The sequence below is a fragment of the Virgibacillus salinus genome, from assembly GCF_900102415.1.
GTDB lineage: Bacteria > Bacillota > Bacilli > Bacillales > Amphibacillaceae > Lentibacillus > Lentibacillus subterraneus.
Map to the genome: position 1 here is coordinate 18,029 of NZ_FNKD01000003.1, position 56,295 is coordinate 74,323.

A 56,295-nucleotide genomic window follows, 5' to 3' on the forward strand; every position below is an offset into this window, starting at 1 on the left:
GAGTTGATAAAACCATATTTCGGTTGATATCCATGCTAACAAGTTGATAAAGACACATTCCGGTTGATAACTGTCTTAACGAGTTGATAAAACCACACTCCAGTTGATATCCACGCCTTTTAAGATGATATCCTCCCCCCCTCCGACCTAGTCAAAAAAACCCCACACGGTCCAAAAACCATGCGGGGTTCTCCTCAATTTCTATCCATTACTGCTGTTTGCTTCATCAACAGCAACTTCTTCATCTTTTTTAAAGAATATCTTGTATACACCTATTGTTAACAGCGGGATGGCAAATACTGCAATCATCGCATATGCCATTGCTGTATAGCCTGTTGAAATTAAGTCGATGATTCCTACCTGTGATAGAATCATAGCTAAGATTAGTGTACCAACTGCGATTAAGCCTCTTTGTGAGGAAGTAAGCGACTTGTTAGCGTGTTCTTCCATTTGTGCCTCCATACGGTCAACAAACGCATGAATCATTCCAGAAGATGTTTCAACTAATGTCCAGCCGACAACAATACCGAATATCACAATAACAATCGTAGGGAAATCCTGCAGCATGACAAGCCATGGTACGGAAGCTCCGAATACCTCTTCTGAAGGATAGAATCCCATAAGACTGAAGTATGTTAAGAACCACGGGAAGGTCATAAGCACGCCGGCTATAATACCAGAAATTACAGATTCCTTTCGTGATTTCTGGCGTTCAATGGTAAATAACGCTGCCGGAAATACAGCCAAGTTATAGCCAACATACAATATGCCGGTCCACAACACAGCAAATATTGATACTTCTCCAGGCATATAACTCGTATCTCCAGAAGACAATACTGCCATGGCGTCATCCCATGTAGTTCCAATAACAAGAGCAGCAAAAACCAGGTAGCCAATCATTAATGCTAATGTACCGAATGTTTTAAAGCGTTCAATAAGTCCTTTTCCATAAAAGTTCAACACACCCACAATAACTGTTATCAGGATGACACCAACCCAGTAATTTAGTCCAAGCGTGTTGTTCAGAATTTCTCCGGTTGCTGAAGCCATGATGGCAATGATTAAGATTGCAAGCAACAAGTATACAATATCAAATAAAAACCAGAATGGTCCGATAAGTTCTTTTAATAATTTGCGATATTCGAATGCCTTGTATTTACGTGCAAATTCGAACATCAGGACAGCCATAACTATAAAACCAAATAAGATACCGATACCGCCAAGCCATCCTAGCGCTCCAAATTTAGCGCCATATTGAACAATCTCTCTTCCTGTTGCAAACCCACCCCCGATCAATACAGATTGAATAATGATTGCTGGTAGCAAATACCTTCCAAATGCTCCCTCAAACAAATTCTTCATCTAAAAACCCCTCCAAATTTATATTTATCAAACAGGAAATCACAAATGGAATACTTCTTCTTCGACTGTGAAATTTTTTAATGCTTGCTCATCAATTTCATAGCCGATACCAGGCCGGTCTGGGACTGAAATGACACCATTTTCTACCACAACTTCGGGCTTTATAATGTCTTTTTTCCAATAAAGAGCGGAAGCGGCTGTATCCCCTGGTAAAACAAATTGTGGCAGGGTAGTTAGTGCGATATTATGCGCTCGGCCAATTCCAGCCTCCAGCATCCCGCCACACCAGACATCAATGCCGTTCTGTTTGCATACATCATGTATACGTTTCGCTTCCGAAAGCCCACCGACTCTGCCAATTTTAATGTTAATGATTTTACAGCTTTGTAGCTGAATTGCTTTTTGTGTGTCTTCAAGTGAATGAATACTTTCATCCAAGCAAATTGGCGTGTGCATAGCTGCCTGTAGCTTCGAATGGTCAACAATGTCATCATGTGCTAATGGCTGTTCAATCATTAGTAAATCCAGTTCGTCTAACTTTTGCAGGTGATCTATATCTTTCAGTGTATATGCTGAATTAGCATCCGCCATGATTGGTACAGTTGGAAAATGTGACTTAACTTCACGAAGAACTTCATAATCCCAACCTGGCTTAATTTTGATTTTGATGCGTTTATATCCTTCTTTCACATAGTAATTAATCGTTTGTAACAGTTTCTCTACACTTGGCTGGATACCAATGCTGATTCCGACGTCAATTTCTTTCTTGGTTCCACCAAGCGCTTCATATAGAGGTATATTTAGGCGTTTGGCATAAAGGTCCCAGATTGCACCTTCTAGTGCTGACTTCGCCATGTTATTCCCTCTGATCGGTTTAAAAACTTCCAACAGATCATCTGGATGACTGATTTTGTTTTCTTGTATTAGTTTTATTAAAAAATCCTTAATCATATGCTGGGTTGTTTGAACTGTTTCTTCGTTATACCACGGGCTTGTAAAAGCAACAGATTCACCAAAACCACGATTTCCTTCTTCATCAATAGCTTCAGTAACAAAGAATTCTTTTTCCTGTATTGTTCCAAAACTTGTCGTAAAAGGATTATTTAACATCATTCTGAGTCGTCGAAGTTTAAATTGTTTGATAGGGATTGTCATGTTAGTGGCCTCCAGTGTTTGTTAATAGCTATTTTTTGGTAAAGTAATAGTAACTGTGCTTTTTGGAATGATTGCGTATAAAATTATTTGCTATAAAACCGTTATTAAATAATAACTGGAATGCTTCTCTCGTTTTTTGCCGCCATTCCTTTGCAAGATTAATATCCTTTTTCTTAATAGATTGGAAATTATCAGGTACGGCAACAAACCAGCCATCATTTATTGGGTTAAAAATATCCAAGTTAGCTTTCGGTACCCCATTCTCGGTTACATCAATCATCAGTTTATTTTCATCAAATGTAATTTTTGGGGCGGGTGTAGCCATATATATGTCCCATTCGATTTGAATTCGGTCTGTAGGTAACCCTTCATTCAGTTCATCATTCATGGAACCATAGTGATCTTTTTTGTAAAAGGCTCCAGTTGCTCCAAGTTTATGCAAATTTAGATATGCATTCAAACTTTCAAGTGGATCAAACGTCCATGTAATCATGGAGTAGCCCAATTCCTGTGCAACTTCAGCCTGCTTTAATTTCATTCGTTCACCAAGACCATCCTTACGATAACCAGGCAATATCCCAAGCATGTGGGAACATAAATAGGCTTGACTGCCATCAAATCCTGCAAAGCTGTATAAAAAGCCAACCATTTCTTGTCCATCAAATGCACCTAGAATAACACCACCATGATTTAATGCTGTATAAGTTTGATGCACCGGGTTCGGAGACATTTGCCATACTGCTTCTTCCACTTCCTGCATCTTATGTAGTTCTTTCATACTTGACAGCCGGTGGATTTCTACCTTACTGTTCATCCTGATGGCTCCTTTCAGCAGTTTTGACTAAGGCATTGGTTAAAATCTCAACAGCTTCGGGAATTATTGCATGATTAAATGTCATGTTTGGATGGTGGAGACCTGGTTGTAAATCACATCCTATTGCAAGCATCGTTGCTTTTAAGTGTGGTTTTTTAATTGTATAAAAATGAAAATCATCGCCGCCAGTTGTTGTAATCATCGGTTGCAGTTTATCGACACCAACGCTATCTTTTATAGCATCTTCCATAATCGAAGTAGCTTCCTGATTAATGACTGATGCAGCAATATTTGCGCCTATTTTCAACTCAATGGAAATGTTATGGTAATCGGCAAGCATTGCTGTAATTCGTTTAACGTTTATCATCAGTTCATCCATAACCGCATTGGTTTGCGCACGTAGATCCACTGAAAATGTTGCATTGCCGGGAATAATGTTTTTACTATCACCACCAGCCTGAAAAGCTGTCATCTTAACGGAATGGGGAATCATCGGATTTATGTCGATATTTTTCAGATGCTGGATAAGCTCGGCACCAACATGAATAGCATTTGTATTTAAATGTGGTCTGGCACCATGTGCATCTTCACCTTGAATGACTCCATCAATAAAACAAGCTGCTCCGTGGCGGATAGCTGGTGCAAACTGATTATGTCCTAATTCTTCTATTGGTCGTAAATGCATTCCATATAAATAATCAACATCATCAACAATCCCTTTATCAACTAAGGATAATGCGCCTGTCCCTTTTTCTTCTGCAGGCTGAAAAATAAACCGGAATGTTCCTATATCAGGGTAGCCATCCTCAAGAAGCGTTAACAGTGAGCCGATGGCAATTGTCATATGTGCATCGTGTCCGCACGAATGATTTGCCTGAAATTCACCGTTCACCTCTTGCGATAAGGCATCAATATCAGCTCGCATAGCAACTACTGGTGATCCTTGGCCAATTTCGATAACAAGACCTGGTGAATCATCCAGTGTCGTTATTTTACAGTCATAGTTTTTAAAAAGCTGTCTGATGTATGATGTAGTGTCATGCTCATTCCAGCTTATTTCTGGATGTTCATGTAAATGGGAGAAGATTGTTTTAAGCTGTGGGGTTATCTTTTCAATAGTTGGTTTCATGGATATGCTCCTCTAAACTATTTTGCAAAAAATTTACTTGCTTCTATTCCATCAAATCGTGCTGCACGCTGCTGAAACATCTCCGGTGCTCTTAAAGTTATTGTTCCAATAATACTGTTCATCAGGGAAAACACGGCAGGTACCAAATCAAGTGTCGATAGTTCCTCCAATTGAATCGCCAATGTTATATCTGAATACTCGGTGATGGGCGAATAAGGATTATCTGTAAAAGCAATAATTGTCGCCCCTTGTTTTTTGGCCAATTCAGCCAGTCTTATCGTGTTAATCCCATACCTATGAAATGAAAAAGCAACAAACACACTATTTTCATGTAATTCACTTAGCTGTACCAAAATATCATCATCAGGAGTATGATGCCGTACATTGCCGACCACAAGATTTAGGGCATAGGCAAACCAGCTTGCTAAAGCGTAAGATGAGCGCACACCTGCGATGTAGATATTTTCAGCAGATAACAGCTTCGTAACGGTTTGGTCTAAGTCCGTTTCCGAAATTTGCTCGATTACTGTCTGAATTGTACGTATATCATTGAACATTAGATTTTTAACAGTATTATTTTCTGAATGGTTGGATACCTTTCTGTTTCGAAAATCAGACAGACTGCTCTTTTCAAAAATGCGCTGCTGGTATGTCTGCTGTAAAGATTTATATCCATCATATCCAAGCGTGCGTGCAAAACGTATAATAGTAGTTTCGCTAACACCGATTTTTCTGCCTGCTTCCTGAGCTGAATTCATTGCGAAAATAGATGGATCACTATAAATGTACGATGCTATTTTTTTAAAGCTTTTTGAAAAGCTCGCTTGATGTTCCTTAATTTTCTTGTACAGACTTTCCATGTAAATTCTCCGTGTAGTTTGTCATCTGTTACAGTGAAGGAATTCCTTTTTCTTTCAAAAAATAAAAGTAATTCCTTTATTATAGGTAACATACCATATTAATAGAATTTACTCAATATGTAATCTTGGGAATTATTAAAAAATTTGGTATGAATAAAAGTCCTGGCCAATAAATGACCAGGACGCTTAATTAGTTAGCGGGTGCTCTTTTTTTAGTGATAATCGTCTGAATAATTAAAAATAATCCGCCGACTGCCCAATATAACGGTAGGGCAGCAGGTGCACTAAATGATACAAATCCAATCATAAGTGGGGGTAATAAACCTAAGAAAGCTATCTGTTTTTTCTGTTTTGGATCCATCCCAATTTGCGTGACACGAAATTGGATAAAATAGACGATTACAGCAAGAAATGTCATCATCATATCAGAGTGACCAAGGTTAAACCACATAAAGGAATGAGTGGCAATTTCGGGTGTCTGTCTGATGGCATAATAGAACCCAATTAGGATAGGAAATTGGATGATCATCGGCAAGCATCCCATTGACGAAATTGGATTAAGCTGATGCTTCTGATAAAGCTCCGTCATTTCCTTTTGCATCTGCATTTTTGCATCTGTTTCTTTATTGTCCTTATATTTTTCTTTAATTACATCCATTTCAGGCTTGATCATTTTCATCTTTTCCTGCATTTCTTTGCTGCTCTTCAACTGTTTTAGCATAAACGGCATGATCGCAAGGCGTATCAGTATCGTAATTAAAATAATCGATAGGCCGAAATTGTCACCTAAAAGGGAAGCCGTATATTTTATAAATAGTGAAAATGGATCAACAAAATAATGATTAAACCAGCCAAAGGAGCTGGCACCATTTGTTGTACATCCCGTTAAAAAAACGACTAATATTATTGCGACGAAGCTATATTTTCTAAAGAAAGTGAATACAGTATTCCTTTGCATTGTTGTCCTCCTCGTTTTTTGTTGATGTTTGTAATCGAGAAGGATTGGTTGTCTGTATCATCATCTGGTGCATCAATACGTTTGGTTGTATGTGTAATCCAATTACGAACTTCTATTATTGCACCAAGTTGTTCCTGTTTAGGCAGTAATTTAAAGTGCAGCGCATGGCGCTTCCTAGTGTAAACGTAATTGTTCATCAGTGAATTGTGAAAACCTTTATACATGAAACGACTGCTACAAATTATCGAGAAGACTATTCCCAAATAAAAGTACATCGGAGACATTTCACCAAGCAATTCGTATAATAACTCTAACAGCATCTGTATTCACCCCCTTCAATAGCGTGTTAACTTAAGTACGGTTTTAGACTAGTATTTGTTTCACTTTTTTTGAAACAAACTGATAAAAGTGCTAAACATCCGTTATCATACATAAAAATTAGAACAAGCCTAACAAAAAGGGTGAGTACTTTTGTGGTCAGATTTTAAAACATTCGCATTAAAAGGAAACGTCCTGGACTTGGCTGTTGCTGTTATTATCGGAACAGCCTTTGGAAAAATAGTAACGTCACTTGTTGAAAATATTATGATGCCACTAGCAGGGATCTTAGTAAGTGGTGTTGACTTCACAAATTTAAAGTATACGGTCAGAAAAGCAGATGTATTGTATGGCGAGTTCATCCAGTCGGTATTTGACTTTATTGTTATTGCGGTGTCCATCTTCATTTTAATTCGCATCCTAGCAAAGTTTAAAGGTGAAAAGGAGTCAGAAAAAGAATCGAAGCCTGATGAAAAAGCTGAATTGCTCAAAGAGATACGTGACCTTTTGAAGAAAGAGGATAAGCTAATGCCTAAACAGAAAAAGAAAATTAATATTAATATTTCATCACAGTCAAAGAAGTCAAAGAATAATAAAACTTGAAAAATACATGAAGCTGTGGCATAGTGAATTTGATAGATTAATTGAATAATAAGTTGTAGGGGGACCAGTGTATGCTGGTTGAGATTGCATCCGATAGATGCTGACCCTTGGAACCTGATTTGGTTGAGACCAGCGTAGGGAACAAAGTAAAACAATAGTAATATTGTTCGAATGCGCTCAGGGACTAACCTGGCGTTATTTTTTTGTGCTTTTAAGGAAAATTCCTTTCGTTTCCAATGCCAATCATACTTCCAGAAGTGAACAAAAAAGAGAAAGGGAGATGGAAAATGAAAAAATGGTTGTTCGTAGTATTAATAGCCGTTTTACTAACAGCATGTAATAACGATGCAGGAGAAACTGACGATAAAAGTCAGGAGACAGAACAAGCTAAAGTAGTGCTCGATTGGACCCCCAATACGAATCACACAGGGCTATATGTTGCCCAGGAAAAAGGATATTTTGCTGATGAGGGGTTAGAAGTAGAAATTATGATGCCAGGTGAGGCGGGGTCTGACCAGCTTGTAGCATCAGGTAAAGCTGACTTCGGTGTCAGTGCGCAGGAAGCTGTTACAGAAGCACGTATTCAGGATATTCCAATCGTATCGATTGCAGCGGTTATCCAGCATAATACATCCGGGTTCGCTTCACCAAAAGACAAACAAATTACATCACCAAAAGATTTTGAAGGAAAAACCTATGGCGGGTGGGGTGCCCCGGTTGAAAAAGCGGTTCTTTCATCACTTATGAAGCAGGAAAATGCCGATGTTGAAAAGTTAAATATTGTCAATATGGGCAATACAGATTTCTTCACAGCGGTGAAGCGGGATATTGATTTTGCGTGGATTTACTATGGCTGGACTGGAGTCGAAGCAGAAATGCGCGGAGAGGAATTAAATATGATTTATTTAACCGATTACTCCAAAAAGCTAGATTACTATACGCCTGTCCTTACAACGAACGAAAAAATGATCGCTGACAATCCAGAAAGGGCTGAAAAATTTTTAGCGGCGGTTTCAAAAGGATATAACTTTGCAATAGATAATCCAAGTGAAGCAGCAGAAATCCTCAGCGGGGCTGTTCCAGATCTTGACCCGGAACTTGTTAAGAAAAGTCAGGAATGGTTATCACCGAAATATCAGGATGACGCAGCACAGTGGGGAGTTCAGAAGCAAGAAGTTTGGGAGAATTATTCCAGTTGGATGTATGATAACGGACTTCTTGAAGAAGAATTGAAAGCTGAAGATGCATTTAACAACGAATTTTTGCCAGAATAGGAGTGGGAATATGAACAATTCATTAGTAAGTATTCAAATTATCCCAAAGACAAAAAATGGAGAAGATGTCATTCCATATGTGGACGCTGCAATAGAGGTGATCGAAAAAGCTGGAGTGAAATATGAGGTTCATCCTCTGGAAACTACAATGGAAGGGGAGCTAGCTGAGTTATTCACCGTTATTGAAAAAATGAACGAAAGAATGGTTGAGCTTGGAAGTTCTAGCATTATATCTCAAGTGAAAGTCCTCTATAATCCGAGTGGTGCATCTATGGATAAATTGACGGAGAAGTATCGTTGATGAAAAAGTTCATGAAAAAAGGATGGAAACCTGCTGCGGTTATCCTCCTTTTATTCATTATTTGGGAGGCCTCCAGTAAGTTATTCGAGATACCTGGATGGCTACTGCCAGCGCCTTCGCAAATTTTCCAAACAGGTGTTGAAGGTTGGGCATCCTATCAGCATCATATCTTCTCAACCGTTCAATTAACGATCATTGGATTTTTAATTGGCAGCAGTGTAGGTATTCTGATTGCGATTAGTCTGCATCTTGTACCACAGCTTCGAGAAGCGTTGTATCCATTAATTATTATTTCGCAAAATATACCAATTATTGTTCTGGCACCATTGCTCGTTATATGGTTTGGTTTTGGCATGCTGCCTAAGATTATTGTGATTACGCTGGTCTGTTTTTTTCCAATTGCAGTGTCAGCCTTGGATGGATTCAGGCAAACGGACCACGACCTGAAGCATTATATGCAAATGGCCGGTGCAAATAAGAAGCAGATTTTTTGGAAACTGGAATGGCCAAATGCATTGCCATACGTATTTGCCGGACTGAAAATTTCTGCAACATATAGTGTCATGGGAGCCGTTATATCGGAGTGGCTCGGTGCGAACAAAGGGATCGGCGTTTATATGACATTAGCATCGTCTTCATTCCGGACTGATCGTGTTTTCGTATCTATTTTTCTTGTGATGGTTCTTAGTTTATTATTTTTTGCAATCATTATTTTGGTCGAAAAAAGCTTGATCAGATGGAAGCCAAAAGGAGAAGGAAATTGATATGGGCAACCTAGCTGTGAAAGATATAACAAAATCATACGGAAATCATAACATTTTACAGGGAGTTAATTTCACTGTTAATGACGGAGAATTTGTTTCCATTTTAGGACCATCAGGAAGCGGAAAAAGTACATTATTTCACCTGATTGGCGGGATTCGTTTGCCTGATTCAGGACAAATTTTTCTGGAGGATAAACAGATAAATGGTCTGAAGGGGTCAATTAGCTATACCCCGCAGTCTCCATCACTAATGCCTTGGCGTACGGTACTGAAAAATGTCTTGCTTGGTGGCGAAATCGTCGGTAAGCATGATGAAAAAAGGGCGCTGGAATTAATTGAACGTGCTGGTTTGCAAGGATATGAAAATGCGTATCCACATGAATTGTCAGGCGGAATGAAACAACGTGTTGCGTTCGTACGAAGTTTGTTGAGTCCACAGCCACTTATCTGTCTGGATGAGCCCTTTTCCGCACTGGATGAATTTACCCGCTTGGAAATGCAGAAATGGCTCATGTCCATCTGGCAGGAAAATAAGCGGTCAATCCTATTTGTCACACATAATATTGATGAAGCAATGTTTCTTTCCGACCGGGTTATCGTCCTGTCTCAAAAACCAGCAACTGTCAAAAGAGAGTTTACGATTCCATTTGAGAGACCACGCCAAGAAAGTATTCTGTTGACAGAGGAATTTTTAGATTGGAAAAAAGCAATCTATCGGGAGTTGAGTGAAGATGTCTGATAGAATAATTGATTCGCATATTCACTTAGATATGTATCGTCAGAAGGAGCGGCTGGAAATTTTGAGTGAATTGGATTTCGCTCAGGTGAAGGCACTAATTTGCGTGTCGAACCATTTGAAGTCGTCCAAGGAAACCCTGCGACTGGCTCATGAAGACAGTCGTATTAAGCCGGCATTCGGTTTTCATCCCGAACAAGCACTGCCTACTGATTATGAGGCTGCTGAGCTACTAACGTTTATTGAGCAAAATCAGCATGAAATGATAGCTATTGGAGAGGTTGGGTTGCCCTATTACTTGCGGCAGGATAACAAAGGAGTATCATTGGACGGCTATGTTGAACTACTGGAAACGTTTGTCCAAAAGGCTGCAGCGCTAGGTAAACCGATAATTCTCCACGCTATATATGAAGATGCACCGATTGCGTGCGACCTGCTTGAAAAGTATTCTGTACCTGATGCGCATTTTCATTGGTTTAAGGGGGATTCGCAGACGATAGAGCGTATGGCGAAAAATAGTTACTCTATATCGGTGACACCTGATGTATTATATGAAAAGGAAATTCAGGATTTAGTTAGAGCCTATCCGTTATCCCGTATGATGGTGGAAACAGATGGTCCATGGCCATTTGAAGGAATTTTTAAAGGGAGCATGACACATCCTGGAATGATCCATAAGAGTTTGGAAAAGATTGCTGAGCTGAAGAAGGTTTCGGCTGCGTATGTTTATAGCAAGATTTATGAAAATACATGTCGCTTTTATAAGCTGTGAAAAATTTCTCATGAAAATGTTATTATAAATAGGTAAGTTTAATGAGCCGGGAGTGACAGACACCAATGAAGGTACTAGCAGTTACAGGATATAAACCGATGGAGCTGAATATATTTAAGCCGGATGATCAGCGTGTTTCCTATGTTAAAGCAGCAATCGAAAAGCGGTTAATTGGTTTTATTGAAGAAGGGCTGGAGTGGGTTATTATTTCTGGTCAGATGGGAGTGGAATTATGGGCTGGTGAAGTCGTACTCGATTTGAAAGAACGGTATGATATTAAACTCGCAATCATCCCCCCCTTTGAGAATCAAGAAACTCGCTGGCCTGAGGCGATCCAGCAAGTTTATCAAGAGCTAACAATGACCGCCGACTTCTATCAGCCTCTCTATAAAGGAGACTATAAAGGTGCATATCAATTCAAAGCGAAGAACAAATGGCTGGTGGACAAAAGCGATGCATGCCTTATCCTGTTAGATGATGAATATCCAGGCAGCAATCGGTTTTTTCATGAAGAAGCTAGTCAGAGCGTAGAAGAATACCGGATTTTTGTAATCACACCAAGTGACCTTGAGGATATAGTGGAAGAATTGCGGATGACGGACTCGGATTATTGGGAGTGACATCGCTGATTGGCTCAAATGGACACAGTTTCGGCTTAAGTTCACTGTAATTCGGCTCAAATGGACACAAATTTGGCTCAAGTTCACATACATTCGGCTCAAAAGTTCACAATTTATTAAAATTTTAAACAGGATTTTTAAAATAAAGGTAGAATATTAAGTCATGTAATAGAAATTAATAAAGAAAGGTAGTGACTAATTGTTTGTAAAACCCTTTAAGGTCCCCAAACATATTCTACAAGCAGAAGCTCTTGCTAAAAGAACACCGCTATTACACCCCAGTAAGGAAAAAATTAGAGCAAAAGCAAAAAACCTCCGAACCGGATATAGAGGAGAACAGTCATTAGACTTTCTACTAAGCTTTCTCCCTGAACAAGAATTTTTAATCTTTCATTATATCAGAATCCCCGACAAGCAAGGCCATTTCCAAATAGATATTCTTCTTCTTTCTCTTAAGTTTTTTCTCATTATTGAAGTCAAAAATATATATGATAATATGCATTTTGACGGCATGGGTCAGGCGATCCGTTATAAAAATGATGAGATAGAGGTTTTTACAAATCCTCTTGATCAGGTTAATCTACAGCATAGAAGATTTCTTGAATGGCTTCGCAAACATGACTTTCCACCAATTCCCATTGAAAAAATTGTAGTATACAGTCAGGATGATACCTTCCTCAAAAATATCATCAACGACCAGATTATTTCCGAAATTGTCATGCATAAAGAAAAAGTACTTCAGAAAATTGAGAAATTATCTGATACACATCGGACCAGCTGCTTTGATGAAGATCAACTAATGGAGTTGTCATTTCGTCTATTAGAGGAACACGAACCTGAGGAGTACGAGGGGATGAAAAGAAATAATATTTCGTCTGAGGAATTAGTGAAAGGTGTGTTTTGTCCAGAATGCGGCACGGTACCAATGAAATGTAAAGCCGGGAAATGGCGGTGTATAAGTTGTGACGCTGTATCAAGGAATGCGTATCTTCAGGAATTGGCTGATTATGCTTTATTGATAAGAGAGTATATTAATAATCGAGAAGCCAGGGAGTTTTTGCAGATTGAATCAGGCAGTATTACGAGAAAACTATTGCAAAAGGAGGACTTTGAAAAAGTTGGTAAAGGGAGTGGTATGCGATACAAGATCAACGTTGAAAAATTGTTAGAATGATCGTGATCGGCTCAAATCGCCACAAATTCGGCTTAAGTTTGCAGTGAATCGGCTCAAATCGTCACACATTCGGCTCAAGTTCACAATTTCCGCGCTCAAGTTCACAATCAAAATGCCGTATTTCAAATTTTTCGCTCGCTAAACTGCTTAACAGCTAACAGCGCAACTCAAAAAAAGCAACTTAGCATTACGCCAAGTTGCTTCCTCATCAATATCAATATTACACTGTTTTCGCTACTTGTCCGAAGCAGCGTTTGTAGATCCATTGATAGTCTTTTTCTGTTAGATCGCGTGGGTTGCCGACTGTTTGTGGATCTTTCATTGCTTCTTTAGATAGACGTTCTGTCATGTCTGGTGATACGCCTTGCTCTTCCAAGTTAGGAATATCCAGGTCCTCTGCTAAGCGGTACATTTCTTTAACAGATGCTTTTGCAGCTTCTTCTGTTGTCATGTGGAATGTGTCTACGCCTAGTGCTTGTGCGATGCGTGCGAATTTGTCTGGATGACCTTTCCAGTTGTATTCCATAACTGGTCCCATCATAGTTGCGACACATTGTCCGTGTGCTACTGGGATGATTCCACCAAGCGTTTGGGACATCGCGTGTGCTGCACCAGCTGATTCACTTCCATATGAAAGACCTGCCAGCATTGCTGCTTGTGACATGCCATAGCGGGCTTCGATATCTCCACCGTCCGCATATGCGCGGCGGATGTATTTTCCAACATACTCGATGGCCATTAGTGCTACTGCGTCTGTTACAGGCTGTGCGAAATGCATTGTATAGCATTCGATTGCGTGTGCAAGAGCATCGATACCAGTCATTGCAGTTACATGCGGAGGCATGGATACGTGCAATTCCGGATCAAGAATAGTTAGATATGCTGCGATTAATGGTCCGCCTGTGTTAAATTTGAATTCACGTTCTTCGTCAGTAATAACCGCCCATTGTGTTACTTCGGAGCCAGTTCCAGCTGTTGTTGGAACAGTTGTTAATGGTGGGATGCGGTTTTCCAATGGTTTTTTACCCTCTGCAGCTTCGTAATCCAATACGCTGCCTTCGTGAGTAGCTTCAACACCAATTCCTTTAGCAGTATCCATTGAGCTTCCGCCACCAACAGCTACTAGACCATCACAATTTTCTTCTTTGAAAATCTTTGCTCCTTCACCAATCAAACGTACTGGTGGGTTTGGTTCTACCTTGTTGAAAACAACTACTTCAACTCCAGCTTCTTTCAAATGTTTTTCAACTGGAGCGGTAACGCCAGCGTTGTAGATTCCTGGGTCTGTTACAAGAAGCACTTTTGATGCTCCAAGATTTTTAACTTCTTCGCCAATGTGCTTGATTGATCCAATACCATGCTTAATAGTTGTTGGGATCTCGAATGTGTGGAAATTGTGCATGTGTTCTACTTTCATATTTAAACTCATAATTGTGTTCCTCCTAGTAGTATAATCTTAGAACCAGTTCATAGACTCAGGTTTTAAGTTGTGGAAAATGTGCTTTGTTTCCTGGTATTCATCAAGGCCTGGTTTACCTAGCTCACGGCCAATTCCGGACTGTTTAAACCCGCCCCATGGTGCATGTGGGAAGTATAAATTAAATTCGTTAATCCAAACAGTTCCCATGCGCATTTTAGCAACAGCGCGTTCAGCTTTAGCAATGTCTTTCGTCCAAACACCGCCAGCAAGCCCGTAAATAGAATCGTTTGCTAGGTTAATAGCCTCTTCTTCTGTCGTGAATTTTTCCACCGTAATGACAGGACCGAATCCTTCATCCTGTACGACACTCATATCTGTTGTACAGTCAGTTATAACAGTTGGAAGATAGAAGAAACCATCCTGCAGCTTAGGATCTTCAGGGCGTTCGCCGCCAATAGCAATAGTTGCGCCTTCTTTTTTGCCTTTTTCTACATAATTAATTACTTTATTTAAATGTTCTTCTGAAATGAGTGGTCCCATTTGTGTTGCTTCGTCAAAACCATTGCCTAGTGTAATGTTCTTCACGCGATCAACTAAAGCACTAACAAATTCATCGTGAATGCTTTCTTCGATAATCAATCGTGTGCCTGCTGAGCAAATTTGACCTGCATGGAAAAATACGGCATTCATAGCCTGGTCGACAGCTGTTTCAAAATCAGCGTCAGCAAAAACAACGTTAGGGTTTTTACCGCCAAGCTCTAGCGCAATTTTTTTCACGTTAACACTTGCCGCCTGCATGATTTTTTTCCCGGTTTCAATTCCACCTGTAAAAGAAATCAAATCAACGTCTGTGTTGACAGATAGCTCTGCGCCTACAGTGTTTCCAGCCCCAAGTACAAGGTTTGCTACTCCGCTTGGGACGCCAGCTTCTTCTATTAATTCAAATACTTTAATGGAAGTAAGTGGTGTAATTTCACTAGGCTTCATGATCAGTGTATTGCCTGCTGCCAATGCTGGAGCGAGTTTCCATGATGCCTGTAATAGTGGATAATTCCACGGTGTAATTTGTCCGCATACACCAACAGGCTCTCGAACTACTTTACTCACTGAATTTGGAATAGGGGAGTCAATAATTTCTCCACCATCTTTATCAGCAGCCTCGGCATAATAGCGGAATACGCCAGCGATATCATCCATATCTCCACGGCTTTCTTCCATTGTTTTACCAGTGTCAAGTGACTCCAGTTCTGCTAATTCCTCTCTGTCTCGTGCAATGAAATCGGCAATCTTGTATACGATTTGTCCGCGTTCAGTTGCAGGTGTTGATGACCAAACACCTTGATCAAAAGCTTTTCTTGCAGCAGTAATAGCAGATTTTGCATCACTTTCATCACTTTCTGTTACTTGTGCAATAACTTCTTGATTAAATGGATTAATAATATTTCTAACTTTATTTGAGTTGGAATGTACCCATTTTCCATCAATAAATTGTTGTTTAATGGTCAACGTAGTCCCTCCTTTTATACTTCGTTAAGTTTGTTAAGAAAAAATTTAACGTTTCGAACAAAATAAATGTAACACGACCATATTTTTTTGTCAAAAAGAAAAAACCATAGATTTTATTCAGAACTACCGGTACAGACTAAGTCGTAAATTCTTTTATCATTTTCATTTGACATATATTTTTAAAACGTTAACATTAAGTTTGTAAAATAATTATTTAACGTATTTAATAAATTTAAAGTGAGGTGAAGCAATGACGAACTCCAAAGATGAAATCGCCAGGGAAAAAATAGAACATGCAAAGGATCAAGTGATTGGCGCAATTGCGGAAACAATGGATCTGTATGGTGTTACACCATCTGCCGGTAATTTGTATGCAACGATGTATTTCAAAGATCAAATGAATCTGGACGAAATGCGTGAGGAACTTGGTATGAGTAAGCCAAGCATGAGTACAAGTGTCCGAAAACTGCAGGAAAATGAAATGGTTAAAAAGAAGTTTCAGCGAGGTACCAGAAAGCATACGTATGTGGCAGAAAAAGATTTTTTTCATTCTTTTATGGCGTTTTATTGTCAGATGTGGGATCGCGAAGTAAAGATGAACATGGACGCGATCAAGCAGGCTGAATTCGAGTTGGATGAAATTATTGAAGATGATCAGGTTTCACCTGAATTACATGAGGAAGCAAGATCCAACTACGAATTGCTTGAAAAATCTAAGGTTTACTATCGGTGGCTGGAACGATTAGTTGCCAGCATCCGTTCCGAAGAAATTTTTGATTATTTACCTAAAAATCCATGAGTTAAATAGAAAATACATTATAAGAGAGGGTCAACTATGAAGTTCAAAAAAATTACAGTACTAATTCTAAGTTTAATACTACTTGCTGCATTAGCAGCTTGTGGTGAGGATTCAAATAAATCCGAAAATTCTTCAGGGAATAAATCTCCAAAAGACAGACCAATTGAAATGGCGCAAATAAACTGGGCTGAGAATATCGCAGTATCAAATATGTGGAAAGTTATTTTAGAAGAAAAAGGGTACAAGGTTAACTTAAATTTGCTTGATATGGGAACAATTATGAAAGCATTATCGGAAGACGAATTGGATATCAACCTTGAAGTATGGCTGCCTGTACAGGATAAGAACTATCTGAAGGAATATAAGGATCAAGTCTTCTTTTCTGAGGCAACTTGGTATGATGATGCAAAAGTTGGTTTGGTAGTACCTTCTTATATGGAAGATGTTAATAGTATTGCCGATTTAAATGAGCATAAAAAGAAATTCGATGGTGAAATTACTGGATTTGATCCAGGCGCAGGTACAATGGAAGTTACTGAAGAGATGATCAAACAATATGAACTGGAATATGAACTGCTTCCAAGTTCAGAACCAGCAATGTTATCGGCTATGAACGAGGCAATTAAAGAAGAGGAGCCAATTGTCGTTCCACTTTGGAAGCCGCACAGAGTATTTGCAAAACATGATTTGAAATTTCTTGAAGATCCGAAAAAGTCATTCGGAGGCGTAGAAAAAATCCACCATGCTACACGCCAAGGATTTGCTGAAGACTATCCAGAAGTAAGCAAATGGATGAAAAACTGGCAAATGGATGATGATTCAGTTGGTCAGCTAATGACTTATGTAAATGAAGCAGAAGAACCAATTGAAGGTGCAAGAAAATGGGTAGAAGAAAACCAGGATCTTGTTAATGAGTGGGTTAAAGAATAAACGAACCAAAAATGAATTTGTGCATTTAGTAAAGGAAGCCTATTTAAAGTAGGCTTCCTTTTTTGGCAGTTAAGTAGTATAAATGCATTCTTACAAGGGTTGGCGATAAGCTAAGTTTTCTAATGTTTCAGCTTTTCGTCCTGAAATAAATTAGAAGCGGTGTAACTAGAAGAGTCGACACCTCAATATATTTCCTGAACATATTGCGCTCCATCTGATTGAATCAGTTTGGTCGAATGGGTCTGCGCAGGAAGAGAGAACATGTATAGCAAGCTAACTGAACTAGTAAAAAAAGGCGAGAGAATATGTTACACTTTCATTCCGAGGTAGTGGAAGTTTCACTCGAGGATGTGCTTCCAAAATTTTAAAAGGAGTGATTATCATGCGGCTAATCCGTGCTGGAATTCATTTTTATCTTATTGGTATTTTTATATTAACACTTGGAATAGCACTTACAATCCAATCAGCACTAGGAGCATCACCGTTTGATGCACTTCTTGTCGGACTGCACAGGACATTTGGATTAACAATTGGAAGCTGGGAAATTGTAGTCGGATTATCAATGGTTCTTTGTAATGCAGTTGCTGAGAAAAAAAGACCAGAGTATTTTGCCATATTGACATCACTTGTCACTGGTATTGGCATTGACACTTGGTTATTTATACTGGGAGACTTTATTGTTCCAGGTACATGGTTTGGACAGTCAATTGCTTTAGGACTTGGTATTATTTTAATTGGGCTGGGTGTGGCGTTCTACCTGCAATCTGATATTGCTCCGAACCCAATGGACCGTTCTATGTTGATTGTCTCAAATCTGACCGGATGGAAAGTTACGTATTCACGGGCATTTATAAGCGGTGGTCTTGTTATATTAGCATTCTTTTTTAATGGTGCGATTGGAATTGGAACACTGATTAATGCACTTATCTCAGGCGTGGTCATCAGTTTCTTCTTGCCATATGTGAAGGTATTAAAATTCCACGAACGGAGGCATGGGAAGGATCTTGCTTCCTAAAATGTAAATTAGCCTGTTGTAAAAAGACTAAATTGTATAAATTGCAATTCCTCTTCAAAAACTATGCTTGTACATGTAAAGGAGGAATTGAAAATGGGTGGAAAACCAAAAGGTCCAAAACAGCAGGAGCAGCCAAATTTGCCCAAGAGTCCAAAGCAGCCATATGGAGAACCGTTAGAAGGATCGCATAAAGTAAAACAAAAAAATCATTCACGGCAAAAGCATAATCCTCATCATGACATGTAGAATTTTCAAGTCAAATAACACCTTAAATCAGGCCGATTAAGGTGTTATTTTTTATGGAGATAAGAAAGCTTTTTTGCTGCATAAGTGCAACTAAAGCTTTATTTTTCTATCCTTTGGTACATGGAAATCGAATAATCAGCATATTATTTAAAGAGATTACTTCTGAAGGGCGGAATGTATATGTATTATCGAGTGATGACTGTTACTGGGGTATCAAATTTGTCTGTCGAGCCTAATATCGTTGAGGTTCAATTGGATGTAGTTACTGAGGGTATGTCGTTAAGTCAGGTTCAACAGGAGAATGCCAACATCATGAATCAAGTTATTCAGGCATTATTACAGCTAGGGATAGCGAGGGAAAATATCCAGACAACTGCTTACACTATTAATCCGAAATATGATTATGTTGATGGCACTCAAGTCTTCAGAGGGTATGAAGTGACAAATGCAATAACAGTAAAAATCAAAGACATTGACCAGGCTGGAAATGTCATTGATGTTGCTGTGCAAAATGGTATTAACAGAGTATCAAATATACAGTTTACAGTTGAAAATAAGGATGTATATTACAAGCAAGCGCTTAGTTCCGCGTTAAAGGATGCATACGCAAAAGCACAAACACTAGCTAACACAATGCAAATTGGTATAGCGCCTTATCCAATTAAAATTACTGAAAAAATAAGCGAAGCACCAATCACCTATAAAGCTTATGCCACAATGGAAGCTTCCACACCAATCGAGCCGGGGCAGATAGTTATTGGTGCGACAGTTGAAGCTCAATTTCAGTACTAGTGATGGGACTGCTGCCCAGTAATGGCGGCTATTCTTATGGCACTTTTGCGGAATCGATAAAGTTCGACATCGTATCGATAAACATCGACATGCAACCGATAAAGTAAGATGTGAAATAGATAAACATCGACAACAAATCGATAAAGTTCACAATTTCGTCACATCTATAAACCCAAATCAGGCAGGAATCCCCGGCAAAATTGCGAATAAATATAAAAACTAAATAATAAAGGAAGTGCTCCATTGATTGGTAAGCCCCTCGAAGTCCCCCGCATTAATGCTACAAACCGAAGCACTCAGCTGGCGTTTGGCAGAACGCCACTTTAAGAGTAAGGAAGTAAACAAACATGCAAAAAATCTTCGTGCTGGTTATAATGGCGAAAAGTCACTTGAGTTTACGTTAGGTTTTCTTCCAGAATATCCATATATAATTCTTCACAATCTACGTATCCATGATGAAAATGGATTTTTCCAAATTGATACATTGATCCTTTCACCCCAATTTATCCTAATTGTAGAGGTTAAAAATATAGCCGGAACAGTCGTGTATGACGAATTTGGGCAAGCTATTCGGATCACAAAAAAAGGTGAAGAGGAGAACCTCGGTAATCACATTGAGCAAATAAACCTTCAACATTTCAGGCTTTTACGCTGGGTGAGAGAACATGATTTCCCAGTTACTCCAATTGAGAAACTAATCGCATACAGCAACCCCACGACAATCATCAAAAATATCACTAACAATACAGCAATTTCTGAAACAGTCATTCATAAAGAAAGCCTGCTGACAAAAATAGACGGTTATGCTTCCACACACAAGAATGTAAGTTTGAGCGAGCAGCAACTTCATTTTCTTTCCTCATTCCTAATTACCGCACACACAACAAATAAGGTAGATATCTTAAAAAAATATCAGGTTGTGAATGCGGATATTCTGCGTGGCGTTTTTTGTCCTGTCTGTGGTTCCCGTCCAATGAATCGCAAAAAAGCTATATGGATTTGCCATCATTGTGGAGCTACGTCCAAGAATGCTCACTTTGAAGCGTTACGGCACTACAGTTTGCTGATAGGTAACACAATAAATAATCGACAGGCACGAGATTTTTTGCAAGTTGATGGTATTCAAATCGCTCATAGACTACTGGTGAAAGAACAATTTAAACAGATTGGAAATACGAGTGGTAGAAGGTACATATTAACCTTTTAAGTCAAAATAGATAAACATCGACATCAAATAGATAAACTTCGACCAAGAATGATTAAAATATTGCCACCAAATAGATAAACATCGACAGCTAATCGATAAAGTCCACCATATCGGACTTCCTGCAGCCAAAATAAGAATCCGCACATTATGTCAGGTTTTCTAATGTTATAATCTACATAGGGAGGGATTTCATGACGGCTGAGGCTATAAAAGATATGAGGAAGAAGCAATTTTTCTTTTTAAATATAACGTTATTGATCAGTATGACAGTTTATGTAGCTATTATAAATTACACTGGGTTGAATATGTCCTACATACTGTTTACGCTCGGGGCTTTCTTAATCGTTCAGTCTGTTTCTAATATCTTTAAAAAGGATTTAACGAAGTCTTGGGTGCCGATTATTGAGCAGGTTAATAGGTATGAAAAAGAGATTATGGGCAGTGAGTGGAAAAAGCAGAATAAAACTGCACATGTAATCAACCTTGTTGTGGGCTGCATGATCATGATTCAGGCCTATTTCATGCACGACATTAATAGTCAGTACCCCATAAGCATAGGGTTCTTTGTTTTTCTTATCATTTTTTTATTGCTTGCTATCAATATAACAATGCTCATACATACATCCAAAGTTGATAATTCGAATAACACATCTGATTTTAATGGCTACACATGGAAATTCAACTTAATTGGATTCGTGGCTGCAATGGTTATTTCCGTTGTTATTTTTATACTTGCGATTTTGTTTGTTTTATCAAGGAATTAACGAGGAGGAGAATAATGGAAGATGCATCAATCAAACTAACTAATCTGGCTAAATCATACAGAGGTCAGGATGCTGTACATAATTTGAATGTGGACGTAAAAAAAGGCGAGTTGTTTGGATTTCTAGGTCCAAACGGTGCCGGAAAAACGACAACAATAAAGATGCTTACTGGACTTTTGGAGCCAACAAGTGGTTCCGCCCATATAAATGACGTTGATATTTGGAAAAATCCAATTGAGGCAAAGAAGAAAATTGCCTATGTACCGGACCAGCCGAACTTGTATCCGAAATTGACCGGCTGGGATTATCTTGAGTTTATTGCGTCTGTCTTCCAGGTTCCACAGGAAAAATTTCAATCAAAAGCAAAAGAGCTGCTGCAAATTTTCAGTTTAACGGAGCAAGCGAATGATCTAATCGAAAGTTACTCACATGGGATGAAACAAAAGATTGCCATTTGCGGGGCACTAGTTCATGAGCCAGAAGTACTGTTTCTTGATGAACCGACAGTGGGCCTGGATCCTAAGAGTGCACGCAGCCTGAAAAACCTGCTTCGCGAACTCTGTGACAATGGTATGACGGCTTTTGTGTCAACTCATATCCTTGAAATTGCTGAGCAAATGTGTGATCGTGTGGGAATTATTTTGGATGGCAAAATTATTGCACTCGGCACGATGGATGAACTAAGAAGCAGTGGCGGTAATTTAGATCAAAGCCTTGAGGATATCTTTCTTGAATTAACCGGCGGCGAGGATCATCAAGCATTGATCAGTGAAATTACCGATCAAGGTGATCCAAAATGATTAAAGTTCTTTTAAATAATCAACGGAAAATTCTCGTCAACATGTTCCGCACACAGCCTAAGAAAAATTACATAAGTTACTTTTTCACTCTTGGCATACTCACAGTGCTATTATATTTTTTATCCAAAGGGGTTTGGGCGGTAGGAGATTCCATCTCGGAGCCAGTATTAAATGGAATTTTATCATATGGATTCTTAATGATTATTGGAATTATAATCTTGCTCGGCTTGCCACAAGTATTTAAACATCTGTACTCAGCTACGGATTTGGGATTTCTTTTTACATTACCCATCCCAACACGACATATTTTTTGGGTGAAATATCTGCAAAGTTTTATTGGGATACCACTATTGGTTTTCGTCTTTTTTGTTGTGCCAATGGTTATTTACGGTATCTTAATTGAGGCGAACCTGCTGTATTATCCAGTTATGATTCTAGTAATGATTTCATTAAACATTATTGGGCTCTCACTTGCCTACTTATTTAATTTGGTTCTGATCCAGGTTGTTCCAGCAAGCAAGGCTAATGAATTCATGACGGCAATGAGTGTGTTGTCGGGGATATTTGTCTATTTAATGTTTATGATTCCGAATTTGGCAAATGAACGGCCGCTAGTTGAGGTGCTATTATCTGGATTACCATTATTCCCAGATTGGGTACCGGTCAGCTGGGCCAGTGCTGCTGTCATAAATGTTGCAAGTGGTTCAATGGATTTCTTATTACCATTTGCACTGATACTGTTGCTTGCTCTATTAAGTGTTCTATTAACTTCATCATTAGTCGAAAAAGGTTTCCGAACTGGTTGGATTCGATTAAGTGAAGGTGGAGGTAAAAAGAAGAAGAAGTCAGCAATTAAAAAATCAGGACCCAAATTGCATCATCCGGTAATCGCAGTTGGAAAAAAAGAATGGTTCGCAATTAAACGTGATATGCGTGAATGGCTAGTATTTTTACCGCTTATATTCTTTTTCATATTTGGAATTGCCGGATTTATGACGGGTGGTGCAAGTTTAAGTGATTTACGAGGGCCAAACGAAATTTCATGGCCAATTGCTCAGGCTGCCTTCCTCTTTACTTTTGCAATTTTTAATGGCCAACTCGCTGCCTCATCTATTGCACGGGAGGCTTCATCACTGTGGGTTTTGCGTGTGCTTCCATTGTCAGGGGAAAATATTGCATTTGGAAAACTTTGGATTAGTTGGCTGATACCTTTCGCACTGCTAACAGTACTTGAAGTTGCAGTTGGAGCTTTTCTAGGGTGGACCATTTTACAATTCGCCATTGGAATTGCCATGAAAGCTGTCATAACTGTCGGAATTAGTGCAATTGGATTATGGCTTGGAACAATTGGAGCAAAATACAATCCAGCCAATCCACAGAACAGACTTAGATTTGGTACAGCATTTATTTTGTTTATTGCCTCGTATATCTATCTGTTCCTGGCGTTAATCCCATACGTTTTATTGATTGTCCCAGTAGATGCAATTGGATTTTTACAGGATATAATTCAGGATACAGACGGATTTATTGGTGCGATTGCTAGTGTTGTTGTGACATTATTATCCTGGAAGGCCTCAAGTCCATTAATAGCAGGGATAGCTGGTGGTACACTGATGCTTGTTATTTCATTAGGTGTTGCTTATATGGTTACAATTGCAAGTGCCCGGAAATTTAATAAGGGAATTGAAATTGAAATGGTCCAGGAAACAAATACCAAATCATTATTTAAAAATAAGAAATCCGGCAGTCTTTATTAGCAGTTAAGATCAGAAAAGAAGGTGGCTTAGTTCTCCTTTTTTAAAAATCCTGAATTGTGAAATCTTTGTGTTATGATAAAATTTACAAGGAGGAATAATTATGGGAATAATTATGTCAATAATACTTTATGCACTAACACTTTACATAGCTTATCTTGTCATTACTGTAGCGGTCAGGCACGGTATTGATAGTTCAGAAGTTGGTAAAGCTCTGAAAGAAAAACAGGAAGAAAAATTTTATCCGAAGAATGACCTGGATAAGGAGTAGCATGACTTATAAAGCTAAAACACAATATATATCAGGAACTATTCTGTTTTTGATGGCTCTTGCTTTTACCGCATTCAATATTTATTATTTGTTCTTGTTACTTGGCAGTTAAGAAAGTATAAATACTTTCTTACTGCATAAGTGCAACTAAGGCTTATCTATATAAAGGCTTGGAGATAAGCCTAGTTTTCTAATAATATTTTTATTGATTTTTATGAGTTCTCAATTAACTATTGATGACGAAAAAATAACATATAAAACGTATATCTTCGCTGTACCTATTTATAAAAAAGAGGTAGCTCCTGCACGGATTACTGAACTAAAACTAATGCGAGTTAGCTGGGCAAAGAAATGTGCAGTTATAAAAGTGATAAAAGGTTTGAATATCAGAGTAATCAACTTTCACCCTGAGACTATTTATCAGGATCTAATTCGTTATGCTAAGGACAATGATGTTAAAGTTATCAAAACAAAGGATTATAAGATCTTGGAGAAAATGCACTAACTATAAACCATTTTTTAACAGGAGGCTATAATTCTATGAAAATAAGAAAAGCAACCCAACAGGACGCACCACATATAGCAAAGGTACATGTTGATAGCTGGCGTTCTACATACAGAAATATCGTCCCTGATACTTTTTTGGAAAAATTGGATTATGATCATCGCACCAAGTTATGGGAACGAAACATGACTAGTAACAGTGTGTTTGTAGCGGAAAACAACGATGGCGAAATTGTTGGGTTTTCAACAGGTGGTAAGGAGAGGGAAGGGAAATACGAAGGGTATGACGGAGAACTCTATGCAATCTATATATTTGAGGAATACCAGGGCAAAGGTATTGGCAGGTTACTTCTCCAGCCAGTTGCAGAAGAACTGGTGCAAGCGGGTATGACCACCATGTTAGTATGGGTTTTGGAGGACAATGGTGCAAAATATTTTTATGAAGCCTTGGGTGGCAAAAAACTGGGACATGCAGAATTAGAAATTGATGGAGAAAAGCTCAAAGAAACAGCATACGGATGGCCCGATCTCAGCCAATTCGTGAAAGAGGGATAAAATGAATTTCAAGGAATTTGGTACGATATTATTTGTCGAACAATACGAAGCGTGTATCAACTTTTATAAAAATGTACTTCAACTAAATGTGAATTTTGAAAAAGCGGACTTAGTATCATTTAATGTTTCTGATGGATATCTTATGGTCGAAAGAGGCGGATTCAGTTCTGAAATTGAAAAAAGCAGGCAGCAAAATCCGGTTGTACTGCGGTTTGACGTGAATGACGTGGACGAAGAAGTTTCAATATTGGAAAAGCATGGAGTTGCTTTCTTAAATAAACGTCTTGAATTTGACTGGGGAATTATTGCAGTATTCCTGGACCCAGATGGAAACAGAATAGAGTTGGGACAAATAAAGGAGCGATAGGATGGAGTTCAATGATTTTTCAGCAGCGCAAATTAGAATTGCACGGCCAACAGACAAATTTGATGAAGTAATCGATTTTTATGAGCAAGGTCTTGGTTTAGAACGGTTAACCGACTTTGCGAATCCAGACGGATATACAGGTGTTATATTAGGGTTGCCAAATGCAGGTTATCATCTTGAATTCACTAAACATGCTGATGGGAGTCCTTGTCCTGCACCAACAGAAGATAATCTGCTAGTCTTCTATATTCCGGAAAAAAGTAAGATTGATCATGTAGCGAATCGATTACATAGTATGGGTTATCCTGGTGTCCTACCTGAAAATGATTATTGGAAGGAAAAAGGAGTAACGATTGAAGACCCGGACGGTTGGCGAATTGTTTTAATGAATACGAAAGGTATATAGGTGAAATTTTAAACCATGCGGGGGACCTTCTATCAGGCCCCACATAAATTACTCAAGTTTAAAAATCTCCATAATGCACTGTCCCATTCGACGGTTTCGTCATTATGAATCGAATGTAAAAGTTCATGAAAAACAGGTTGCAATCCATAGAAACTTTCTACTCTTTCAAAGATAGACTCTTTTGATTCAATACCCTCGTAATAAGACAATACTTTTTTCGTGAATTCAGGCCCAAATTCCCAATAGAAACCCGCAAAGTCAAAAGCTGGATCGCCAATTTGTGCATCGGTAAAATCGATAATTCCTGTAACTTCACCCTCATTCCAGATGATGTTCGAAGTTGAAAGGTCACCATGAATTACAGTTGTTGGATATGAAAGGGTAGGAAGTGTATCTAAAAATCTGGTAAATACGCAAGTGATTGTTTGCTGTTGGAATTCGCTTAACTCTGGATAAACATTCTCCCTTACAGATGTAAATAAGTCGTTCCAGTAATCGTATGTATGGAGAGTGCTTAACTTCGGATGATTCATTCTGTGCAACTTGGTTAAAAAATCACCAAGCAGCATTGCGTTTCTATCATTAATTTGTTGTTGCTCTAGTGGCTGCCCCTCAATGTATTCATAATAAACACATCTTAGTTTATTATTTTCATCATATAACAGTGTGTAATCTGGAATTGTCACGAAGGGCTTATGCCTATTTAATTTCTTCAAAAGCAAGGCTTCGGACATGACTCTGTCAGCAACTTTGTCATTCTTGGGAAAACGAAAAACAGTATTTTCGTTTACAATAATTATATCGTTATCCCATCCATGTGTATTGCGCCTATAACCATGGATTTTCAATTTTGGTAGTGCTTTACTAATAAAATAGATCATTTCTTGTTCCATACTCAGTTTCCCCCTATTTTGGTTAGGTTTAATTTTAGCATAATTAGAGGGAAATCAATGTCGGAAATCGAAATAATATAAAGGATAAGGAATAGGTGATCATAATGGAAATTCAAAAATTAAAATCAAGTGAAGCGGCACCAATGAATTTACTTCTTTTAGCAGATCCATCTGAAGATCTTATCCAGGAGTACCTAGAGCAGGGGCAGTGTTATGTAGCAAAAATTGATAATAGATTGATAGGAGTATATATACTTCTGCCAATCAATTCGAACATAATTGAAATTAAAAATATAGCGGTTGAAGAGGGTGAACAAGGGAAAGGTGTCGGCAAACAACTAGTAACACATGCTATAGCAAACGCACGGTTTCAAGGGTTTACCCATATTGAAGTTGGAACTGGCAACTCGAGTATAAATCAGTTGGCCCTTTATCAGAAGTGCGGATTCAGAATTACTGGAATTGAAAAGGATTTTTTTACAAAAAATTATGAGGAAGAAATTATCGAGGATGGGATTAGATGCACCGATATGATCCGATTAGAGATTAGCTTGATGAAATAGGAGAATTTTACAATGCCGTTTTATATACGAGGCACAATTGTCTTAGGAATTTTGTTCTTTATTTTTAGCAGATAAAAAAGTATAAATACTTTCTTACTGCATAAGTGCAACTAAGGCTTATCTATATTAAGGCATGGCAATAAGCCAAGTTTTCTAATATTTACTGAGAGCTTCAATCTAATAGGTATACTTCCGATTTTTGAATGGGTTACCTGGTATATTTTACCGTGGATTGCACTTTACTGGTTTATTGAATTTGTGAAAATTAAAAGGGTGAAAACTTAAATAATGGATTATGTTAAAGAGTTAAGAGAATTAGTTGGGCACAGACCACTAATATTGCCAGGGGCAGTCGTATTAATTTTAAATGACAAAAATGAATTATTATTGCAGCATAGATCAGATGGCGGCTGGGGATTGCCAGGTGGCCTTATGGAATTGGGAGAAAGTATGGAAGATACTGCGCGAAGAGAGGTCAAAGAAGAGACCAATTTGACTATTGGCAATCTAAAGTTACTAGGTATTTTTTCAGGTGAAGAATACTATTTAAAGGTTGCTAAGGGCGATGAATTTTACTCCGTAACTGCAGTCTATACAACGGATGAAGTTCAAGGCGATATTAAAATAGATAGAACAGAATCTGTAGATGTTCAGTTTTTTCAATTAAACCATCTCCCAAACGATTTACTTGATGTTTACCGAAATTTCATAACCCCTTATATGGACATTTTAAATGTGGGTAACTAGTAGGATGAAATAGAGAAGATGACAAGCTAAACAAAATCAATATCAAGGAGATTATCAAATGAGAGTTAAAATTTTAGATGCAATGACTTCAGGAAGATTAGAAGATAAAGTGAATCAGTTTATAAATGAAAAGCAAATTAAGGTCTTAAACATACAAATAACAGCTGGATTTGGGAATGTTGTGGCATTAATTGAGTATGAAGAAGAATAGGTATGAGAAGGAGACAAAGGAATGCTTAACTATACGATTTGCTTCATAAAAAGAAGAGATGAGATTCTATTGCTGAACAGAGAGTCTCCTGCTTGGATGGGGATGTGGAATGGCGTAGGTGGAAAGGTAGAAGATAATGAAACTGCCCTTGATTGCATCCTGCGCGAGATAGACGAAGAAACAGGTATAAGTGAACCCAAAAATATTATGTACAAAGGAAATGTATGTTGGGAAGCAGATGGCAAGGACCTTGGTGGTATGTATGTGTTCATTGCAGAGGTACCAGAATCATATACATATACTACACCGAAGAGCACTGATGAAGGTATATTGGATTGGAAAAAACTTTCATGGGTACTGCATGATGAAAATTTTGGTGTGATCGAAAACATAAAATATTTTTTACCGAAAATGCTTGATGAGCGGAATACATATAGTTATAGATTTGTATATAAAGATACGGAAATCATTGATGTCATATCGGAACCATTGGCACAATCTGTAACATAGGCTGGAGATGTGTTCCTTTTGTTCGGCAAAAATAAATAAGGAGCGAGTACAATGTTTACGTTAATCTTCTACGGGTTTGTCCTGATCACATTGATATCAGTCGTTTTGGCTATTAAAGGCGAGCCTAAAATGTATTGGGTTTCTGCCTTATGTACTTATATTTTCAGTTTTTTGGGCGGCTTTTCAATCGGTCAGCTAACAGTCGGATTGACGTTCGTATTCATCGTTTTGGCTTTGGCGTATTCATTTAAGTGGGTAGAAAGTGGACTTCACTATGTTGCATTTCTAGTCCTTGGATTCGTAATCGGCGGGATAATGGTAGTCTATGTTGACGATGCGTGGCTATTTTTTCCGTTTAGTATATTAAGTTAACCAACAAACTTGTTTGATTTCTTCTAATAAAAGGAATACTACTTGTGAATGATTACTTAATGGAGGAATTGAAAATGGGAAAGCTTATAAGAAGATTGATAAAATACGGGCCAATTATTTATCCAATGGTTAGAAAATTTATGAATAAGCGGAAAAATAAGAGTTATAGTCGTTGAAATTAACATGGGCTGCCTTCCATTGAGGCGGCTTTTTTTAATGAGAGCTAATCACTATGTTATTCTGTAATTTAGAAGAATTAAAATGAATATGGTTCCAATAATCATATTTATTGTAGGTAAGGGGGTTTGCGAGATGATATTAGAACACGATAAAGGCTTGCTTCTCATGCGTCATGATAGTTTGGGGGAGCGTAATTGGAGAAGTGACGAATGCTATAAGCTGATTTTTTCACCATATGGAAAAGGACTTTATCAAACAGGTCAGCGAGATATATCAATTGATGCTGGTAATTCTTTAATTTTAAATCCAGGCCAGCAGCATAAACAGCTTCATGTCACCGAAGAGAAGTTTCTAGTGGAGGTTGAGCAATCCTTATTACGGGAAGTAGCGGAACAGCTAGGTTTTAAACTAACTGACCCGGAATTCGCATTATTACCTTCTATAAACCCGCAAATCGTGAACTGGATTTCCTTTATTCGTGAATACATAACTGTTTCGTCCAATGAATTATTTATTGAAAATAGTCTTACCCAGCTTGCCATACTTATGTTGCAAAATAGTCCTGGTTCACACTCTAATGATTTACCGGTAGTGTCTGGTGAACTAGAGAATGTAACCAATGCTTTAAAGGAGGGCTATGATGAGAACTGGACACTTGCTGAAATGGCTGAGCAGTCTGGGATAAATAAATATCAGTTTGCACATATGTTTAAAAAACAAACAGGCTTATCGCCATATTCGTGGCTCCAGCTTTACCGTCTGATAAAGAGTCAGCAACTTCTTATTCAAACGGGAGAATCTATTCTGACAATTGCTTTCAAAGTCGGATTCAAAAATATCTCTTCCTATAATAATCTATTTAAGAAAGTTTATGGGAGAACGCCAACTGAGTTTCGTATGTTTTATCGTAATAATAAATAGTAATGCAATGCTTACTATTAAAATTATTATGCCACTTCCAATCATTAGCCATTGAATCGGAACAAAGGATACAAGCATCCCATAAAACAGGAGTGAGAAAGTATTTGCCAGGTAAAGCAGGAATGCATTAGAACTGAATGCACGTCCAAGTTTATTTTCAGGGACAAGTGACTGAATCAGGTATACTCTGGCAAGACTGGAAATTGGTAGCCCGATGCCAACGAGGATTGCACCGATAAAGAAATGTTCAATCTGATAAAATACACCGTAGTATGTGATGCCAGCTCCCCAGACGAAAGCCCCTGTCAGATAGATTTTCATCGTCATTTTTTTAATGAAATATGGAATTGTAATGTTTGTTAAAATAACTGCCCCGCCAAATACCCCTTGAAGAATAGCGTACAATTCCTCACTTTTACCACTCATTTCTGATAGTGCAAGCAACAGCCCAACTTCCCATACCCAAGTGTTAAAGAATACGATTAGAAAAGTAATAGTAAATAGTTGTCTAATCGTGATGTTTCTTTTAGCCCACGTAAAGAATTCCGCTATAGCAAGGAAGACACCTTTGACAGACTTGTTCACTTCTTGTTTCGTTTCCGTGAAATGTACTTGAAGCAGGCAAATGACACTGATTAAATAGGTTAGCGCATCGATAATGAAAAAATAAATAGTACCATATGTTAACAGCCAAACTGAAATGACTGGACTTAGAACCGTAACACCACGGCTCAGGGTATCGTTTAAACTGTTCGTTAGCGAGCGTTCCTCAGGCTCAGTGATAATTGGCAAAATAGCCCGGTGTGTCGGATTGAAAAAGCAGCCGATCGTTTGAATGGCAAAGCTAACAATGAGTAAATAATAATAATCCAACAAATTGAAATGATGTAATAGAAATATCGAAAAGATAAGTGGAATACGTAATAGGTCAAGCATAATTAATAGTTTTTTCTTCGGCAGCCAATCAGCAATCACTCCTCCAATTAAGCCAAATAAAAGATATGGTGCTGTCTCTGCGATTGCCATTGCCGTAGTATAAATGGTTGATTCTGTAATCTCATACGCGAGAAAAAGAAATGCCATCCCAGATAATACATCACCCAAACGAGATATCCCACCACCAATTAGATAGTACCGAATATTTTTGTTTTGCAGCAGTTCTGTATACATGTTTTTCACCTCTAATAGTACTTTATCAACAGCAGAGGAACACGTCTTATTACATATTGCTAAAAAAACAAGCAATATTCTACTATAATAATCGTTACCAAAAGCAAAAAAGTGGCATCAATTATTTTTAAAATTGATGCCACTTTTTGTGGTTGGATTTCGATAGTACTATAAAGAAACACACTTAATGTAGGAAATTGCGAACCACGAAAACATGTTCGATTGTTACTTCTCCGTCCTTTAAAATCTTGTTTGTGGCATCAAGCAGCACTCTTGTTTTCTAATTCTTTATGAATATCAGTCTTCTAATAAAAACCAGAATGCTGAAGCCCGTTATAATCCCAAATCCTCAATTTGATTCTTAAGCTTTGTGATATTATCAATGGTCCTGGAGAAAAGAACATCCGCTAAGTATTAGGGTTGTTACCATGATTAGCGAAATAATTGATTTTTTTCATATAACTCTCCTTTCAATTATTCTGCTAATAACATAACATGGAATATATGTTATATCTCGTTATTGGAGTTGGACCCTAATGAAAATAAATCATCTGCTGCTTTCCGTTTCAGATCTGAATCGGTCGATAAAATTTTACGAAGAGGTTTTGAACGCTAAACTTTTAGTGAAAGGGGAAAATACAGCCTACTTTGATATGGATGGATTATGGCTGGCTTTGAATGTTGAAGTAGACATCCCACGAAACGAAATACATGAATCCTATACACATATGGCATTTTCGATTGAGGAAAATGAATTCGATGAAATGTATGCAAAGCTGGAGCGGCTTAATGTAACTATTTTATCGGGCCGTCCAAGAGACGAGCGGGACAAGAAGTCTATTTATTTTACCGACCCAGATGGGCACAAGTTCGAGTTTCATACAGGAAGTTTGCAGGATAGAATCGATTATTATAGACAGGAAAAACCACACATGGAATTTTTTGATTAGAGCAGAAGGAAAGAGGTTACAAAGATGCAATTATTTATAAAAAATATGAACGAAGAACGGGCAATCGAAGCACTTAATTGGAGATATGCTGAACCGTATGATCTTTATAACAATGAGTTGACTAACGACACTTTGCAGGAATTTTTGGGAGGATCATATCACGCAATAGTTGATCAGGATAATGCATTATTTGGTTATTTTTGTATAGGTGAACCAGCCCAAGTGCCGCCTGGCAGGAAATTTGGCGTATATAGTGAAGATATGCTGGATGTAGGATTTGGGATGAAGCCCAGTCGTACTGGACAAGGGAATGGCTTTGAGTTTTGCTCATTCATTTTTTCATACATTCAGGAAAACTATAATGATTCACATCACCGATTAACAGTAGCAATATTTAACGAAAGAGCTATTCATCTTTATGAAAAACTGGGATTTGTAAAACGAACAGAATTTGACACTGATACCACAGGCTTTATAACGATGGTGAGGGAAGCTTAATCGTCTGACCAGCCGAAATGCCGGAAATCTTAACAAATAGGCGAGGAGACCATAATTGACCAAGACTATTCAGAATGCAACTAAAAATTAAGGGTGACGCATTATGAAAACAACTACCGAAGTAAATTTCACAAAAGTTACCGAACAACAACAAGGTGCAGCCAAAGACATAATTCTAGAAGGCTTCAAGGAATACTTTGGTTTCATAGATCACACAATGAATCCTGATCTGAACAACATATATAGACACTATAATATGAACGGCAATGCCTTTTATGTAGGAGAAATCGAGGATTGGATTATTTGCACTGGGGCCATAACAAAAGAAAGCGAGTCGACAGCAAGAATTGAAAGAATGTCTGTGAAAAAGGAATACCGACGACAAGGCATCGCCCAAAAAATGCTGTTCCATCTGGAAAAACAGGCCGGGAAAATGGGCTATTCAAAAATAGTAATGGAAACCAACAAGGAATGGCCAAGCGCTATTAATCTATATAATACTAACGGATATACTCCGTTTAAACGAGATAGTCAACGGATTCATATGCTGAAGGAATTATGAAATGTGAAGTTAACCCAATTATTTTAAAAATAGCTTTACAATATACTTCGACTCTGATAATCTATCTTTTAACTAAATCGGAAAAACGCGTTGACGAGAAGAGTAGATATGTTTCATTCTTTAAAGAGAGCTCCAGTCGCTGAAAAGGAGCAGGAATGACCATGTTGAAGCAAGACTCTGAGTATCACATTGGAACCAGATGGGGATAGTGTGACAGGTGCTCCTGTTATAGGGCTAGGGTATACGTAAGTTCATACCGTACCTGATAAGTTTGATATGGTGACATATTGATAAACTGGGGTGGCACCGCGATGCGCGTTAACTCGTCCTCAAGATTAATTTCTTGAGGGCGAGTTTTTTTACTATTTAGGAAACTATAAAATTTAAGTGCAGTGGATAACTGGACTCCCGAATAAGCGACGTCCAGCTCCAGCGCCTAGCGCCTAGTGGACTTCCCTCCCCGTGTCTACGATAAGTCAACATCGAATCGCTTACGCTCTTCGTGTATCCTTTATCTCAGGGAAAAGGGAGATCGACTAAGACCGCCGCTTTGCGCGGCAACGTCGACCCACCCGCGATGCGCGGGCGCAGTCCATACGGCGCTGAACAGGCGCTTGTGCTTTTGTTCTTTGGAAAAGGAGTGAGGACTGATGAAACTGGAGAAATGGAAATATACCGCAATCCTATTATTCGGTATAGGTGTATCTAATATAGGAGAATGGATTTTCTTAATCGCATTAAATTTAATAGTACTAGATATGACAGGATCCCCATTAGCTGTGGCTGCATTATATATTCTGAAACCAGTGGCAACAATCTGCACAAATAGTTGGTCTGGCAGTTTAATAGATCGTCTTAACAAAAGAAACCTAATGATATTTTTAGATATCTTTCGTGCTGTGGTTATCGCCATATTACCTGCTTTTTCAACGATTTGGCTCATTTATTTTTGTGTGTTTTTTATCAATATGGCTAGTTCCATATTTGAGCCAACATCAATGACATACATAACAAAATTGATTCCAATTGAACAACGAAAACGGTTCAATTCGCTGCGCAGCCTGATTGATTCAGGAGGTTTCCTTATTGGTCCAGCGATAGCCGGTCTGTTGTTTATCATTGGAACTCCCCACTTCGCCATTTTTATCAATGCAATTGCGCTGTTTTTGTCAGGTCTTATCACATTGCTCATGCCTAACCTTGAAGAAAATAGAATCATCCATCAGGAAAAGTTTTCTATGACAGTACTAAAAAAAGACTGGCATGCAGTGTTGCAATTCAGTCGTCGGAATGTCTCGGTCATGATTATTTACTTTCTGTTTAGCAGCATGATGGTGATGGCTACGGCGATAGATTCAATCGAGGCAGCATTTGCGAAAGAGGTTCTGGGTTTAACGGATGGAAAATACGGGTTTCTTGTGAGCATTGCCGGAGCAGGAATTGTTGTGGGAGCAATAATAAATGCCGTTTCTGTAAAGAAAATTTCAGTTGCGTTGTTAATTGGGGCAGGATCATTGTTTGTTTCCATTGGCTATATTATCTATGCGTTCTCCGGTGGGTTTCTTGTAGCGGCAGTAGGATTCTTTATCCTGTCCTTTTCACTGGCATTCGCCAATACAGGCTTCTATACATTTTATCAAAATAATATTCCAGTCGAAGTCATGGGCAGAATTGGCAGTGTTTATGGGCTTGCCGAGGCAATATTAATTATCGTGATGACTTCAGTAATGGGTGTTGCAGCGCAATTAATTTCGATTCAAGTTGTTGTGATTGTCGGGGCATTTATTATGTTGGTGGTGACAGGACTTTTGTTTATGTATAATTTAGGCTCTTTTCGTAGTTTTACTGCTTTTAATCTTCGCAGTTGATATAAACTGCGAATTAACATGGAAAAATGGCTGAGTGCTATGACACCGCTTCGGAAATACACTTCGCGCACCTTAGGGCAACGCTTCAGCTCCCTTTGAAGCAAAAGCCGCTTCCTGCGGGATCTTCAGCTGTTGCTCTTTCCGCAGGAGTCTTTGTGTATTTCCTCCGCTAGGTTTTGCTCTTTAGAACTTGATAAAAACAAGATTTTAAACCACTAAACTAGCAGCTGGAATATGCGAGACTCCTGTGGGACAGCGAGGCTAAGAGACCCCACAGTGGGCGTTTTTTTGCGAATGAGGAAGCTCGTGGTGAGCCCGCGGAAAGCGAGTATATTCCAGTTGCGTGGTTAGAGATTCTCACTAATTAATTCTAATCGTATCTACGTCGCATTTTATATCAACCGCGTCTAAGACTCAATGCTTGGTATAAGCAATAATCTTTTAGAAAACAGCGAAACCGATCAGTTCCCAAAATAATAGATACTAAGTTTACAAGGTATTCTGAAAATTTGTGTTAAACTATATCTAGAAATTGTGACAGTAATAAAGAAGGTGGTTTTTATTAATGGGAAAATATCATTCTGTGATAATTGGCCAAGGGAAACCTTTAATTTTTCTTCCTGCATTAGGATTTTCGGGAAATGAGGGTTTGAATATAGCAGAATCATTGGCAGGAAGTTATGAATGCCATTTGTTGGATCTACCAGGATTAGGTAAGAGTGATGGATTAAAAGGCAGAGTATCAATGCCTGAAATCGCTTCCTGGGTAAAACAGTACGCTGATCAAAACAAGTTAGAGGATGTTACTCTTATCGGACATTCAATGGGAGGCGGCATTGCAATGTGTTTTGCTTCTGTTTATCCAGAGTATGTAAACAGAATAGTATTGTTAGATCAAGGGCACCTAAAATTACCCAGATTTCCGACTAGTGAGTTTGGCCTTTTTGGCTATGTAATACCAGTTATCAGTTTAATGGAAAGACTACTTGGAGACAAACTAATTAAACGGATTAAGAAGTTTTTTATTTCGGATGATGATAATAATTCATCAAATGCAAATACAAATGAAAAACAACTAAGGGAATTTTGTGAAAGGTTTAAACTAGAAGAATCTGACTATATAAACAAAGCCTTGATGGAAGAAGTGCCTTTTACTGGTGAAGGTCTACGTCTTATGTTCGGTTATTATCGTCTAAATTTGCCCAAAATACTCCAGAAAATTAGCCACCCCTGTCTTTTAATATACGCATCCTTTAAAGATATTGATGAAGAAAGAGCACGTATGACAGATAATGAAGTTAACAAAATTAACCCAACTAGTAATCTAAAACTATTCAAAATAGACAGTCATCATTACGTACATTGGGCAGATGAAAAATGCTTAGATGAGATAAGAGAATTTTTAGGCTATCCTCAAAACGAAATATTAGAAGGCTAAATAATAAAACAAGCAGTTTGAGAATGTGTGGGAGAGTGGGGAAAATGATTAAGGCTGCCCTATTTGATTTAGATGGGACTCTGCTGAATCGTGATGAATCAGTAAAAACATTTGTTGATAAGCAATACGAACGATTAGATAAATGGCTAAGCCATGTACCAAAAGACAAATACATAGCAAGATTCATAGAGCTTGATAATCAAGGATACGTTTGGAAAGATGCCGTATATCAACAGTTAGTTGATGATTTTAATATTACAGGAATAACGTGGGAAGAGTTGCTTCAAGATTATATCAGCCAATTTAAAAACTGCTGTATCCCTTTCCCTAATCTCATTAATATGTTAGGAAAATTGAGAAGCAGCAACCTTGTTCTTGGCATGATTACAAATGGCAAAGGGCAATTTCAAATGGATAATATAAGGGCATTGGGTATTGAAAACTACTTTGAAACAATTCTTATATCCGAATGGGAAGGCATGAAAAAGCCTGATCCCCAAATTTTCAATAAAGCCCTGAATAAACTTAATGTTTCATCCACTGAAGCTATATTTATTGGCGACAATCCAGAAAAAGATGTAAAAGCAGCCCAAAGTACAGGCATGAAAGGTGTTTGGAAAAGAGATGATCGACAGTCTGATATTGTGGGGGATTTTACAGTTAATGATTTGGAGGAAATACCTTTAATTATACGTGAATTAAAATAGTTAATCTGATTTAACCAGTTCAGTGTTGAAATAAACCATAATTTAATTGCTTAGCCAATTCCATGTTATCCGAAACATAAAGAAATTAAGCTTTTTAAGCTAATGATTAAAAATTTTTAGGAAAAGGTGTTCATAATGAGTTATAAATGGTTAGAATGGGCAAAGAAAATCCAATCAATATCCCAATCAGGGCTATCGTTTTCAAACGATATGTACGATATTGAAAGATATGAAGAACTGCGAAAGATTAGTGCTGAGATAATTGAGCAATATACTGATTTGGAAATGGAAAAAATAGAGGAGTTGTTCACAAATGAAACAGGGTATCAAACCCCTAAAGTAGATGTACGTGGGGCTGTTTTTAATGACGATAAAATTTTAATGGTACGGGAAAAGATTGATGATAAATGGTCGTTACCGGGAGGCTTTTGTGATATTGGATTATCACCTTCTGAAAATATTATTAAAGAGGTGGAAGAGGAGTCAGGTTATGATGTCGTCGCCAAAAAATTAGTTGCACTGCTGGATATGAATAAACATTCTCATCCACCTCAACCTTATCATTATTACAAAATATTTATTCATTGCGACCTAATTGGAGGGCAAGCAGATACTGGGATAGAAACGAAAGATGTACAATTTTTTTCTGAGAACAATCTCCCTAAACTTTCAACTGGGAGAAATACAGAAAACCAGATAAAAATGCTTTTTGGTTATTTAAGAAATCCTAGTAAATTATCACTAGTTGATTAGATTTTCTGTACTTCATGGTGATGCTATAGAAAATAAAAAAGCAAATAGTAATTATTGAAATAAAGTAATAGATGGGGAAAAGAAAAATGAATTGGCCAGTATTAAGAGATTTAAAATCAATGATCGGTTTCTCCATATCAAAAATATTAGGAGTAATTGCAATAGTATTAGCTGCAAACAGTAATAACTACTGGGTGTTATTTGTTGTTGCATTAAGTGTAATGTTCATTAGTGTAGCTAGAGCTGACAAAATATATAAGCAAAATCTATAGCAATGTAAAAATATTAGAGAGATCCCTTTTAACTTACTGTTAGTCTAGTATATATAAATGGAGGGTCATTCGTTTTGAAAAATGAAGCTTTAAACTCAATTGAAAGGACACAGGGGTTTATAGGGAGTGAAAATTGTAAGACTTACTATGAAGTTCATACCCCTCGTCACCCTAACTCTGAATTAACACCCATTATACTGTTGGCTGGTGGTCCTGGACTTTCATGTAAAACTCTAACTCCTCTTTTAAACGTAGCTGAAACAAGACCAGTCATTGCTTATGACCAAATAGGTAGTGGCAAGTCAACTAGGTCAGAACAGTTCACATCTTTGGATATTAAGGATTTTATAAAACAATTCAATAATGTGGTGACCGAGCTGAACTTAAGCCGGTTTCACATTCTAGGTCATTCTTGGGGAACTATTTTAGGAGTAAATATTGCTTTACAATATCCAGAAAATACTCGAAGCTTAATTTTACATAGTGGTATTGCAGATTGGAAGAAATGTCTTGAAGCTAGACTAAATTTTGAAGAAGAATATTTTCCAAAGGAATTAAAAAGAGTCCTTAAGAAATATAACGATGGGGTAAAAGTTTCATCCGATGAAATGGAAGAAGCTATTAATAAGTACAATAGCTTGTTTTATTGTAGAGCCGAGTATCCCAAATATTTATCCGAAGCATTAAATGGCAAGGATTTTGAAACCAATCAATTAATTTGGAATCCCGTTAAAAAAAAAGAAATGGCTAGTTATAATATTTGTGACAGGTTAAATGAAATAAAGTGTCCAACACTTATTATGAGTGGTAAGTATGATGGGATATCGGTTGGGCAAGCCGAACTTTTTAATACTGGTATAAAAAATAGTAGGCATGTAGAATTTATAAATTCGGCTCACTATTCTCATATAGAGCAAGAAATGGAATTTATAACACAGGTAAAAGGTTTCCTGAAAGGATTTGTATAAAAGGGGGGGTAATCACATTGGTTCCGGTTATTTTAACGATAATTCTTCTGATTGGTCTTGTTTGTTCCATATATATTGTGGTTCAAAAAAGAAAAAAATCCGGTATTACAGGGATGAAAAGTGCTCTAACCTCAATATGTTTGTATCTTGTTGCGATTACAAACATTTTGGCATACTGGTATAACTTTATAGGAGTATTAAGTTGGTCTATTGGTGTTTTCCTGTTGCTTTTAGGTGCTTATTTTACGAAATATTTGCCGATGCCTGAAAAGCGATTCTAAAAAAGATTTATTAAACCAAAGAGGAATAGAGTTAAACAGCAGTGAAGGCTGATTGTGATGAAATTTGAAGATTTGGTAAAGGACAGAGGTTATGATATTTCATTTGAAGGTATCCTGGAACCAAGAACAAACGAAGTGATGTTGAGGATAATGATAATTGTAAATACAAGTGAGGATTTAACTGACTTACTTATACATCCTCATCCTGATAGCGAAGTGACAACCTTACAGATCGACTTTCCAAATTATGTTACATATTCCGTGATTTACGATGATTTTACCATTTGGAACGATGATGAAGTATATAAAGGTGAGGCATTGCGAATCTATGATAAATCTAGTTATTTTGATTTTATAAGAAGGAAATCGGTGTTGCCAGACAAAAGTTTAAGGCATTTTTCATTGGCTTGTATTGAACATAAGGTAGATATAATTTCCGAGTATGAACCAATAATTTCTAAAATAAATTAAATAGAAAAGTGGGAATGGATATGATATTACATACTGAAGTTTTTGGTGATGGAGAACCTATTGTATTTCTTCATACGGGTTTGCAGACAGGTTTAATAGATTTTGAGTACCAGAAAGAATATTTTAAGGATACATTTAAAATAATTCTTCCCGATTTAAGAGGCCACGGCAAATCAATTGAAAACGACTTTTCCAATTTTTTCGATGATTCAGCTTCAGATGTTGATGAGACACTTAACGATCTGGGTGTGGAATCTGCACATATTGTGGGCTGCTCACTAGGTGCTTTGGTTAGTTTATTCTTTGCAAAAAAATATCCGAATAAGGTAAGGAGTTTGACCATTTCAGGTGTTCTGGCGGAAAAACCAGATAACTGGCTTGAAATGCATAAACAAGATACAGAACATCAGGCTCAATTATTATTAGATGAAGCTATGGTAAATTACTTTGATAATCTGCATAGTTCTGATTGGAAGCAGTTTTTGTATATGGCTAAGGATGAAGAATGGTATCCATTTCAACAGACAAAAGATTTAAATGGTATTAATTCACCCGTGCTGTATATGGCTGGTGAAGGAAATAAAGGTGAAACAAAAAGTGCTATATTATACCAGTTAATGAAAGAGGACTTTCACGTATCTATAATTCCCTTCGCATCGCACCTAGTTCATTCCGAACAGCCAGAATTATATACAAAAATATTAGAAATGTTCCTGGACGACACGGATCAGAATATCGAACATAGCATGAGGTGACCATATGGAAATGATACTTTTCATTATCTTTTATATAGTGGCCATCCCATTGTCTGTCTTACTTCATGAAGTCGGTCATGCAGTTGGAATTATTGCTTTCACACGCGAAAATGCAAGAGTTTTCCTCGGGCCTGCGAATAAGAGTAATAAAGAAGTGTTTAAAATTGGTAGAATGCATTTCCATATTACTTTAGCTTTTTTCGGATATTGTAATTTTTCAAAAGGAGATGAAAAGCAAACGAACTTTCAAAGAGGAATTATTGCGGCAGGCGGTCCAATAATGTCACTCCTTTTATCAATCCTGTTTTATATTATTTCCATATATACAACTCAGCCAGAGATAGGGAAGTTTGCTGCCGGTATTTCACTGTTTAACATGTTAAATTTTCTTCTCACGATTATACCAATAAAATATCCAAAATGGTGGGGGCCATATAAGGGTTTTCCTTCTGATGGATACAGAATATATATGGCTGTGAAAAAGTAAAAGACGCGGCACCCCAATAGTCGTTAAAGAGTATTTTTCGCTTAAGTCATTCCAAGGGTAAATAAATTGTGATAAAATTCAGTTAGATTGTAGTCTAACTCGATAGGCAGGGCATTTAAATTGAAATTTTTCACGAAAAAGAAGTTACTACTCGTACTGGCAATAATTGTTTTCGCAATTGCGCTCTCCTATCATCAAAATAACGTTTTAACGACAACGGAATTAGATGTTCACTCTGATGAACTGCCAGAAGGCTTTGATGGTTACAGGATTGTTCATCTGTCTGACTTACACAGTAAATCCTTTGGAGAAAATCAAAAGAGATTAGTAGAACGTGTTAAAAATGAAAATCCTGATTTAATAGTTTTTACCGGAGATATAGTCGATCAGAAAGACTTTAATAAAAAACCGGGTATTATATTAATGGAAAATATCGCTACAATTGCACCTGTATATTTCGTAACCGGGAATCATGAATGGTGGTCAGAGGAATATAGTTCCCTGGAGAATGACTTAGAAGGTGCGGGAGTCAGTGTGCTTCGGAATTCAAGTGAACTAATTCAGGTAAAAGGTAGTAGTATAGCAATTTCGGGTATTGATGACCCTGCAAGAGCTGAAGATTCCTATGCTGAGAAAGGTATCGTAAGTGAATCGATAGACAGCCTAAAGATTAAGATGAGTGCTGAATTCTCAATTCTTTTATCACATCGGCCAGAAATGTTTTCCGTATACCAGGATCATAAGATAGATCTTACCTTTTCCGGTCATGCACATGGTGGTCAGTTTAGGTTACCTTTTATTGGTGGAGTAATTGCTCCTGACCAAGGCCTATTTCCAAATTATACAGCAGGAAAATATGTTGAAAACGGCTCTGCAATGATTGTTAGCAGAGGTCTTGGTAATAGTATTATTCCTCAGAGAATCTTTAACCGCCCGGAAGTTGTAAGTGTTACGCTGCATGCAAATGATCAATAGCCCAGAGATAAATAGTCTTTAAGATGAGGAGGGGGGAGATTTGAAAGTAATCATCTACATAGCCCTGTGCCTCTTGTTAGGCATTATGGCAACCTTAGCCTTAACTAATACATTTCCATTCAATTCTGGTGGTATAGGCAACCCCACCGCAAGGGATATTTTAAAAGGAAACCCTGATGCGGATATCCTTAAGTTAGATGGGTTAATCTATTCAAATGTCTCGGATAGGGAATGGCTTGATGATAATCAATATACCAAGGGAGAAGAGATTGGTGAAATAAAAAAGCAGACAACAGCTACTTGGTGGTATAGGAACTTTTTTGCAACTAAACTTCCAAAAGGAACTAAAATTTTTATGTCGAATGGTAAGGATTATGATGAGTATCCCCCTTCATCAGTAATAGTAGAAATAAATGATGAAGAATTAGTATACCAAGCCATGGTGGAGGGATAATTTTAGTGAAAGTTATGGGGGTGATAGAGTGATTTCAAATGTCTTATGGGGAATATTCTTGGTTATATTTATTTTTTTTATGATTTTTCTCGACAAACGTAAGAAGAAAAAGCGTAGTAAAAATCCACATCGTGAAAAGACAGAACAGGAAAAAGAAACGGAAATTGCAGTTGAAAAAGAAAGAGGGAGACGTCCGTTCGGTGGTGGAGGGGCTATGTAACTGAAAATCGACAAAGGAGAACTTATGGATATTAGACTATTAGATGCATCAGATGCAAAAAAATACTGGGATTTAAGATTAGAAGCATTAGAACAAAATCCAGAGGCGTTTGCTACAAGCTATGAAGAGGCTATGAGCAGAGAAAATCCAGTCGAAGGTGTAGCAAAGAACCTATCAAAAGAGGGGAGCTTCACATTTGGAGCATTCCATAATAATGATCTAATTGGTGTTGTTACTTTAATGCAGGAAGCGCCGTTGAAACTAAGACATAAAGCAAACATATTTGCAATGTATGTAAGTCCTAAAATGCGTGGATTAGGTGTTGGTAATGAAATTCTATTAGAAGCAATCAACCACGCAAAATCAATGAAAACAATAGAAAATCTTAATTTAACGGTCGTAACAACGAACGAAAGTGCAAAGAAACTTTATAGTAAACTAGGCTTTAAAGTATTCGGCACGGAAAAACGTGCACTCATTATCAATGATATCTATTATGATGAAGAGTATAGGGTATTGTATCTTAAACAATAAAAGCAGGTGCAGAAAGTATGGAAACCAAAAACCTTCCTAATAAGATACATATTTTAGGTTCAGTTGGAAGTGGAAAGACGACATTAGCAAAAAAATTAGCATCTAAGTTAGAAGTTCCTTTTCATGAATTGGATAATGTTGTATGGAAAAGACACAAAGCTGGAGACATAAGACGATCTGAAAAAGAAAGAGAAGAATATTTAAATACTTTAATCGATTCTGATGCTTGGGTAATAGAAGGTGTTCATAACGAAGAATGGGTATCGAAAAGTTTTGATAATGCAGACATGATTATCTTTTTAGATACAAGATATGCGATCAGGAACTATCGAATTTTGAAGCGGTTTATATTACAGAAAATTGGCTTAGAATAATCAAATTATACGCCCACGCTTAAAATATTTTTCAAAATGTTTAAATGGAACAGACGATTTGAAGAAAAAGGAAAGCCCAACTTCTTTGAAAAGTATGGAATGTATTCTAATAAGACAATCGTTGTTACAAATAAAAAACAGCTTGAAGATATATTTTTATAGGAGGATCTGATAATGGGCTTTATAATAGCAGTTTTAGCTATTCTGTCATCAGCAGGTTTTCTATACTTTCTGGGGAAATCAGATTATGATTGGGGTTCCGAGGACAAAGATAATTAATCTGCTTTTTTTGGCTGAATTATGGATAAAATAAATCTTAGAGCAAATAAAAAATAATGGAGGTAATAACTTTGGCAACAATTGAAGATTTTATGGAACTGGATATACGAATTGGAACAGTAGTGAAAGCAGCACCCTTCCCTGAAGCACGAAAACCGGCAATTAAGTTGGAGGTTGATTTTGGCGAAATAGGCATAAAGCAATCTTCTGCTCAAATCACACATCGTTATGAACCTGAACAGCTAGTTGGACGTCAAGTAGCAGGAGTAGTGAACTTTCCTCCAATGCGTGTGGCTGGCTTTAAGTCTGAGGTCCTGGTGATAGGCGGTGTACCGGGTGAAGATGATGTAGTGCTTCTGAGGCCGGACGAACCTGTCGAGAATGGCACGCGTGTATCTTAATGAGAAAGGTAGAAGTCACACCACATAATGATCAGTGGCCATTGATGTTTAAAGAAGAAGCGGAAAAATTAAGGGCAATTCTTGGCCAAGAGGTATTAGAAATTCATCATATTGGAAGTACGTCAATACAGGGACTTGAAGCAAAACCAGTAATTGACATCATGCCAGTTGTTAAAAACATCATTGAGGTTGATTCTTACAACAGATCAATGGAAGGCATCGGATATGAGGCAAAGGGTGAGTATGGAATAGTAGGTCGCCGTTATTTTCAGAAGGGTGGAGATAATCGAACACACCATATTCATGTCTTTGAATCAGGGAGTCCACACATTGACCGACATCTTGCATTTAGGGATTATTTACGTGCTCACCAAGACCTGGCAAAAGAGTATGGGACCTTAAAGCGTAATCTTATGGATCAGCATCCCTATGATATGGAGTCCTACATAAATGGAAAAGCAGAATTTGTCATGAAAACAGAAAGAAGTGCTTTGGCATGGTATAACATGCAATAATTTTATTAGTAAACTTGGCTTATCTCCATCTTTAATATAGATAAGCCTTAGTTGCACTTATGCAGTAGAAATTATTTATACTTTGTATGAAAATACCTCTACAACTTGATTTTAGCGGACACAGGAGACGCTATTTCTATATAAAAGTAACTTTCTCGAAGTTATCTGGACACAGAAGCCCTTATTATACAAATATCATGGTTATTTGACTGTATTTGTGTGAAATAAGGTCCTTGGTGTCCGCAAACACCACCATTTTGTGAATTTTTGCCAAATAAGGTCCCTGGTGTCCGCTAAACTCAAATTTGCTATATGAAAAATTAGATGGTGGCTGCGCATTCAGCAGCCATGGTGGTTTCTTAATTGCCGAAAAAAGAGAACCTTTATAAACTAAAGGTTCTCGATAATAATCAATTTTCCATTATTCGCTGTTTACGCTGATCTTCTTCTGTTAAGAAGGTTAAAAAGGTATGGAACCCGAATTTGGGTTTAGCCTTAATGTTCTGAACGTATTGATTCTTAGCATAATCATTCATATGCTCACTTTTATTGATTCTTTCAATGATATGCTCCATGCTTATCTGCTGCATTTCTTTTTTTACATGTTTCGATTCTTTATATAATGCAATACCAACTGCCCCCATTAAAGCGTATAACGCTAGATAAAGCATATTGTCCATATTCCATCCGCCTACGATTAATAACAAAATCAAATTCGTAAATGAAATTGCTAGTAAAGGTATCGCAATTAAAAGGTATCTTGAACTCTTTTTCAACTGTGGCTTAACTATATCGGTAATTGTCTGTATTTCCTTTTCAATAAAGGCAGGCATATTATTCATCATGAAATTATTCATAACCAAACATCTCTCCTTACATTTTGGTTTTATTAGAAAACTTGGCTTATCGCCAAGCCTTAATGGCGAAAGCCTTAGTTGCACTTATGCAGTAAGAAAGTATTTATACTTTCTTATCTGCTAAGAAAACTTCTTAACTGCTAAAAATAGACCTAACCATCATATATGGTAAGGTCTTGCTAATAACATCGTTGGCAACAAAGAGTGACCATTTCACGAATTTTGAATAGAGTCGTGTACTCATAACTCGCGTAAATCTCGAACTCTGTAATGACGACTTTGCTGTTAAAAGTTATTCCCAAGAGTATTATATTATAAAAGTATTATATAATTTTATTCTTATATTGTCATAAATTTTGCTCATAAATTTTGTTAAATAATTATTACGGATCGCTATGTTAAAGGTTAAACCATATTTAGTCAAGGATATGCCAAAGAAGCAATAACTCTCTTTACATCGCTGATGGAAGAATCAGAAATAACTAGAATTACGCGTTGTGTAGCCAATATGTTATGCAAGTTCAAGCTACATTCTTACTAAAGGGACAATAATTTGTACTTTAAGAACAAATTATTCAAATATTGAAACTTTATACAGATGTATTCGTATTGTAATATATCCATTTATTACATTGGATTGAATTATAAATTTTTATAAGGGAGCGGATTTTTTACATGTTTCAAGATGCATTATTTTTAATGATTTTAGCAATTATTGGTGTTGTAGCAATTATTGCAGGGGCAATAGCATTTTTCATTTTTAGACTGCGCTATAAAACAGCAAGTTCTAATGAGGCACTGATTGTAACAGGTCCTAAGCTTGGAGATCCTGAACAGGATACAAATGTATTCCAGGATGAAAATGGGCGTTCGGTTAAGATTATACGTGGCGGTGGCTATCGTCTGCGTATGTTTCAAACTGCTACACCAATTGATTTAACATCCTTCCAACTGAAAGTTGACTCAGAGAAAGCATACACAAAGGAAGGTATTCCGGTTAGAGTGGTCAGCACTGCTGTCATCAGTATTGGAAGTGAATTAGCGATTATGGCCAACTTTGCTGAAAAATTCCTTGGTAAGAAGCAAAGTGAACGCGAGGCTGAACTAAGAGATGTATTAAACGGGCATTTGCGTGCAATTATTGCTTCACTTTCAATTGAAAAGATTTATAACGACTTTAAAGAAGTAAATACACAGGTGAAGAAAATTGCTGAAGCAGACCTTAAAGGTATGGGATTTGAAATTACATCTTTTGCCTTAAATGATGTTGAAGATGTTGACGTTGAGAATGGTTATATTGATGCATTAGGACGCCCGCATATTGCAGAAGTACAAAAGCTTGCAGATCAGGCAGAATCTGATGCGGAGAAGGAAACACGCATCTATCGAGCACAAAATGACCAGGAAGCTAAAGATGAAGAAAATCGTCGTTTAACAGCGATTGCCCAATCCAAAAATGACAAAGATATTAAGGAAGCTGAATTTGAAAAAGAAACCAATCGCGCTAGAGCAAATGCAGAGCAAGCTGGTGAGTTGGAACGTCAAAAATTAGCCCAGCAGGTGAAAGATGAAGAACTTAAAGTAAAATATATTGAAAAACAGCGTGCCGTTGAGCTTGAGGAAGAAGAAAACAAACGTCGCCGCTCAATAGCAGATGCTGAAGCATATAAAACGACGAAAGCAGCTGAAGCAGAAGCAGAAAAGGGCCGCATTAAAGGTGAGTCAGAAGCAGAAGTTATTCGTCAGCGTGGTATTGCCGAAGCTGAATCGAAAGAACGCATGGCAAAAGCGATGGAGCAATATGGGGAAGCAGCTATTGTAGAAATGCTTATCAATGTGCTGCCTGATTACGCTGAAAAAGTTGCCGCTCCACTATCACAGATTCAGGATATGAAAGTGATTGATATGGGCGGAGAAAATTCACAGGGTGGTACATCAAAAATAACAAACAGTGTGACGTCAACGATGCTCGGTATTCAGGAATCATTAAAAGAAACAACGGGAATGGATTTGAAGGCAATGCTTGAGAGTTATGTATCCCGTGGAAATGCTGATCATTTTGGTTCTCAAAGAGAAAAGTATTATCATGAAGCTTCAGCAGCTAAAGGTTCAAATGAGGAAACACCGTCAACTGCTGAAGAAGCTACAGGCAATCAATAGATATAGATATAAATATAAATCTCGGCGCAATTCTTAAAAAGAGAATTGCGCTATTTTTTTGGATTGTGACTCCCGGTGAAGTTTGAACCCATTCTTTAAAATTTACGTAATATGGTATATTCCTCTTCATTTTGGGCATTAATCGAAGTAGCGAACTACCATTTAAAGGATGATATATTTGACTAAAGAAGATAAAAATTTATTCATAGCAGCTGTTATTCTTGGATTGGGATTATTGGGAGCTGTTGACGGAATTGTTTTTCATCAGCTGTTGCAATGGCATCATATGGTACTTAATCCTAACATTAAGCTTGAGATTATTACCGATGGGTTATTTACTGCTGCATTTTCGGCTTTGCTTATTTGGGGTGGGGTTAAAATTTTTCAGGATGCACGACATAATAAACTGGGGCATAGCTGGATGATTTTCAGCAGTGGCGTCTTTATAGGTGGTGGAGTATTCAATATTGTCGAAGGAATAATTGATCATCATATATTGCAAGTTCATCGTGTTAGACCAGCAGCTGAAAATCCTCTGTTATACGACTTAGTTTTTTTAGCAATAGGAGTTGTACTTGTAATTATTGGTTTTCTTATAAAGCGCAGGTATCAAAGCGGATGACTAGTATGTATAATTTATCTAATCAAAAAGGAATAAGGATGAAAAAGATAAGGAGTTTTACTGGCTTTACAGTAATCTTTTTAGTATTATTTTTTTATTTTGTAAATCAGAACTCGCACTTAATCAATAGTGAGGGGCATATAACCCATAAACCAGTTGAGATACCAGAAGGATATACGGTACCTTCTGTGGAGGTTAAAGTTTCACAAGATCGTCCGAATACATGGCTTTTACACCTCAAAACAAAGCATTTTACGTTTGTACCTGATAAGGTAGGGTCTGATATTCCAAGCTATAATGAAGGCCATGTTCATTTATACATAAATGGTGAAAAGATAAACCGTCTATATGGAGATTATTTTAATTTAGGTGATTTGGAGGAAGGAAAAACTAAAATAAGAGTATCACTGCATTCTAATAATCATGGGGCTTTAGTTTATAAGGGGAAGCCGATTGAAAATAGTGAAATTGTGGAAGTTTCATCATAGACTTGGTAAGTTGCAAAAAGCACCGCAAATGCGGTGCTTTAAATTTATTATTATTGACTGTCCAAGGATTCCGCGTTTCTATCTGCGATAATCCAGTCACCTTCTTGATATTGATAGGTAACGGTCAAACGGATATTCCCTGTAAATTCGCTTTCTTGTGTTTGTGTTAATTCGTACTCCTTATCACTAATTTTGGTTAAGTTATATTCTGTATCGAAATCAATTAGCGCTGGTCCTCCTGACTCACTGACAAATAGTTCTCCATTGTTTACACGGAAAAATTGATCTGCACTTTGTATTGCTAAGTCCTGACTCATTATTTCGGTAAAGGCATCAGTCAGCTCCTGTTTCGTGTCATAATTTACTACCTCTAGTTGTTCATTATATTCTTGCATAATCATGCTTTCATACTGATTATCCAAGTCTTCGAGTGGTGGTTTTTCTGGTTCAACTGTCTGTACCTCAGAATCTTCACTTGGCCCAGATAGATTTTCGTTCGGATCTGTTGCATCATCCTGTAATGAGTTAAAGGTGATATAGGCTGGAACCATTAATAAAAGCAAGAGTGTTGCTGCGCTCAATATTCTTTTGTTCCACATTGAAAATACATTTACTTTACTTTTCTTTGAGATCTGTTGCATCACCTGTTCACGGCTCTCTTCAGAAAAATCAATGTTGTTTAAGGTGGATTTTTTTGAGAATTCGTTTAGTCTTTCCTTCATTTATGGTCCCCCTCCAGTTTTTCTTTCAGCATTAGACGAGCTCTTCTTAATCTTGACGAGACTGTTGGCACTTTTACATTCAGCAGTTCACTGGTTTCATTGATAGACAGCTCTTGAAAGTGATAACAGATGATTACTTCCCGGTATTTAACAGGAAGGGAAAGGACTTCTTTAGTAAGTTCGTCATGCTGATCCTTTTTTGCCATCTCGGTTTCTGGAGATGGAGCCGTGCTTTTAATAAATTTAGAAAAGTCTACATTGAGACGCAGATGTTTTACCCATCCACTTCGAAAGTGATCCTTGCACTTGTTGATAGTGATGCTGTTGATCCACGGTTTAATAGCTGAACCTTTTTTAAGATGATGCATCTTTTTATAACATTTAATGAATACATCCTGTGCGATATTTTCAGCAGTCTGTACATCTTTGACATAGGAGTAGGCCAATCTTGTGACCTGTGACCCGTAATGTGTCATCAATTCTTGAATTAACTGGTCTTTATCAATTTCGTTGTTCCGGTATTGCTCGACAAACTTATCCAACGAGGCACCATCCTCCCATTTGATAATTTTTTCTATATATAAGACGAATTATATCTACAAAAAATTCATTTTAAAAATATAATATTTATTTAATTTTAATGGTGCCCAACTATTGGAACAATCCAATTGTTTAAAGGAATTTGGACATATTTGGCGAAATATATATAGTAGGGAGTTCTTCAACTTTGGGGGTTGATGACGCTGAGAATATTTTTATTTACTATGATTATGGTCTTCATAGTATCAGGCTGTAGCAAGCAGGCTACAACTCAAACCGTTCAGGATCAGATTAATTATGAGGTCAAATATAATGTCGAAATTCCAAAATTTCAAGGCTTTGTTATGAACTTTGCTAGTATTGAATATCCTCCTGTTGGTGAGAAGAAGAGAGTTCGGTTTGGGTATACCATTGAAAAAGACAATTTACCTGAGCTAACTAGGGAAGAAAAAGAGCTTTTAAGAAAAGGGCATAAAATGAATGTTTTATTCGGGAACCCTGACAGCAGGAATGACTTTTATATTGAGGTAAGTAACTCTGAAACTAAAATAGTTAACTCTGAAGTTACAACTATTTCAGGAGAAAAAGTTCAAACTTTAGCTGACGATAAGCATGCAATATTTACAATTAATACTGGAGAAGGTTCGTACAATTTAAATGTGATATTTAATGATGAAATAAATAAGCAGGATTCTCTTAATATTGCAGAACAGCTTGTTAAACAAATAGTACACTAACAAAGCTCTGTATAAAAAATAAGTATGTTTTCCCAGAGGATGAGGACGCTTGAAACCCAGATATTTATTGATTTACAGCCTGTAATCAGCAGCCAATTATCGATGTGAGCGAAAAACTATTGAAGTTTACAAATCCAGGATAGGGGAGCGGGTAAGAATGATAAAAACAAAGTGCTTTTTCTGTAAAAAGAGTTATACAATTGATTATTCAGATTCTCAGTACCAAAAAATTAAAGCAAATCCAAAAGCATACTATGTCTGTAAAAAATGTAACGAATCAATGCAAAGGGAAGCTCAATCAACTACTGGGTTAGATATGGATGTAATTGATAAATACGATAAATTTTTACGATGACGTCGGGTCGATACTTCATTTAGTGAAACAGGAGGGGTTAATTTTGAAATTGAAGATAACAAAGAGTTACTATAGATGTAAAATAGAGTTAATTTAAATTTAGTAATTGGTTTCTAATTTTTTATTATGGGGGTAGAGATTTGTCAAAACAAAACATAATTTATAGTATAGCAATTGGTATTCTTATAATCTTTAGTCTATTAAACTACGTTAAAATTAGTAATGTAGAGGACAGAATACAGACGTTAGATAATATGCAAGGTGAAGTCCAAAATGTAAACAATTCTGTACGAAATATATCTTCGCAAGTAAATTCACAGATGGATAAATTCTTACGAGAGCAATTATGGATACCAGAAAAAGAATATAAAATTACTAATGTCGATTTAGAGGAAAATAAAATTGACGTGATTTTAGAATGGAGTTTACGAGACCTGCTTGATGAAGAGAAGTTAGCTTTCTTATATCGAGAAGAAGGTACTCAGGAGTGGACGGAGCTTGAAGTTAATAATAAAGGTGGGCTAAACTATTCTCTAGAGCATACTTTTCCATTGAAAGGAAATTATGAAACACAAGTAATAGCGACTTCAGCGGATGGTAAGAGAAGTGAGGACTTGTTAAACCTGAAATTTAAAGAACAGTTAGACAATCGGATCATGATTGATGCTTTTTTACATCCAAGAGGTAATGGGCAATTTGAAGTGAATATAAGCATTCATAATCGCTTAGAGCAGGAGTTTATGCTTGCAGAAAATAAAGATGATTTAAAAGTGAAAAGCGCCAAGGCCTTGCTATATGTAGATGGAGAACCCATCAAGGAAATGGATATATTAGAGAGGAATCAGGGTATGCACTCCGATTCTTTTACTGAAAATATCAACTATCATAACTCCTACAATCTTGAAGATGAGATAGGCGAGGAAGCTAATGTTGAACTCCGTGTCACTGTTGAAGATGGGTTGGGGTTGAAATATGAAACAATTGCGGATACCACGTATTAAGATTACTTGCAGGTCAGGCCGTACAAGCAAAACTAACATGCAACGACTAGGAATAATCATTGCATATACAAAGGCGAATTGGGAGAAGAGGTTCAATGATTAATAACAATATGATTACTCCGTTTGGTAAAAAGGATGAAGATTTACATAGCGTTGCAGGACTTTACTGTAAAACGTTTATAGGAGATAACTATACTTCCATGGACTTTGAAAATACTGTTGAAAATATCAATAAACATACTAGCTATGAAGGTTTCAAGGGATTAAAGGCCAAAGATGAAAGTGGAACGTTAATTGGATTTTCATATGGATATACAAGCTTGCTTGATCAATTTTATCGTGAAAAACTGGCAGCACAATTGACAGACCAACAACAAATCGAATGGTTAAGCGATTGTTTCGAGTTTGTTGAATTAGCCGTAGACACCAATATTAGGCGCATGGGTGTCGGTCGAAAATTGCATGATAGACTACTAAGCGAGATTGATCATGATACATCCGTTTTAACAACTTCGGTAGAAAACAACCCTGCGATAAATTTATACATAAGCAAGGGGTGGGAAGTTATTAAGGAAAATGCTGCAGTTATATCAATGGATGATGTTCAGGTTATAATGGGAAAAAGGATTTACCTATGAGGTATTTATTAAAACCAGGAAATAAGGGAGGATGTAATCATCACTACTATATGCTTAATAAGACATGGAGAAACAGATTGGAACGCATCCCAAAAGCTGCAGGGAGCGACGGATATACCTTTAAATACAACAGGTATTTTGCAGGCTGAGGAATGCGCTGCATTTTTAGAGTCCTCGCAATGGGATGTAATAATTACAAGTCCATTGACAAGAGCGAAGCAAACGGCTGAGATTATAAATGAAAAATTGAATATCCCTTTTGCTGAAATGGCTGCTTTTAAGGAAAAATCTTTTGGTGATGCTGAAGGAACGACACCACAAGAGAGGTTAGAAAGATTTCCGGATAAAATATTTCCAAATCAGGAGGACGAGCAGTCATTTAAAGAACGAATTATGACAGGCATTCATGAAATAAACCAAACTTACCAGGGCAGTATGGTGTTGCTTGTAGCTCATGGTGCAGTTATAAATTCTATCCTCGGCACTATTTCAAATGGTGAGATAGGTGCAGGAAAAACCAAACTAGTTAACGCCTGTATAAGCAATATTTATTTCCAAGAAGAAAAGTGGAATGTAAGAGATTTTAACCAGGCTTCACATCTTTCAGGTTAAAGGTCACTAAAAGAATCCATAAAAGAAGTGAGCTATCCAGTTTGCTTTTGTTGATTATGCTCATTTCTTTTTAGCTGATTCACGACATAAGCCATCAAAAACACTCCTGTCATACCCGCTAACAGGAAACCGCTGCTTATAATATATCCCGGCAAGATTCCTCCAATTGTGATGACGGCACCTGCTAAAATCATTGTCCCTTGATCCATGAAACTATTCAGCGCAAGGTAGGAGCTGCGATGGGATTCGTCTGCCAAATCAGCAAGCAAACTTTGGCGAACTGGAGCATACATTAGTTCACCAATTGAAATGAATACCATCAATCCAATCAGCAGTAATGGGGCAGAAGTGTAACTTAAAATGGCGTAGCTGCACACGTAGATTGCCATTCCGTAGATAAGCCGCGTGTAATCAGATGTTTTTTTAATTAACCAGCTTACCAGGCCAACTGCTAATACGATAAGTAATGTGTTTTCTGCGTGCAAAATTCCTATCATATTTATCCCATCGATTGTAATGAATCCGAACAAGGAAGTTTCCTCAACTGTATTTTGTAAATGAACTGCTATATAATTAGTTAGATGACTTTCAAGCGAGACTACACACAATGTTCCAATCAGAAAAATGATATAAATACGGTCTTTTAAAACATGTTGATAATTGGACCATATGGATGGTGATTTTATTACCTTGTCAGATTCTCCAACTTTTTTGGTGAATGTCTCACTGATGTATAAGTATGTAATGACTGAAGAAAGAAGTGCTATGGAAGCGACAAAAATAAATAAATAAAAATGATATTCCTCAAACAGGAATGCCCCTGTTATAGTCCCGAGCGCTGTTCCCAAGTTTGCAATCCAATATATTGCAGTAAAAACAAATGTACGATCTTCTTTTTGTACCAAATCGTAAATCATGGAAGTTGAAACAGGAATATATATCCCATTACTGAACATGTTTATTAAAAAGAATGCAAAACTGACATAAGGCATTACCGTCCATGGAGAATTAACGAAAGCAATTGCTAAAAAGGAGATACCAAGACCCAATTCAGCGAGGACGAGCAGCTTTTTTCGTCCAATCTGATCCGACCAATATCCGCCGAGTAATCCACCTATGATACCGGAGCAAATGACAAGTACTACAAGCAGTCCGGTTATTTTGGGGCCAACTAATCCGGTGAAATAAACCGCGATGTAAGGCATGATGGTGGCAGTTGCCAAGACAGTAGCAAATTGCAAATACAGGCGTATTTTAATAGATTTATGTAAAGAGTTGAATCGTTTCATTTAACTTCCCCCTAAATACCAATTCCGAACAATCGATAGGCCTGTTTTTCTAAAGCATTGGTTAATTGTACTCCTGGGTAATCGGTGAATGTCAGCCGAGCCCCCATAAGAAAAGCGAGGTAACCATATCCAACTTCTTCAGGATTACTTTCTGGTAGAACACCTTTTTCCATGCCTGTTTTGACAACATTCTGAACGAATGACATGAATTCATCTGAAAACAGATCCAATTCTTCCATCATCTTAGAGAATCTTTCCGGCTGCCCAATTACATATTGAATCACCCGTAAGTAATCTTCTTTCTCTAAAAAATACGCAACATGTTCGTTAATCATTTCTTTTAACTTATCTATGGAAAAGTATTCCAGGATCCCACTTGTTTCAAGCAGATGATGCCGAAATTCTTCAATTGGTTCTGTTACGCATAGATGGAAAAGTTCCTCCTTGTTCTCGAAGTAGGTAAATACAGTGCCAAAGCTGACATTGGATTCTGCAGCAATGTCTTTGATAGTTGTCTTTGAGTATCCGTTTTGAGCAAAAAGTCGGAGTGCAGTCCGAAAAATCTTAGTGCGCTTTTCACCAGATCTTGGTTTAGCCAAGGTAACGCCTCCTTTAATTGATTGATTAATCAATTATTTATTATTGTACAATAATTTAGGTGAGATAACAAGTAAAAATTATAACGCTTTATCTCAAGGGTGAAACTATCAATATACACACGTCATTTCCATGTAAAGGGATACTTAAAAATGCTGCGTTTATGAAAAAA

72 protein-coding genes, 1 riboswitch and 1 other annotated feature (1 of these 74 running past the window's edge) are annotated in these 56,295 nt (G+C 37.4%); of the genes, 56 read left to right on the top strand and 16 right to left on the bottom strand.

The annotated features are described in order from the left end of the window. Positions 1-201 precede the first annotated feature (201 nt). From BLS02_RS11940 to BLS02_RS11970, 7 genes are all read right to left on the bottom strand, one after another. A complete protein-coding gene (locus BLS02_RS11940; protein ID WP_092493267.1) occupies positions 202-1,362 on the bottom strand; it encodes a YkvI family membrane protein in 1,161 nt (386 codons plus the stop codon). A 39-nt stretch (positions 1,363-1,401) separates the two neighbouring features. Continuing rightward, entirely contained in the window at positions 1,402-2,517 is a 1,116-nt protein-coding gene (gene menC / locus BLS02_RS11945) for an o-succinylbenzoate synthase (RefSeq protein ID WP_092493268.1), read from the bottom strand. Between the two features lie 28 nt (positions 2,518-2,545). Further along, a complete protein-coding gene (locus BLS02_RS11950) occupies positions 2,546-3,331 on the bottom strand; it encodes a GNAT family N-acetyltransferase (protein WP_092493269.1) in 786 nt (261 codons plus the stop codon). Next, on the bottom strand, positions 3,321-4,460 hold the full coding sequence (locus tag BLS02_RS11955; RefSeq protein ID WP_092493270.1) for a M20 peptidase aminoacylase family protein: 1,140 nt from the start codon (positions 4,458-4,460) through the stop codon (positions 3,321-3,323). Before BLS02_RS11955 ends, BLS02_RS11950 begins: the two co-directional genes overlap by 11 nt. 17 nt (positions 4,461-4,477) lie before the next feature. Beyond that, on the bottom strand, positions 4,478-5,320 hold the full coding sequence (locus BLS02_RS11960) for a MurR/RpiR family transcriptional regulator (RefSeq protein WP_092493271.1): 843 nt from the start codon (positions 5,318-5,320) through the stop codon (positions 4,478-4,480). A gap of 190 nt (positions 5,321-5,510) precedes the next feature. Then, a complete protein-coding gene (yidC, locus tag BLS02_RS11965; protein WP_092493272.1) occupies positions 5,511-6,278 on the bottom strand; it encodes a membrane protein insertase YidC in 768 nt (255 codons plus the stop codon). Then, on the bottom strand, positions 6,224-6,598 hold the full coding sequence (locus BLS02_RS11970) for a hypothetical protein (RefSeq protein WP_092493273.1): 375 nt from the start codon (positions 6,596-6,598) through the stop codon (positions 6,224-6,226). The genes yidC and BLS02_RS11970 overlap by 55 nt, the downstream gene beginning before the upstream one ends. Positions 6,599-6,749: 151 nt before the next feature. Between BLS02_RS11970 and mscL the strand changes: the two genes are divergently transcribed. From mscL to BLS02_RS12010, 8 genes are all read left to right on the top strand, one after another. Then, a complete protein-coding gene (gene mscL / locus BLS02_RS11975; RefSeq protein ID WP_092493274.1) occupies positions 6,750-7,199 on the top strand; it encodes a large-conductance mechanosensitive channel protein MscL in 450 nt (149 codons plus the stop codon). Between the two features lie 47 nt (positions 7,200-7,246). Beyond that, a riboswitch (TPP riboswitch) is annotated at positions 7,247-7,357 on the top strand. Positions 7,358-7,486: 129 nt separating this feature from the next. Then, positions 7,487-8,473 (top strand): ABC transporter substrate-binding protein, encoded by a 987-nt coding sequence (locus tag BLS02_RS11980; protein WP_092493275.1) that lies wholly within the window; start codon positions 7,487-7,489, stop codon positions 8,471-8,473. Positions 8,474-8,483: 10 nt separating this feature from the next. Continuing rightward, positions 8,484-8,774: a thiamine-binding protein gene (locus BLS02_RS11985; RefSeq protein ID WP_092493276.1), complete on the top strand. Its 291-nt coding sequence runs from the start codon at positions 8,484-8,486 to the stop codon at positions 8,772-8,774. Beyond that, the gene (locus tag BLS02_RS11990) at positions 8,774-9,538 is read left to right on the top strand and encodes an ABC transporter permease (RefSeq protein ID WP_092493277.1); all 765 of its coding nucleotides are present in this window, start codon (positions 8,774-8,776) and stop codon (positions 9,536-9,538) included. The genes BLS02_RS11985 and BLS02_RS11990 overlap by 1 nt, the downstream gene beginning before the upstream one ends. A gap of 1 nt (position 9,539) precedes the next feature. Continuing rightward, positions 9,540-10,277 carry an ABC transporter ATP-binding protein gene (locus BLS02_RS11995; protein WP_092493278.1) on the top strand — a complete coding sequence of 246 codons (738 nt, stop codon included), beginning with the start codon at positions 9,540-9,542 and terminating at the stop codon, positions 10,275-10,277. Next, complete coding sequence (locus BLS02_RS12000) at positions 10,270-11,046, top strand: TatD family hydrolase (RefSeq protein WP_092493279.1); 777 nt, start codon at positions 10,270-10,272, stop codon at positions 11,044-11,046. The genes BLS02_RS11995 and BLS02_RS12000 overlap by 8 nt, the downstream gene beginning before the upstream one ends. A gap of 65 nt (positions 11,047-11,111) precedes the next feature. Next, entirely contained in the window at positions 11,112-11,666 is a 555-nt protein-coding gene (locus tag BLS02_RS12005) for an SLOG family protein (protein ID WP_092493280.1), read from the top strand. A 199-nt stretch (positions 11,667-11,865) separates the two neighbouring features. After that, a complete protein-coding gene (locus tag BLS02_RS12010; protein WP_092493281.1) occupies positions 11,866-12,840 on the top strand; it encodes an NERD domain-containing protein in 975 nt (324 codons plus the stop codon). A gap of 220 nt (positions 12,841-13,060) precedes the next feature. Here BLS02_RS12010 and BLS02_RS12015 read toward each other — a convergent pair whose 3' ends face one another. Continuing rightward, complete coding sequence (locus BLS02_RS12015) at positions 13,061-14,269, bottom strand: iron-containing alcohol dehydrogenase (protein WP_092493282.1); 1,209 nt, start codon at positions 14,267-14,269, stop codon at positions 13,061-13,063. Between the two features lie 27 nt (positions 14,270-14,296). Beyond that, positions 14,297-15,766, bottom strand: a complete 1,470-nt coding sequence (gene betB, locus BLS02_RS12020; protein WP_092493283.1) for a betaine-aldehyde dehydrogenase — start codon at positions 15,764-15,766, stop codon at positions 14,297-14,299. Between the two features lie 250 nt (positions 15,767-16,016). Here betB and cudC point away from each other — a divergent pair, with 250 nt between their 5' ends. The 13 genes from cudC to BLS02_RS12085 all read left to right on the top strand — a co-directional run bounded on the left by cudC (position 16,017) and on the right by BLS02_RS12085 (position 26,176). After that, complete coding sequence (gene cudC, locus BLS02_RS12025; RefSeq protein WP_092493284.1) at positions 16,017-16,565, top strand: choline uptake/conversion transcriptional regulator CudC; 549 nt, start codon at positions 16,017-16,019, stop codon at positions 16,563-16,565. 36 nt (positions 16,566-16,601) lie between these two features. Then, complete coding sequence (locus BLS02_RS12030; protein ID WP_092493285.1) at positions 16,602-17,495, top strand: glycine betaine ABC transporter substrate-binding protein; 894 nt, start codon at positions 16,602-16,604, stop codon at positions 17,493-17,495. Positions 17,496-17,877: 382 nt separating this feature from the next. Then, on the top strand, positions 17,878-18,510 hold the full coding sequence (locus BLS02_RS12035; protein WP_092493286.1) for a YczE/YyaS/YitT family protein: 633 nt from the start codon (positions 17,878-17,880) through the stop codon (positions 18,508-18,510). A 93-nt stretch (positions 18,511-18,603) separates the two neighbouring features. Then, on the top strand, positions 18,604-18,756 hold the full coding sequence (locus tag BLS02_RS12040) for a small acid-soluble spore protein P (RefSeq protein ID WP_092493287.1): 153 nt from the start codon (positions 18,604-18,606) through the stop codon (positions 18,754-18,756). A gap of 180 nt (positions 18,757-18,936) precedes the next feature. Next, positions 18,937-19,548: an SIMPL domain-containing protein gene (locus BLS02_RS12045; RefSeq protein ID WP_254788766.1), complete on the top strand. Its 612-nt coding sequence runs from the start codon at positions 18,937-18,939 to the stop codon at positions 19,546-19,548. 277 nt (positions 19,549-19,825) lie between these two features. Further along, positions 19,826-20,755: an NERD domain-containing protein gene (locus BLS02_RS12050; RefSeq protein ID WP_139180791.1), complete on the top strand. Its 930-nt coding sequence runs from the start codon at positions 19,826-19,828 to the stop codon at positions 20,753-20,755. 191 nt (positions 20,756-20,946) lie between these two features. Continuing rightward, positions 20,947-21,519 carry a hypothetical protein gene (locus BLS02_RS12055; protein WP_092493290.1) on the top strand — a complete coding sequence of 191 codons (573 nt, stop codon included), beginning with the start codon at positions 20,947-20,949 and terminating at the stop codon, positions 21,517-21,519. Positions 21,520-21,533: 14 nt separating this feature from the next. After that, complete coding sequence (locus BLS02_RS12060) at positions 21,534-22,319, top strand: ABC transporter ATP-binding protein (protein WP_092493291.1); 786 nt, start codon at positions 21,534-21,536, stop codon at positions 22,317-22,319. Continuing rightward, positions 22,316-24,076 (top strand): putative ABC transporter permease subunit, encoded by a 1,761-nt coding sequence (locus BLS02_RS12065; protein WP_092493292.1) that lies wholly within the window; start codon positions 22,316-22,318, stop codon positions 24,074-24,076. The genes BLS02_RS12060 and BLS02_RS12065 overlap by 4 nt, the downstream gene beginning before the upstream one ends. 100 nt (positions 24,077-24,176) lie before the next feature. Next, positions 24,177-24,344 (top strand): hypothetical protein, encoded by a 168-nt coding sequence (locus tag BLS02_RS18980; RefSeq protein WP_175559488.1) that lies wholly within the window; start codon positions 24,177-24,179, stop codon positions 24,342-24,344. A 540-nt stretch (positions 24,345-24,884) separates the two neighbouring features. Beyond that, positions 24,885-25,403 carry a GNAT family N-acetyltransferase gene (locus tag BLS02_RS12075; RefSeq protein ID WP_092493294.1) on the top strand — a complete coding sequence of 173 codons (519 nt, stop codon included), beginning with the start codon at positions 24,885-24,887 and terminating at the stop codon, positions 25,401-25,403. A gap of 1 nt (position 25,404) precedes the next feature. Continuing rightward, positions 25,405-25,770, top strand: coding sequence for a VOC family protein (locus BLS02_RS12080; protein WP_092493295.1), 366 nt, complete (start codon positions 25,405-25,407; stop codon positions 25,768-25,770). A gap of 1 nt (position 25,771) precedes the next feature. Next, positions 25,772-26,176 carry a VOC family protein gene (locus BLS02_RS12085; protein WP_092493296.1) on the top strand — a complete coding sequence of 135 codons (405 nt, stop codon included), beginning with the start codon at positions 25,772-25,774 and terminating at the stop codon, positions 26,174-26,176. Positions 26,177-26,208: 32 nt separating this feature from the next. Here the strand turns inward: BLS02_RS12085 and BLS02_RS12090 are convergent, their stop codons facing one another. Continuing rightward, entirely contained in the window at positions 26,209-27,069 is an 861-nt protein-coding gene (locus BLS02_RS12090) for an aminoglycoside phosphotransferase family protein (RefSeq protein WP_092493297.1), read from the bottom strand. Positions 27,070-27,173: 104 nt separating this feature from the next. Here BLS02_RS12090 and BLS02_RS12095 point away from each other — a divergent pair, with 104 nt between their 5' ends. The 6 genes from BLS02_RS12095 to BLS02_RS12115 all read left to right on the top strand — a co-directional run bounded on the left by BLS02_RS12095 (position 27,174) and on the right by BLS02_RS12115 (position 30,573). Further along, positions 27,174-27,632 carry a GNAT family N-acetyltransferase gene (locus BLS02_RS12095; protein WP_092493298.1) on the top strand — a complete coding sequence of 153 codons (459 nt, stop codon included), beginning with the start codon at positions 27,174-27,176 and terminating at the stop codon, positions 27,630-27,632. A 288-nt stretch (positions 27,633-27,920) separates the two neighbouring features. Next, positions 27,921-28,379: an NUDIX hydrolase gene (locus BLS02_RS12100; protein ID WP_092493299.1), complete on the top strand. Its 459-nt coding sequence runs from the start codon at positions 27,921-27,923 to the stop codon at positions 28,377-28,379. A 58-nt stretch (positions 28,380-28,437) separates the two neighbouring features. Further along, entirely contained in the window at positions 28,438-28,590 is a 153-nt protein-coding gene (locus BLS02_RS18985; protein ID WP_175559489.1) for a hypothetical protein, read from the top strand. Positions 28,591-28,611: 21 nt separating this feature from the next. Then, the gene (locus BLS02_RS12105) at positions 28,612-29,100 is read left to right on the top strand and encodes an NUDIX hydrolase (RefSeq protein WP_092493300.1); all 489 of its coding nucleotides are present in this window, start codon (positions 28,612-28,614) and stop codon (positions 29,098-29,100) included. Positions 29,101-29,151: 51 nt separating this feature from the next. Next, positions 29,152-29,472, top strand: a complete 321-nt coding sequence (locus tag BLS02_RS12110) for a hypothetical protein (protein ID WP_092493301.1) — start codon at positions 29,152-29,154, stop codon at positions 29,470-29,472. A 312-nt stretch (positions 29,473-29,784) separates the two neighbouring features. Beyond that, a complete protein-coding gene (locus BLS02_RS12115; protein WP_175476856.1) occupies positions 29,785-30,573 on the top strand; it encodes a helix-turn-helix transcriptional regulator in 789 nt (262 codons plus the stop codon). Here the strand turns inward: BLS02_RS12115 and BLS02_RS12120 are convergent. After that, positions 30,508-31,743, bottom strand: coding sequence for an MFS transporter (locus BLS02_RS12120; RefSeq protein WP_092493303.1), 1,236 nt, complete (start codon positions 31,741-31,743; stop codon positions 30,508-30,510). The genes BLS02_RS12115 and BLS02_RS12120 overlap by 66 nt on opposite strands. Positions 31,744-32,279: 536 nt before the next feature. Here BLS02_RS12120 and fosM point away from each other — a divergent pair. The 20 genes from fosM (at position 32,280) to BLS02_RS12220 (ending at position 45,505) form a co-directional block, all read left to right on the top strand. Next, positions 32,280-32,693, top strand: coding sequence for a FosM family fosfomycin resistance protein (fosM, locus tag BLS02_RS12125; protein WP_092493304.1), 414 nt, complete (start codon positions 32,280-32,282; stop codon positions 32,691-32,693). 24 nt (positions 32,694-32,717) lie between these two features. Beyond that, the gene (locus BLS02_RS12130) at positions 32,718-33,191 is read left to right on the top strand and encodes a GNAT family N-acetyltransferase (RefSeq protein WP_092493305.1); all 474 of its coding nucleotides are present in this window, start codon (positions 32,718-32,720) and stop codon (positions 33,189-33,191) included. A 103-nt stretch (positions 33,192-33,294) separates the two neighbouring features. Beyond that, complete coding sequence (locus BLS02_RS12135) at positions 33,295-33,753, top strand: GNAT family N-acetyltransferase (RefSeq protein ID WP_092493306.1); 459 nt, start codon at positions 33,295-33,297, stop codon at positions 33,751-33,753. An 81-nt stretch (positions 33,754-33,834) separates the two neighbouring features. Continuing rightward, positions 33,835-34,087: a binding site (T-box leader), on the top strand. A 316-nt stretch (positions 34,088-34,403) separates the two neighbouring features. After that, the gene (locus BLS02_RS12140) at positions 34,404-35,621 is read left to right on the top strand and encodes an MFS transporter (protein ID WP_092493307.1); all 1,218 of its coding nucleotides are present in this window, start codon (positions 34,404-34,406) and stop codon (positions 35,619-35,621) included. 565 nt (positions 35,622-36,186) lie between these two features. Then, positions 36,187-37,059, top strand: coding sequence for an alpha/beta hydrolase (locus BLS02_RS12145; protein ID WP_092493308.1), 873 nt, complete (start codon positions 36,187-36,189; stop codon positions 37,057-37,059). A 44-nt stretch (positions 37,060-37,103) separates the two neighbouring features. Further along, positions 37,104-37,766, top strand: coding sequence for an HAD family hydrolase (locus BLS02_RS12150; protein WP_092493309.1), 663 nt, complete (start codon positions 37,104-37,106; stop codon positions 37,764-37,766). A gap of 135 nt (positions 37,767-37,901) precedes the next feature. Further along, complete coding sequence (locus tag BLS02_RS12155) at positions 37,902-38,519, top strand: NUDIX hydrolase (RefSeq protein ID WP_092493310.1); 618 nt, start codon at positions 37,902-37,904, stop codon at positions 38,517-38,519. Between the two features lie 86 nt (positions 38,520-38,605). Then, complete coding sequence (locus BLS02_RS12160; protein WP_092493311.1) at positions 38,606-38,791, top strand: hypothetical protein; 186 nt, start codon at positions 38,606-38,608, stop codon at positions 38,789-38,791. A gap of 74 nt (positions 38,792-38,865) precedes the next feature. Next, complete coding sequence (locus tag BLS02_RS12165) at positions 38,866-39,759, top strand: alpha/beta fold hydrolase (protein ID WP_175559490.1); 894 nt, start codon at positions 38,866-38,868, stop codon at positions 39,757-39,759. A 17-nt stretch (positions 39,760-39,776) separates the two neighbouring features. Next, entirely contained in the window at positions 39,777-40,040 is a 264-nt protein-coding gene (locus tag BLS02_RS12170) for a hypothetical protein (protein WP_092493313.1), read from the top strand. 57 nt (positions 40,041-40,097) lie between these two features. Next, positions 40,098-40,511, top strand: coding sequence for a hypothetical protein (locus BLS02_RS12175; RefSeq protein ID WP_092493314.1), 414 nt, complete (start codon positions 40,098-40,100; stop codon positions 40,509-40,511). Positions 40,512-40,531: 20 nt separating this feature from the next. Continuing rightward, positions 40,532-41,266, top strand: coding sequence for an alpha/beta fold hydrolase (locus BLS02_RS12180; protein ID WP_092493315.1), 735 nt, complete (start codon positions 40,532-40,534; stop codon positions 41,264-41,266). Positions 41,267-41,270: 4 nt separating this feature from the next. Continuing rightward, on the top strand, positions 41,271-41,753 hold the full coding sequence (locus BLS02_RS12185) for a site-2 protease family protein (RefSeq protein WP_092493316.1): 483 nt from the start codon (positions 41,271-41,273) through the stop codon (positions 41,751-41,753). A 120-nt stretch (positions 41,754-41,873) separates the two neighbouring features. Further along, positions 41,874-42,728, top strand: coding sequence for a metallophosphoesterase (locus BLS02_RS12190; protein WP_092493317.1), 855 nt, complete (start codon positions 41,874-41,876; stop codon positions 42,726-42,728). Positions 42,729-42,768: 40 nt separating this feature from the next. Next, on the top strand, positions 42,769-43,182 hold the full coding sequence (locus tag BLS02_RS12195) for a hypothetical protein (protein WP_092493318.1): 414 nt from the start codon (positions 42,769-42,771) through the stop codon (positions 43,180-43,182). A 28-nt stretch (positions 43,183-43,210) separates the two neighbouring features. Next, positions 43,211-43,402, top strand: a complete 192-nt coding sequence (locus BLS02_RS12200; RefSeq protein WP_092493319.1) for a SelK/SelG family selenoprotein — start codon at positions 43,211-43,213, stop codon at positions 43,400-43,402. Between the two features lie 24 nt (positions 43,403-43,426). Further along, the gene (locus BLS02_RS12205) at positions 43,427-43,936 is read left to right on the top strand and encodes a GNAT family N-acetyltransferase (RefSeq protein ID WP_092493320.1); all 510 of its coding nucleotides are present in this window, start codon (positions 43,427-43,429) and stop codon (positions 43,934-43,936) included. Positions 43,937-43,953: 17 nt separating this feature from the next. Continuing rightward, positions 43,954-44,310, top strand: coding sequence for an AAA family ATPase (locus BLS02_RS12210; RefSeq protein WP_368073015.1), 357 nt, complete (start codon positions 43,954-43,956; stop codon positions 44,308-44,310). Between the two features lie 350 nt (positions 44,311-44,660). Beyond that, positions 44,661-44,990 carry a chaperone CsaA gene (gene csaA, locus BLS02_RS12215; RefSeq protein ID WP_092493321.1) on the top strand — a complete coding sequence of 110 codons (330 nt, stop codon included), beginning with the start codon at positions 44,661-44,663 and terminating at the stop codon, positions 44,988-44,990. Beyond that, positions 44,990-45,505 carry a GrpB family protein gene (locus tag BLS02_RS12220; RefSeq protein ID WP_092493322.1) on the top strand — a complete coding sequence of 172 codons (516 nt, stop codon included), beginning with the start codon at positions 44,990-44,992 and terminating at the stop codon, positions 45,503-45,505. The genes csaA and BLS02_RS12220 overlap by 1 nt, the downstream gene beginning before the upstream one ends. Positions 45,506-45,915: 410 nt before the next feature. Here the strand turns inward: BLS02_RS12220 and BLS02_RS12225 are convergent, their stop codons facing one another. Next, on the bottom strand, positions 45,916-46,362 hold the full coding sequence (locus BLS02_RS12225; RefSeq protein WP_092493323.1) for a DUF5392 family protein: 447 nt from the start codon (positions 46,360-46,362) through the stop codon (positions 45,916-45,918). 675 nt (positions 46,363-47,037) lie between these two features. Between BLS02_RS12225 and BLS02_RS12230 the strand changes: the two genes are divergently transcribed. The 3 genes from BLS02_RS12230 to BLS02_RS12240 all read left to right on the top strand — a co-directional run bounded on the left by BLS02_RS12230 (position 47,038) and on the right by BLS02_RS12240 (position 49,632). After that, positions 47,038-48,522: a flotillin family protein gene (locus BLS02_RS12230; RefSeq protein WP_092493324.1), complete on the top strand. Its 1,485-nt coding sequence runs from the start codon at positions 47,038-47,040 to the stop codon at positions 48,520-48,522. A gap of 178 nt (positions 48,523-48,700) precedes the next feature. After that, positions 48,701-49,144: a DUF2243 domain-containing protein gene (locus BLS02_RS12235; protein WP_245736142.1), complete on the top strand. Its 444-nt coding sequence runs from the start codon at positions 48,701-48,703 to the stop codon at positions 49,142-49,144. Between the two features lie 38 nt (positions 49,145-49,182). Then, complete coding sequence (locus BLS02_RS12240) at positions 49,183-49,632, top strand: hypothetical protein (protein ID WP_139180792.1); 450 nt, start codon at positions 49,183-49,185, stop codon at positions 49,630-49,632. Between the two features lie 50 nt (positions 49,633-49,682). Here the strand turns inward: BLS02_RS12240 and BLS02_RS12245 are convergent, their stop codons facing one another. Then, positions 49,683-50,354 carry a hypothetical protein gene (locus BLS02_RS12245; RefSeq protein WP_092493327.1) on the bottom strand — a complete coding sequence of 224 codons (672 nt, stop codon included), beginning with the start codon at positions 50,352-50,354 and terminating at the stop codon, positions 49,683-49,685. After that, complete coding sequence (locus BLS02_RS12250; RefSeq protein WP_092493328.1) at positions 50,351-50,896, bottom strand: sigma-70 family RNA polymerase sigma factor; 546 nt, start codon at positions 50,894-50,896, stop codon at positions 50,351-50,353. The genes BLS02_RS12245 and BLS02_RS12250 overlap by 4 nt, the downstream gene beginning before the upstream one ends. A 195-nt stretch (positions 50,897-51,091) precedes the next feature. Here BLS02_RS12250 and BLS02_RS12255 point away from each other — a divergent pair, with 195 nt between their 5' ends. The 5 genes from BLS02_RS12255 to BLS02_RS12275 all read left to right on the top strand — a co-directional run bounded on the left by BLS02_RS12255 (position 51,092) and on the right by BLS02_RS12275 (position 54,237). Then, the gene (locus BLS02_RS12255) at positions 51,092-51,631 is read left to right on the top strand and encodes a hypothetical protein (protein WP_092493329.1); all 540 of its coding nucleotides are present in this window, start codon (positions 51,092-51,094) and stop codon (positions 51,629-51,631) included. A 157-nt stretch (positions 51,632-51,788) separates the two neighbouring features. Next, positions 51,789-51,986 (top strand): DUF2197 domain-containing protein, encoded by a 198-nt coding sequence (locus tag BLS02_RS19425; RefSeq protein ID WP_092493330.1) that lies wholly within the window; start codon positions 51,789-51,791, stop codon positions 51,984-51,986. A 140-nt stretch (positions 51,987-52,126) separates the two neighbouring features. Continuing rightward, positions 52,127-52,987 (top strand): hypothetical protein, encoded by an 861-nt coding sequence (locus BLS02_RS12265; RefSeq protein WP_092493331.1) that lies wholly within the window; start codon positions 52,127-52,129, stop codon positions 52,985-52,987. 95 nt (positions 52,988-53,082) lie between these two features. After that, positions 53,083-53,625 (top strand): GNAT family N-acetyltransferase, encoded by a 543-nt coding sequence (locus BLS02_RS12270; protein WP_092493332.1) that lies wholly within the window; start codon positions 53,083-53,085, stop codon positions 53,623-53,625. A gap of 39 nt (positions 53,626-53,664) precedes the next feature. Continuing rightward, complete coding sequence (locus BLS02_RS12275) at positions 53,665-54,237, top strand: histidine phosphatase family protein (RefSeq protein WP_092493333.1); 573 nt, start codon at positions 53,665-53,667, stop codon at positions 54,235-54,237. A 32-nt stretch (positions 54,238-54,269) separates the two neighbouring features. Here BLS02_RS12275 and BLS02_RS12280 read toward each other — a convergent pair whose 3' ends face one another. Continuing rightward, the gene (locus BLS02_RS12280; protein WP_092493334.1) at positions 54,270-55,526 is read right to left on the bottom strand and encodes an MFS transporter; all 1,257 of its coding nucleotides are present in this window, start codon (positions 55,524-55,526) and stop codon (positions 54,270-54,272) included. Positions 55,527-55,537: 11 nt separating this feature from the next. After that, positions 55,538-56,125, bottom strand: coding sequence for a TetR/AcrR family transcriptional regulator (locus BLS02_RS12285; RefSeq protein ID WP_175476852.1), 588 nt, complete (start codon positions 56,123-56,125; stop codon positions 55,538-55,540). A gap of 161 nt (positions 56,126-56,286) precedes the next feature. Here BLS02_RS12285 and BLS02_RS12290 point away from each other — a divergent pair, with 161 nt between their 5' ends. Continuing rightward, positions 56,287-56,295: the start of a hypothetical protein gene (locus BLS02_RS12290; RefSeq protein ID WP_092493336.1), read on the top strand. Its footprint extends 174 nt past the window's final position; 9 of the gene's 183 nt are visible here — the first part of the coding sequence; the start codon lies at positions 56,287-56,289; its stop codon lies off the right edge, out of view.

Excerpts from the sequence above, each read along its gene's own strand:
- BLS02_RS12040 (WP_092493287.1), top strand. The coding sequence starts at position 18,604 with ATGGGTGGAAAACCAAAAGGTCCAAAACAGCAGGAGCAGCCAAATTTG.
- BLS02_RS11970 (WP_092493273.1), bottom strand. The coding sequence starts at position 6,598 with ATGCTGTTAGAGTTATTATACGAATTGCTTGGTGAAATGTCTCCGATG.
- BLS02_RS12140 (WP_092493307.1), top strand. The coding sequence starts at position 34,404 with ATGAAACTGGAGAAATGGAAATATACCGCAATCCTATTATTCGGTATA.
- menC (WP_092493268.1), bottom strand. The coding sequence starts at position 2,517 with ATGACAATCCCTATCAAACAATTTAAACTTCGACGACTCAGAATGATG.
- BLS02_RS12080 (WP_092493295.1), top strand. The coding sequence starts at position 25,405 with ATGAATTTCAAGGAATTTGGTACGATATTATTTGTCGAACAATACGAA.
- BLS02_RS12210 (WP_368073015.1), top strand. The coding sequence starts at position 43,954 with ATGGAAACCAAAAACCTTCCTAATAAGATACATATTTTAGGTTCAGTT.
- BLS02_RS12090 (WP_092493297.1), bottom strand. The coding sequence starts at position 27,069 with ATGGAACAAGAAATGATCTATTTTATTAGTAAAGCACTACCAAAATTG.
- BLS02_RS12155 (WP_092493310.1), top strand. The coding sequence starts at position 37,902 with ATGAGTTATAAATGGTTAGAATGGGCAAAGAAAATCCAATCAATATCC.
- BLS02_RS12120 (WP_092493303.1), bottom strand. The coding sequence starts at position 31,743 with ATGTATACAGAACTGCTGCAAAACAAAAATATTCGGTACTATCTAATT.
- BLS02_RS11960 (WP_092493271.1), bottom strand. The coding sequence starts at position 5,320 with ATGGAAAGTCTGTACAAGAAAATTAAGGAACATCAAGCGAGCTTTTCA.
- BLS02_RS11985 (WP_092493276.1), top strand. The coding sequence starts at position 8,484 with ATGAACAATTCATTAGTAAGTATTCAAATTATCCCAAAGACAAAAAAT.
- BLS02_RS12060 (WP_092493291.1), top strand. The coding sequence starts at position 21,534 with ATGGAAGATGCATCAATCAAACTAACTAATCTGGCTAAATCATACAGA.
- BLS02_RS12050 (WP_139180791.1), top strand. The coding sequence starts at position 19,826 with ATGCTACAAACCGAAGCACTCAGCTGGCGTTTGGCAGAACGCCACTTT.
- BLS02_RS12135 (WP_092493306.1), top strand. The coding sequence starts at position 33,295 with ATGAAAACAACTACCGAAGTAAATTTCACAAAAGTTACCGAACAACAA.
- BLS02_RS12065 (WP_092493292.1), top strand. The coding sequence starts at position 22,316 with ATGATTAAAGTTCTTTTAAATAATCAACGGAAAATTCTCGTCAACATG.
- BLS02_RS12160 (WP_092493311.1), top strand. The coding sequence starts at position 38,606 with ATGAATTGGCCAGTATTAAGAGATTTAAAATCAATGATCGGTTTCTCC.
- BLS02_RS12115 (WP_175476856.1), top strand. The coding sequence starts at position 29,785 with ATGATATTAGAACACGATAAAGGCTTGCTTCTCATGCGTCATGATAGT.
- BLS02_RS11990 (WP_092493277.1), top strand. The coding sequence starts at position 8,774 with ATGAAAAAGTTCATGAAAAAAGGATGGAAACCTGCTGCGGTTATCCTC.
- BLS02_RS12185 (WP_092493316.1), top strand. The coding sequence starts at position 41,271 with ATGGAAATGATACTTTTCATTATCTTTTATATAGTGGCCATCCCATTG.
- BLS02_RS12130 (WP_092493305.1), top strand. The coding sequence starts at position 32,718 with ATGCAATTATTTATAAAAAATATGAACGAAGAACGGGCAATCGAAGCA.
- BLS02_RS12280 (WP_092493334.1), bottom strand. The coding sequence starts at position 55,526 with ATGAAACGATTCAACTCTTTACATAAATCTATTAAAATACGCCTGTAT.
- BLS02_RS12175 (WP_092493314.1), top strand. The coding sequence starts at position 40,098 with ATGAAATTTGAAGATTTGGTAAAGGACAGAGGTTATGATATTTCATTT.
- BLS02_RS12150 (WP_092493309.1), top strand. The coding sequence starts at position 37,104 with ATGATTAAGGCTGCCCTATTTGATTTAGATGGGACTCTGCTGAATCGT.
- cudC (WP_092493284.1), top strand. The coding sequence starts at position 16,017 with ATGACGAACTCCAAAGATGAAATCGCCAGGGAAAAAATAGAACATGCA.
- BLS02_RS12075 (WP_092493294.1), top strand. The coding sequence starts at position 24,885 with ATGAAAATAAGAAAAGCAACCCAACAGGACGCACCACATATAGCAAAG.
- yidC (WP_092493272.1), bottom strand. The coding sequence starts at position 6,278 with ATGCAAAGGAATACTGTATTCACTTTCTTTAGAAAATATAGCTTCGTC.
- BLS02_RS11955 (WP_092493270.1), bottom strand. The coding sequence starts at position 4,460 with ATGAAACCAACTATTGAAAAGATAACCCCACAGCTTAAAACAATCTTC.
- BLS02_RS11950 (WP_092493269.1), bottom strand. The coding sequence starts at position 3,331 with ATGAACAGTAAGGTAGAAATCCACCGGCTGTCAAGTATGAAAGAACTA.
- BLS02_RS12205 (WP_092493320.1), top strand. The coding sequence starts at position 43,427 with ATGGATATTAGACTATTAGATGCATCAGATGCAAAAAAATACTGGGAT.
- BLS02_RS12180 (WP_092493315.1), top strand. The coding sequence starts at position 40,532 with ATGATATTACATACTGAAGTTTTTGGTGATGGAGAACCTATTGTATTT.
- BLS02_RS12245 (WP_092493327.1), bottom strand. The coding sequence starts at position 50,354 with ATGAAGGAAAGACTAAACGAATTCTCAAAAAAATCCACCTTAAACAAC.
- BLS02_RS11995 (WP_092493278.1), top strand. The coding sequence starts at position 9,540 with ATGGGCAACCTAGCTGTGAAAGATATAACAAAATCATACGGAAATCAT.
- BLS02_RS12220 (WP_092493322.1), top strand. The coding sequence starts at position 44,990 with ATGAGAAAGGTAGAAGTCACACCACATAATGATCAGTGGCCATTGATG.
- BLS02_RS12095 (WP_092493298.1), top strand. The coding sequence starts at position 27,174 with ATGGAAATTCAAAAATTAAAATCAAGTGAAGCGGCACCAATGAATTTA.
- BLS02_RS12015 (WP_092493282.1), bottom strand. The coding sequence starts at position 14,269 with ATGAGTTTAAATATGAAAGTAGAACACATGCACAATTTCCACACATTC.
- BLS02_RS18985 (WP_175559489.1), top strand. The coding sequence starts at position 28,438 with ATGAGAGTTAAAATTTTAGATGCAATGACTTCAGGAAGATTAGAAGAT.
- BLS02_RS12110 (WP_092493301.1), top strand. The coding sequence starts at position 29,152 with ATGTTTACGTTAATCTTCTACGGGTTTGTCCTGATCACATTGATATCA.
- BLS02_RS12255 (WP_092493329.1), top strand. The coding sequence starts at position 51,092 with ATGACGCTGAGAATATTTTTATTTACTATGATTATGGTCTTCATAGTA.
- BLS02_RS12230 (WP_092493324.1), top strand. The coding sequence starts at position 47,038 with ATGTTTCAAGATGCATTATTTTTAATGATTTTAGCAATTATTGGTGTT.
- BLS02_RS12055 (WP_092493290.1), top strand. The coding sequence starts at position 20,947 with ATGACGGCTGAGGCTATAAAAGATATGAGGAAGAAGCAATTTTTCTTT.
- BLS02_RS12225 (WP_092493323.1), bottom strand. The coding sequence starts at position 46,362 with ATGAATAATTTCATGATGAATAATATGCCTGCCTTTATTGAAAAGGAA.
- BLS02_RS12270 (WP_092493332.1), top strand. The coding sequence starts at position 53,083 with ATGATTAATAACAATATGATTACTCCGTTTGGTAAAAAGGATGAAGAT.
- BLS02_RS12005 (WP_092493280.1), top strand. The coding sequence starts at position 11,112 with ATGAAGGTACTAGCAGTTACAGGATATAAACCGATGGAGCTGAATATA.
- BLS02_RS12240 (WP_139180792.1), top strand. The coding sequence starts at position 49,183 with ATGAAAAAGATAAGGAGTTTTACTGGCTTTACAGTAATCTTTTTAGTA.
- BLS02_RS12145 (WP_092493308.1), top strand. The coding sequence starts at position 36,187 with ATGGGAAAATATCATTCTGTGATAATTGGCCAAGGGAAACCTTTAATT.
- BLS02_RS12035 (WP_092493286.1), top strand. The coding sequence starts at position 17,878 with ATGCGGCTAATCCGTGCTGGAATTCATTTTTATCTTATTGGTATTTTT.
- BLS02_RS12105 (WP_092493300.1), top strand. The coding sequence starts at position 28,612 with ATGCTTAACTATACGATTTGCTTCATAAAAAGAAGAGATGAGATTCTA.
- BLS02_RS19425 (WP_092493330.1), top strand. The coding sequence starts at position 51,789 with ATGATAAAAACAAAGTGCTTTTTCTGTAAAAAGAGTTATACAATTGAT.
- BLS02_RS11980 (WP_092493275.1), top strand. The coding sequence starts at position 7,487 with ATGAAAAAATGGTTGTTCGTAGTATTAATAGCCGTTTTACTAACAGCA.
- BLS02_RS11940 (WP_092493267.1), bottom strand. The coding sequence starts at position 1,362 with ATGAAGAATTTGTTTGAGGGAGCATTTGGAAGGTATTTGCTACCAGCA.
- BLS02_RS12100 (WP_092493299.1), top strand. The coding sequence starts at position 27,921 with ATGGATTATGTTAAAGAGTTAAGAGAATTAGTTGGGCACAGACCACTA.
- BLS02_RS12000 (WP_092493279.1), top strand. The coding sequence starts at position 10,270 with ATGTCTGATAGAATAATTGATTCGCATATTCACTTAGATATGTATCGT.
- BLS02_RS12030 (WP_092493285.1), top strand. The coding sequence starts at position 16,602 with ATGAAGTTCAAAAAAATTACAGTACTAATTCTAAGTTTAATACTACTT.
- BLS02_RS18980 (WP_175559488.1), top strand. The coding sequence starts at position 24,177 with ATGGGAATAATTATGTCAATAATACTTTATGCACTAACACTTTACATA.
- BLS02_RS12045 (WP_254788766.1), top strand. The coding sequence starts at position 18,937 with ATGTATTATCGAGTGATGACTGTTACTGGGGTATCAAATTTGTCTGTC.
- BLS02_RS12085 (WP_092493296.1), top strand. The coding sequence starts at position 25,772 with ATGGAGTTCAATGATTTTTCAGCAGCGCAAATTAGAATTGCACGGCCA.
- fosM (WP_092493304.1), top strand. The coding sequence starts at position 32,280 with ATGAAAATAAATCATCTGCTGCTTTCCGTTTCAGATCTGAATCGGTCG.